Annotated in this window: 59 protein-coding genes and 1 pseudogene (1 of these 60 only partly in view); 34 read left to right on the forward strand and 26 right to left on the reverse strand. The window is 69.5% G+C overall.

Annotation, left to right across the window (positions count from 1 at the left end; translation table 11 throughout):
• Positions 1–502: pseudogene (locus tag E8A49_RS15290) on the reverse strand (ribonuclease E/G); the annotation flags it as partial.
• A gap of 454 nt (positions 503–956) precedes the next feature.
• On the opposite strand from E8A49_RS15290, the gene E8A49_RS15295 reads away from it, so the two are divergent.
• From E8A49_RS15295 to prfB, 3 genes are all read left to right on the forward strand, one after another.
• Positions 957–2,156: an N-acetylmuramoyl-L-alanine amidase gene (locus tag E8A49_RS15295; protein WP_293383107.1), complete on the forward strand. Its 1,200-nt coding sequence runs from the start codon at positions 957–959 to the stop codon at positions 2,154–2,156.
• 108 nt (positions 2,157–2,264) lie between these two features.
• Positions 2,265–4,664 carry a penicillin-binding protein 1A gene (locus E8A49_RS15300; RefSeq protein ID WP_293383110.1) on the forward strand — a complete coding sequence of 800 codons (2,400 nt, stop codon included), beginning with the start codon at positions 2,265–2,267 and terminating at the stop codon, positions 4,662–4,664.
• A gap of 42 nt (positions 4,665–4,706) precedes the next feature.
• Positions 4,707–5,820 (forward strand): peptide chain release factor 2 gene (prfB, locus tag E8A49_RS15305; protein ID WP_293383113.1). Its coding sequence is split into 2 segments (ribosomal slippage): positions 4,707–4,775 and positions 4,777–5,820, totalling 1,113 coding nucleotides; the frame shifts between segments, so codons are not numbered across the junction.
• A gap of 3 nt (positions 5,821–5,823) precedes the next feature.
• Here the strand turns inward: prfB and E8A49_RS15310 are convergent.
• From E8A49_RS15310 to tyrS, 4 genes are all read right to left on the reverse strand, one after another.
• A complete protein-coding gene (locus E8A49_RS15310) occupies positions 5,824–6,246 on the reverse strand; it encodes a polymer-forming cytoskeletal protein (RefSeq protein ID WP_293383116.1) in 423 nt (140 codons plus the stop codon).
• Positions 6,227–7,384: a M23 family metallopeptidase gene (locus E8A49_RS15315; protein WP_293383119.1), complete on the reverse strand. Its 1,158-nt coding sequence runs from the start codon at positions 7,382–7,384 to the stop codon at positions 6,227–6,229. The genes E8A49_RS15310 and E8A49_RS15315 overlap by 20 nt, the downstream gene beginning before the upstream one ends.
• Before the next feature lie 264 nt (positions 7,385–7,648).
• Positions 7,649–8,110 carry a peroxiredoxin gene (locus tag E8A49_RS15320; protein WP_293383121.1) on the reverse strand — a complete coding sequence of 154 codons (462 nt, stop codon included), beginning with the start codon at positions 8,108–8,110 and terminating at the stop codon, positions 7,649–7,651.
• An 11-nt stretch (positions 8,111–8,121) separates the two neighbouring features.
• Complete coding sequence (gene tyrS, locus E8A49_RS15325; protein ID WP_293383124.1) at positions 8,122–9,378, reverse strand: tyrosine--tRNA ligase; 1,257 nt, start codon at positions 9,376–9,378, stop codon at positions 8,122–8,124.
• A 255-nt stretch (positions 9,379–9,633) separates the two neighbouring features.
• Here tyrS and E8A49_RS15330 point away from each other — a divergent pair, with 255 nt between their 5' ends.
• Both E8A49_RS15330 and E8A49_RS15335 read left to right on the forward strand, forming a co-directional pair.
• Positions 9,634–10,740: an anhydro-N-acetylmuramic acid kinase gene (locus E8A49_RS15330; protein ID WP_293383127.1), complete on the forward strand. Its 1,107-nt coding sequence runs from the start codon at positions 9,634–9,636 to the stop codon at positions 10,738–10,740.
• Positions 10,741–10,819: 79 nt separating this feature from the next.
• Positions 10,820–11,044, forward strand: a complete 225-nt coding sequence (locus E8A49_RS15335) for a hypothetical protein (protein WP_293383130.1) — start codon at positions 10,820–10,822, stop codon at positions 11,042–11,044.
• Between the two features lie 29 nt (positions 11,045–11,073).
• Here E8A49_RS15335 and panC read toward each other — a convergent pair whose 3' ends face one another.
• The 3 genes from panC to efp all read right to left on the reverse strand — a co-directional run bounded on the left by panC (position 11,074) and on the right by efp (position 13,392).
• Positions 11,074–11,895, reverse strand: coding sequence for a pantoate--beta-alanine ligase (panC, locus tag E8A49_RS15340; protein ID WP_293383133.1), 822 nt, complete (start codon positions 11,893–11,895; stop codon positions 11,074–11,076).
• Between the two features lie 18 nt (positions 11,896–11,913).
• Positions 11,914–12,735, reverse strand: coding sequence for a 3-methyl-2-oxobutanoate hydroxymethyltransferase (panB, locus tag E8A49_RS15345; RefSeq protein ID WP_293383136.1), 822 nt, complete (start codon positions 12,733–12,735; stop codon positions 11,914–11,916).
• 90 nt (positions 12,736–12,825) lie between these two features.
• Positions 12,826–13,392, reverse strand: coding sequence for an elongation factor P (gene efp, locus E8A49_RS15350; RefSeq protein ID WP_293383139.1), 567 nt, complete (start codon positions 13,390–13,392; stop codon positions 12,826–12,828).
• A 134-nt stretch (positions 13,393–13,526) separates the two neighbouring features.
• Here efp and epmA point away from each other — a divergent pair, with 134 nt between their 5' ends.
• Positions 13,527–14,579, forward strand: coding sequence for an EF-P lysine aminoacylase EpmA (gene epmA / locus E8A49_RS15355; RefSeq protein ID WP_293383142.1), 1,053 nt, complete (start codon positions 13,527–13,529; stop codon positions 14,577–14,579).
• Here epmA and E8A49_RS15360 read toward each other — a convergent pair.
• The gene (locus E8A49_RS15360; protein WP_293383145.1) at positions 14,576–15,835 is read right to left on the reverse strand and encodes an MFS transporter; all 1,260 of its coding nucleotides are present in this window, start codon (positions 15,833–15,835) and stop codon (positions 14,576–14,578) included. The genes epmA and E8A49_RS15360 overlap by 4 nt on opposite strands.
• Before the next feature lie 102 nt (positions 15,836–15,937).
• On the opposite strand from E8A49_RS15360, the gene E8A49_RS15365 reads away from it, so the two are divergent.
• Positions 15,938–16,984 carry a lysine-2,3-aminomutase-like protein gene (locus E8A49_RS15365; protein ID WP_293383148.1) on the forward strand — a complete coding sequence of 349 codons (1,047 nt, stop codon included), beginning with the start codon at positions 15,938–15,940 and terminating at the stop codon, positions 16,982–16,984.
• Complete coding sequence (locus E8A49_RS15370) at positions 16,984–17,739, forward strand: pseudouridine synthase (RefSeq protein ID WP_293383151.1); 756 nt, start codon at positions 16,984–16,986, stop codon at positions 17,737–17,739. Before E8A49_RS15365 ends, E8A49_RS15370 begins: the two co-directional genes overlap by 1 nt.
• Here the strand turns inward: E8A49_RS15370 and E8A49_RS15375 are convergent.
• Entirely contained in the window at positions 17,736–19,055 is a 1,320-nt protein-coding gene (locus E8A49_RS15375; protein ID WP_293383154.1) for an ATP-binding protein, read from the reverse strand. The two genes, E8A49_RS15370 and E8A49_RS15375, sit on opposite strands and share 4 nt — an antisense overlap.
• Positions 19,045–19,581, reverse strand: a complete 537-nt coding sequence (locus E8A49_RS15380) for a response regulator (RefSeq protein ID WP_293383157.1) — start codon at positions 19,579–19,581, stop codon at positions 19,045–19,047. The genes E8A49_RS15375 and E8A49_RS15380 overlap by 11 nt, the downstream gene beginning before the upstream one ends.
• Positions 19,582–19,788: 207 nt before the next feature.
• Here E8A49_RS15380 and E8A49_RS15385 point away from each other — a divergent pair, with 207 nt between their 5' ends.
• From E8A49_RS15385 to E8A49_RS15400, 4 genes are read left to right on the forward strand one after another with little or no spacing between them, the layout of a single operon-like run.
• On the forward strand, positions 19,789–21,048 hold the full coding sequence (locus tag E8A49_RS15385; RefSeq protein ID WP_293383160.1) for an HlyD family efflux transporter periplasmic adaptor subunit: 1,260 nt from the start codon (positions 19,789–19,791) through the stop codon (positions 21,046–21,048).
• A gap of 32 nt (positions 21,049–21,080) precedes the next feature.
• Positions 21,081–21,761, forward strand: coding sequence for an ABC transporter ATP-binding protein (locus tag E8A49_RS15390; protein ID WP_293383163.1), 681 nt, complete (start codon positions 21,081–21,083; stop codon positions 21,759–21,761).
• 14 nt (positions 21,762–21,775) lie between these two features.
• A complete protein-coding gene (locus tag E8A49_RS15395) occupies positions 21,776–24,241 on the forward strand; it encodes an ABC transporter permease (RefSeq protein WP_293383167.1) in 2,466 nt (821 codons plus the stop codon).
• The gene (locus tag E8A49_RS15400) at positions 24,234–24,698 is read left to right on the forward strand and encodes a DUF2147 domain-containing protein (protein ID WP_293383170.1); all 465 of its coding nucleotides are present in this window, start codon (positions 24,234–24,236) and stop codon (positions 24,696–24,698) included. The genes E8A49_RS15395 and E8A49_RS15400 overlap by 8 nt, the downstream gene beginning before the upstream one ends.
• A 6-nt stretch (positions 24,699–24,704) precedes the next feature.
• On the opposite strand, the gene E8A49_RS15405 is transcribed toward E8A49_RS15400, so the two are convergent.
• Entirely contained in the window at positions 24,705–25,067 is a 363-nt protein-coding gene (locus tag E8A49_RS15405; protein ID WP_293383173.1) for a nuclear transport factor 2 family protein, read from the reverse strand.
• A gap of 6 nt (positions 25,068–25,073) precedes the next feature.
• The gene (locus tag E8A49_RS15410; RefSeq protein WP_293383176.1) at positions 25,074–25,724 is read right to left on the reverse strand and encodes an alpha/beta hydrolase; all 651 of its coding nucleotides are present in this window, start codon (positions 25,722–25,724) and stop codon (positions 25,074–25,076) included.
• Between the two features lie 191 nt (positions 25,725–25,915).
• Between E8A49_RS15410 and E8A49_RS15415 the strand changes: the two genes are divergently transcribed.
• The 9 genes from E8A49_RS15415 to E8A49_RS15455 are packed head-to-tail and all read left to right on the forward strand — an operon-like array spanning position 25,916 to position 33,142.
• Complete coding sequence (locus E8A49_RS15415) at positions 25,916–26,350, forward strand: Rrf2 family transcriptional regulator (protein ID WP_293383179.1); 435 nt, start codon at positions 25,916–25,918, stop codon at positions 26,348–26,350.
• The gene (locus tag E8A49_RS15420) at positions 26,347–27,498 is read left to right on the forward strand and encodes a cysteine desulfurase family protein (RefSeq protein WP_293383182.1); all 1,152 of its coding nucleotides are present in this window, start codon (positions 26,347–26,349) and stop codon (positions 27,496–27,498) included. The genes E8A49_RS15415 and E8A49_RS15420 overlap by 4 nt, the downstream gene beginning before the upstream one ends.
• Positions 27,498–28,967, forward strand: coding sequence for a Fe-S cluster assembly protein SufB (sufB, locus tag E8A49_RS15425; protein ID WP_293383185.1), 1,470 nt, complete (start codon positions 27,498–27,500; stop codon positions 28,965–28,967). The genes E8A49_RS15420 and sufB overlap by 1 nt, the downstream gene beginning before the upstream one ends.
• Positions 28,964–29,362 (forward strand): hypothetical protein, encoded by a 399-nt coding sequence (locus E8A49_RS15430; protein ID WP_293383188.1) that lies wholly within the window; start codon positions 28,964–28,966, stop codon positions 29,360–29,362. Before sufB ends, E8A49_RS15430 begins: the two co-directional genes overlap by 4 nt.
• A gap of 12 nt (positions 29,363–29,374) precedes the next feature.
• On the forward strand, positions 29,375–30,121 hold the full coding sequence (gene sufC, locus E8A49_RS15435; RefSeq protein ID WP_293383191.1) for a Fe-S cluster assembly ATPase SufC: 747 nt from the start codon (positions 29,375–29,377) through the stop codon (positions 30,119–30,121).
• The gene (sufD, locus tag E8A49_RS15440) at positions 30,118–31,140 is read left to right on the forward strand and encodes a Fe-S cluster assembly protein SufD (RefSeq protein ID WP_293383194.1); all 1,023 of its coding nucleotides are present in this window, start codon (positions 30,118–30,120) and stop codon (positions 31,138–31,140) included. Before sufC ends, sufD begins: the two co-directional genes overlap by 4 nt.
• Positions 31,141–31,142: 2 nt before the next feature.
• Positions 31,143–32,369, forward strand: coding sequence for a cysteine desulfurase (locus E8A49_RS15445; protein ID WP_293383197.1), 1,227 nt, complete (start codon positions 31,143–31,145; stop codon positions 32,367–32,369).
• Positions 32,370–32,378: 9 nt separating this feature from the next.
• The gene (locus E8A49_RS15450) at positions 32,379–32,741 is read left to right on the forward strand and encodes an SUF system Fe-S cluster assembly protein (RefSeq protein WP_293383200.1); all 363 of its coding nucleotides are present in this window, start codon (positions 32,379–32,381) and stop codon (positions 32,739–32,741) included.
• 5 nt (positions 32,742–32,746) lie between these two features.
• Positions 32,747–33,142 (forward strand): iron-sulfur cluster assembly accessory protein, encoded by a 396-nt coding sequence (locus E8A49_RS15455; RefSeq protein ID WP_293383203.1) that lies wholly within the window; start codon positions 32,747–32,749, stop codon positions 33,140–33,142.
• Here the strand turns inward: E8A49_RS15455 and E8A49_RS15460 are convergent.
• A complete protein-coding gene (locus E8A49_RS15460; protein ID WP_293383206.1) occupies positions 33,139–34,146 on the reverse strand; it encodes a lysylphosphatidylglycerol synthase domain-containing protein in 1,008 nt (335 codons plus the stop codon). The two genes, E8A49_RS15455 and E8A49_RS15460, sit on opposite strands and share 4 nt — an antisense overlap.
• 187 nt (positions 34,147–34,333) lie before the next feature.
• On the opposite strand from E8A49_RS15460, the gene E8A49_RS15465 reads away from it, so the two are divergent.
• The 3 genes from E8A49_RS15465 (at position 34,334) to E8A49_RS15475 (ending at position 36,352) form a co-directional block, all read left to right on the forward strand.
• Entirely contained in the window at positions 34,334–34,978 is a 645-nt protein-coding gene (locus E8A49_RS15465; protein ID WP_293383209.1) for a BON domain-containing protein, read from the forward strand.
• A gap of 99 nt (positions 34,979–35,077) precedes the next feature.
• Entirely contained in the window at positions 35,078–35,359 is a 282-nt protein-coding gene (locus E8A49_RS15470) for a hypothetical protein (protein ID WP_293383212.1), read from the forward strand.
• Between the two features lie 75 nt (positions 35,360–35,434).
• Entirely contained in the window at positions 35,435–36,352 is a 918-nt protein-coding gene (locus tag E8A49_RS15475; protein WP_293383215.1) for an ion channel, read from the forward strand.
• On the opposite strand, the gene E8A49_RS15480 is transcribed toward E8A49_RS15475, so the two are convergent.
• A complete protein-coding gene (locus E8A49_RS15480; RefSeq protein WP_293383218.1) occupies positions 36,325–38,205 on the reverse strand; it encodes an ABC-F family ATP-binding cassette domain-containing protein in 1,881 nt (626 codons plus the stop codon). The two genes, E8A49_RS15475 and E8A49_RS15480, sit on opposite strands and share 28 nt — an antisense overlap.
• Before the next feature lie 264 nt (positions 38,206–38,469).
• Here E8A49_RS15480 and ndk point away from each other — a divergent pair, with 264 nt between their 5' ends.
• Together ndk and E8A49_RS15490 are read left to right on the forward strand one after the other, a co-directional pair.
• Positions 38,470–38,889, forward strand: a complete 420-nt coding sequence (gene ndk, locus E8A49_RS15485; RefSeq protein ID WP_293383221.1) for a nucleoside-diphosphate kinase — start codon at positions 38,470–38,472, stop codon at positions 38,887–38,889.
• A gap of 128 nt (positions 38,890–39,017) precedes the next feature.
• Positions 39,018–39,371 (forward strand): DUF6481 family protein, encoded by a 354-nt coding sequence (locus E8A49_RS15490; RefSeq protein WP_293383224.1) that lies wholly within the window; start codon positions 39,018–39,020, stop codon positions 39,369–39,371.
• A gap of 33 nt (positions 39,372–39,404) precedes the next feature.
• On the opposite strand, the gene E8A49_RS15495 is transcribed toward E8A49_RS15490, so the two are convergent.
• Genes E8A49_RS15495 through nthA form a run of 4 tightly spaced genes read right to left on the reverse strand, consistent with a single transcriptional unit; the run spans position 39,405 to position 41,186 of the window.
• On the reverse strand, positions 39,405–39,617 hold the full coding sequence (locus E8A49_RS15495; protein ID WP_293383227.1) for a hypothetical protein: 213 nt from the start codon (positions 39,615–39,617) through the stop codon (positions 39,405–39,407).
• 36 nt (positions 39,618–39,653) lie between these two features.
• Positions 39,654–39,998 (reverse strand): nitrile hydratase accessory protein, encoded by a 345-nt coding sequence (locus E8A49_RS15500; RefSeq protein ID WP_293383230.1) that lies wholly within the window; start codon positions 39,996–39,998, stop codon positions 39,654–39,656.
• Positions 39,985–40,635: a nitrile hydratase subunit beta gene (gene nthB, locus E8A49_RS15505; RefSeq protein ID WP_293383233.1), complete on the reverse strand. Its 651-nt coding sequence runs from the start codon at positions 40,633–40,635 to the stop codon at positions 39,985–39,987. The genes E8A49_RS15500 and nthB overlap by 14 nt, the downstream gene beginning before the upstream one ends.
• Positions 40,632–41,186 (reverse strand): nitrile hydratase subunit alpha, encoded by a 555-nt coding sequence (gene nthA / locus E8A49_RS15510; RefSeq protein ID WP_293383236.1) that lies wholly within the window; start codon positions 41,184–41,186, stop codon positions 40,632–40,634. The genes nthB and nthA overlap by 4 nt, the downstream gene beginning before the upstream one ends.
• Before the next feature lie 176 nt (positions 41,187–41,362).
• On the opposite strand from nthA, the gene E8A49_RS15515 reads away from it, so the two are divergent.
• Positions 41,363–42,001 carry a DsbA family protein gene (locus E8A49_RS15515; RefSeq protein WP_293383238.1) on the forward strand — a complete coding sequence of 213 codons (639 nt, stop codon included), beginning with the start codon at positions 41,363–41,365 and terminating at the stop codon, positions 41,999–42,001.
• Positions 42,002–42,059: 58 nt separating this feature from the next.
• Here the strand turns inward: E8A49_RS15515 and E8A49_RS15520 are convergent, their stop codons facing one another.
• From E8A49_RS15520 to E8A49_RS15540, 5 genes are all read right to left on the reverse strand, one after another.
• Positions 42,060–42,509 (reverse strand): DoxX family protein, encoded by a 450-nt coding sequence (locus E8A49_RS15520; protein WP_293383241.1) that lies wholly within the window; start codon positions 42,507–42,509, stop codon positions 42,060–42,062.
• Positions 42,510–42,544: 35 nt separating this feature from the next.
• Positions 42,545–43,528 carry a hypothetical protein gene (locus E8A49_RS15525; RefSeq protein ID WP_293383243.1) on the reverse strand — a complete coding sequence of 328 codons (984 nt, stop codon included), beginning with the start codon at positions 43,526–43,528 and terminating at the stop codon, positions 42,545–42,547.
• Between the two features lie 119 nt (positions 43,529–43,647).
• Positions 43,648–44,397 (reverse strand): ethanolamine ammonia-lyase subunit EutC, encoded by a 750-nt coding sequence (gene eutC / locus E8A49_RS15530; RefSeq protein ID WP_293383246.1) that lies wholly within the window; start codon positions 44,395–44,397, stop codon positions 43,648–43,650.
• On the reverse strand, positions 44,390–45,784 hold the full coding sequence (locus tag E8A49_RS15535; RefSeq protein WP_293383249.1) for an ethanolamine ammonia-lyase subunit EutB: 1,395 nt from the start codon (positions 45,782–45,784) through the stop codon (positions 44,390–44,392). Before E8A49_RS15535 ends, eutC begins: the two co-directional genes overlap by 8 nt.
• Before the next feature lie 4 nt (positions 45,785–45,788).
• Entirely contained in the window at positions 45,789–47,042 is a 1,254-nt protein-coding gene (locus E8A49_RS15540) for a glutamate carboxypeptidase (RefSeq protein WP_293383252.1), read from the reverse strand.
• 176 nt (positions 47,043–47,218) lie between these two features.
• On the opposite strand from E8A49_RS15540, the gene E8A49_RS15545 reads away from it, so the two are divergent.
• Positions 47,219–47,833, forward strand: coding sequence for an ATP-dependent Clp protease proteolytic subunit (locus E8A49_RS15545; protein WP_293383255.1), 615 nt, complete (start codon positions 47,219–47,221; stop codon positions 47,831–47,833).
• A gap of 3 nt (positions 47,834–47,836) precedes the next feature.
• Here E8A49_RS15545 and E8A49_RS15550 read toward each other — a convergent pair whose 3' ends face one another.
• Positions 47,837–48,085: a hypothetical protein gene (locus tag E8A49_RS15550; RefSeq protein ID WP_293383258.1), complete on the reverse strand. Its 249-nt coding sequence runs from the start codon at positions 48,083–48,085 to the stop codon at positions 47,837–47,839.
• A 13-nt stretch (positions 48,086–48,098) separates the two neighbouring features.
• On the reverse strand, positions 48,099–48,755 hold the full coding sequence (locus E8A49_RS15555) for an HAD-IB family hydrolase (RefSeq protein ID WP_293383261.1): 657 nt from the start codon (positions 48,753–48,755) through the stop codon (positions 48,099–48,101).
• A 222-nt stretch (positions 48,756–48,977) separates the two neighbouring features.
• Here E8A49_RS15555 and clpX point away from each other — a divergent pair, with 222 nt between their 5' ends.
• The 6 genes from clpX to lon all read left to right on the forward strand — a co-directional run.
• Positions 48,978–50,240 carry an ATP-dependent Clp protease ATP-binding subunit ClpX gene (clpX, locus tag E8A49_RS15560; protein WP_293383264.1) on the forward strand — a complete coding sequence of 421 codons (1,263 nt, stop codon included), beginning with the start codon at positions 48,978–48,980 and terminating at the stop codon, positions 50,238–50,240.
• Positions 50,241–50,309: 69 nt separating this feature from the next.
• Positions 50,310–50,690: a VOC family protein gene (locus E8A49_RS15565; RefSeq protein WP_293383267.1), complete on the forward strand. Its 381-nt coding sequence runs from the start codon at positions 50,310–50,312 to the stop codon at positions 50,688–50,690.
• Positions 50,687–52,072, forward strand: coding sequence for a DHA2 family efflux MFS transporter permease subunit (locus E8A49_RS15570; protein WP_293383270.1), 1,386 nt, complete (start codon positions 50,687–50,689; stop codon positions 52,070–52,072). The genes E8A49_RS15565 and E8A49_RS15570 overlap by 4 nt, the downstream gene beginning before the upstream one ends.
• Positions 52,073–52,133: 61 nt before the next feature.
• Positions 52,134–52,859, forward strand: a complete 726-nt coding sequence (locus E8A49_RS15575; RefSeq protein ID WP_293383273.1) for an SDR family oxidoreductase — start codon at positions 52,134–52,136, stop codon at positions 52,857–52,859.
• Positions 52,860–53,447: a 2-hydroxychromene-2-carboxylate isomerase gene (locus E8A49_RS15580; RefSeq protein ID WP_293383276.1), complete on the forward strand. Its 588-nt coding sequence runs from the start codon at positions 52,860–52,862 to the stop codon at positions 53,445–53,447.
• Positions 53,448–53,763: 316 nt separating this feature from the next.
• Positions 53,764–53,856, forward strand: the beginning of a protein-coding gene (lon, locus tag E8A49_RS15585) for an endopeptidase La (protein WP_293383279.1). The gene runs 2,304 nt beyond the window's last position; only the first 93 of its 2,397 coding nucleotides appear in the window; the start codon lies at positions 53,764–53,766; its stop codon lies off the right edge, out of view.

A 53,856-nucleotide genomic window follows, 5' to 3' on the forward strand; every position in this document is an offset into this window, starting at 1 on the left:
CGACCTGCACCAGCATGATCTGCCGGCGGCGGATCACTTCCTGGATCTTGTACTTGCGCATCAGCCGCCGGCGGCGCCGGGCGACCTCTTCCTCCATGACGTCGTCTTCGTCGTCGGAGACGGCGTCGGCTTCCTCGTCGGCGTCCTCGCCCTCGGCGTCGGCGTCGCCGCTGGGGCGGCCCCGGCGGCTGCGAGGCTCGTGGTGGTCGTCTTCCTCCTCGGCCTCCTCGCGCATCAGCGCTTCTCGGTCGGCGACGGGGATCTGGTAGTAGTCGGGGTGGATTTCGTTGAAGGCCAGGAAGCCGTGGCGGTTACCGCCGTACTCGATGAAGGCCGCCTGCAGCGACGGTTCAACCCGCGTCACCTTGGCGAGGTAGATATTCCCTCTGAGCTGCTTCCGGTTTGAACTCTCGAAATCGAACTCTTCAACGCGGCTTCCGTCGACCACCACCACACGCGTCTCTTCGGCGTGGGCAGCGTCGATCAACATGTTCTTGGACATTCAGATCATCTCCACGGCGCGCGCGGGACCGGAGGTCCGGGCGCAGCCGGCTGTTTGTGGGATGGGCGCGCGCGCCGGACCGCGGGGCGCTGAACGCGTCCCCGGGAGCGGAAAGCCGAAATGTGGCGTGAGCAGCGCTGCCCATCGGGTGTGTTCCTAGGCGCGCCGGGAAGGCGCGGATCGGATAGAGCGTCGCTCGCCGAATAAGGTCAGCTGACGCGGGGTTTGTTCGCGCAACCCTTCGCCCCGCATAACGCGAGAGGCGGCTTGGCGCGCGGCGGGACATTAGCAATACCGGCGGGCAAAAGGAAAGCCGAACCGCAAAGGTCGCACCCCGCAACGTCCGGTTAACCATTTATCCACCGGCTCACGGCGTATATGGCTTTTAAATCGAAGGGTTTAAGGCCCTTCCTTGGGGGTCGGGCTTTCGATGCGGTTTGGGGCAGGGGTCCTGATGCGGAACCGGGGACGCGCGGCGCTGGCCGTGGCGGCCGCCGCCGCCGTGGGCCTGGCTGTCGCCATGGCCTCGCATGCCGCGGCCTCCGTCGGCGGTCTCCTGAAGGTGCGGCTGGGCGGCGACGCCCAGGCGACGCGCCTCGTCATGGACCTCGACCAGGCCGCCAGCGGCAAGCTGGTGTCCGACGGCGCCGCCGACGGGCGCGCGGTGATCCTGCTGCCCAATGTCTCGGCGACCGGCGGCCTGCAGGGCGCGGGCCAGGGGCTGGTGAAGGCCTGGACCATCGACCAGACCTCCGGCGGCGCGCGCCTGCAGATCGACCTCGCGCCCGACGCCCGGATCAAGGGCCGCTTCCTGCTGCCGCCCGCCGACGGCATCGACCACTACCGCTATGTGATCGACGTGATCTCCGACCCGGGCCAGGTGCGGCTGACCAGCGCCAAGCCGGCCATCCTGACGCCGGTCTCGCTGAAGCTGCGCCCGCAGATCGTGCCTGCGGTCCATGTCGCGCCGCTCTCGCTGAAGAAGGTGATCGTCATCGATCCCGGCCACGGCGGCCACGACCCCGGCGCGCTCGGCGCCCAGGGCTATGAGAAGGACGTGAACCTCGCCGCGGCGCTCACGCTGAAAGAGCGGCTGGAGCGGTCCTCCAAGTACCGCGTGGTGCTGACCCGCGAGGACGACACCTATGTGCCCCTCGACGAGCGGGTGCGGATCGCCCAGCGCGCGGGCGCGGACCTGTTCATCTCTCTGCACTCCGATTCCGGCGGCGATCCCGGGGTGCGCGGCGCCAGCGTCTACACCCTCTCCGACAAGGCCTCGAACCGGGCCGCGCGCTTCGTGAACCGCGACGACTGGTTCATGAAGGCCAGCCTCACCGGCGACCGCGGCGTCAGCGACATCCTGCTCGACCTGACCCAGAGGGCGACCAAGAACCGCTCGGCGGCCTTCGCCAACACCCTGGTCAGCCACATCGACGGCAAGGCGCCCCTGCTGCGCCGCAGTCAGCGCGACGCCGGCTTCATGGTGCTGCTGGCCCCCGACGTGCCGGCCGTGCTGCTGGAGATGGGCTTCGTCACCAACACCGACGACGAGCAGTTTCTGCGTGACCCCAGCCAGCGCAAGCGGCTGATGAACGCGGTGGGCGATTCCATCGACGACTATTTCGCCGAGACCACCCGGCTCGCCTCGCGCTGACCGCGGCGGGCTGACGCGCCCGCCGACCACGCCCCGTTGGCGCCGCAATCGAAGCCGTTTAGACCGGGCCGGATAAGGGGCGGGGCGCCTCTGGAGGCCGTTGTTCCGTTGGATCTACCCCGCGAAAGATGGGTCGCGATCGCCGGCGTGGCCGTGCTGGGGCTGATCGCCGCGGCGGGGATCGCGGTGGCGATCTGGGCGGCGTGGCTGTTCCACGACATGCCCGACGCCAGCGACCTGGCGGACTACCACCCGCCGACCGCGACGCGCGCCTATGCCTGGGACGGCACCCTGATCGGCGAGTTCAGCCGCGAGCGGCGCATCTTCGTGCCGTACGACAATATCCCGCCGCAGCTGGCCCAGGCCTTCCTGGCCGCCGAGGACCGCAACTTCTTCAAGCACGCCGGCCTCGACTACACCGGCATCATCCGCGCCAGCGCCAAGGACATCATCAACATCGCGCAAGGCCGGCGGCTGGAGAGCGGCTCGACCATCACCCAGCAGGTGGCCAAGAACATCCTGCTGACCAACGACGCCACCATCGGCCGCAAGCTGAAGGAGGCGATGATCGCCCAGCAGTTGGAAGGCTCGTTGTCCAAGGAGCGGATCCTCGAGCTCTATCTGAACGAGATCTGGCTGGGCTACCGGTCCTATGGCGTGGGCGCGGCGGCCTACAACTATTTCGGCAAGTCGATCACCGATCTGGACCTGGCCGAGTGCGCCTACCTCGCCTCCCTGCCCAAAGGGCCGGACAACTACCATCCGATCCGCCGCAAGACCCAGGCGATGCAGCGGCGCAACTGGGTGCTGGACCAGATGGTCGAGGCCGGCTGGGCGACCCGCGCGCAGGCCGACGCCGCCAAGCACGAGGACCTGGTGGTCCAGCCCGAGCCCAGCCGCGCCAAGTACCGCGACGCCGACTACTTCGTCGAAGAGGTCCGCCGCCGCGGCCTGGCGACGCTGGGGCCCAAGCTGACCGAGGGCGGCTACTACATGCGCACCACGCTGGACCCGCGCCTGCAGAGCGCGGCGCGCACGGCGCTGATGGACGGGCTGGAGCGCTATGACCACCGCCACGGCTGGCGCGGCGCCTGGGGCCGGGTGACCACGCTCTCCGGCTGGGAAGACGTCGCCAAGAAGACTGTCACCCCGGCCGAACGGCGGACCTGGCGCGCCGCCGTCGTCACCGACGTCAAAGGCGGGGTGCGGATCAAGACCATCGAGGGCCAGACGGGCGCGCTCGCCGCCGAGGATGTCGCCTGGGCGCGCGCCGGCAAGGGCATCGGGTCCGGCGATCTGATCTTCGTCGCGCCGGACGACAAGGGCGGACCGGACTTCCGCCTGAAGCAGGTGCCGGAGGTCAACGGGGCCCTCGTGGCCATGGACCCGGACTCCGGCCGGGTGCTGGCCATGGTCGGCGGCTATTCCTTCTCGCTCTCCAGCTTCAACCGCGCCACCCAGGCGCTGCGCCAGCCGGGCTCGGCGTTCAAGCCGATCGTCTACGCCACGGCGCTGGAGAACGGCTACACTCCGGCCAGTATCGTGGTCGACGGCCCGATCAGCCTGCCCGGCGGCAATGGCAAACTCTGGCAGCCCGAGAACTACGAGCACGAATATCTGGGGCCCTTGCCGTTGCGCAAAGGCCTGGAGCTATCGCTCAACACCATGACCGTGCGCCTGGCCCAGGGCGTCGGCATGCCGAAGATCAGCGCCTCGGCCATTCGCCTGGGCGTGGTCACCAAGATGGAGAACGTCCTGGCCATGGCGCTGGGCGCCGGCGAGACTACCGTGTTCCGCCTGACCAGCGCCTACGCCGCCTTCGTCAACGGCGGCCACAAGGTCGAGCCGCACCTGATCGAACTTGTGCAGGACCGCGAAGGCAAGACCATCTTCCGGGCCGATGCGCGCGATTGCGACCGATGCGACGCCGGCTTCAACGGCGATGAAAGCCCCCGAATCCCCATGGTCGGCGCTCAGGTCTGGGACCCGATCACCGCCTATCAGATCACCTCCATGCTGCAGGGCGTCGTCCAGCGCGGCACTGGCGCGGCGGCCTCGGTCCTGGGCCGGCCCACCGGCGGCAAGACCGGCACCACCAGCGAGTTCCGCTCCGCCTGGTTCGTCGGCTTCACGCCGCACATCGTGGTCGGCACCTATATCGGCTTCGACGACAACCACAGCCTGGGCGAGGGCGAGCAGGGCGCGCGCGCGGCCCTGCCGATCTTCATCGACTTCATGCAGCAGGCCAACAAGTACTTCCCGCCCGACGACTTCAAGCCGCCGGCCACGGCCCACTTCGCCATGGTCCACGGCATCCGCGAGGCCTTCCGGCCCGGCACCGAGCCCAAGGTCAGCGACGACGAGCTCACCGGTCCGCAGCCCTACGACAAGGTGTTCGGCGGCGGGCTGACCGGAGCGCCCAACGCCGCGGCCGCCGCGAACCCGCAAGCGCCGGTTCCGCCGAAGCCGCCGGTCAAGAAGGACGAGGTCAACGGCTTGTACGAATGATCGTGTCAGCCTATCTGGCGCGTCCGCTACTGGAGTGTCCCCATGAGATTGGATGTCGAGGCCGCCAAGGCTGACATCGAGCAGTCGATCGAACTGCTCAGGAGGCGTCTTTGACTGGGAGCCTGCGCTCCGCAAGCTCGACGAGCTGAACGCCCGGGTCGAGGACCCGACCCTTTGGGACAATGCCGAGGCCGCCCAGGCCCTGATGCGCGAACGTACGCGCCTGGCCAGCGCCGTGGAGGCGGTGAAGGGGCTCGAGCGCGATCTCGCCGACGCCCTGGGTTACGCCGAAATGGCCGACGAGGAGGGCGACGAGGCCTCCCTGGAAGAGGCCCGCGTCCAGCTGAAGGGGATCAAGGAGCGCGCCGGCCGCGCCGAGCTGGAGGCCCTGCTGAGCGGCGAGGCCGACGGCAACGACGCCTTCGTGGAAATCAATTCGGGCGCCGGCGGCACAGAGTCCTGCGACTGGGCCGGCATGCTGATGCGCATGTACACCCGCTGGGCCAACGCCCATGGCATGAGCGTCGACTTCCTGGAAGAGACCTCCGGCGACCAGGCCGGGATCAAGTCGGCGACCCTGCAGGTCAAGGGCCCCAACGCCTATGGCTGGCTGAAGACCGAGGCCGGCGTCCACCGGCTGGTGCGCATCTCGCCCTTCGACGCCGCCGCCAAGCGGCACACCAGCTTCGCCTCGGTCTGGGTCTATCCGGTGGTGGACGACAACATCGTCATCGACATCAACCCGGCCGACGTGCGCACCGACACCTACCGGGCCTCCGGCGCCGGCGGCCAGCACATCAACAAGACCGATAGCGCCGTGCGCCTGACGCACATCCCGACCGGCATCGCGGTGGCCTGCCAGGCCGGCCGCTCGCAGCACCAGAACCGCGAGGAGGCCTGGAAGATGCTGCGCGCGCGGCTCTACGAGGCGGAGCTGCAGAAGCGCGAGGCCGACAAGCAGGCGCTGGAGGACCAGAAGACCGACATCGGCTGGGGCCACCAGATCCGCAGCTACGTCCTGCAGCCCTATCAGATGGTCAAGGACCTGCGCACCGAGGTCGAGACCTCCGACAGCCAGGGCGTGCTGGACGGCGACCTCGACGCCTTCATGGGCGCGGCGCTCGCCCAGCGGGTGGGCGTGACGCGGGAGGCTTGAGGCCTATTCCGCGGCGATCGGCAGGCTGAGCTGTTCCTGCGCCGGCTGACCCAGCCTGAGGCTGCGGCCGGCGAAGTGGGCGCCGGCCTCGACGGCCAGTTGCTCGTGGGTGATGTCCCCGTCGACCCGGGCGGTCGAATAGAGCCGGACCGTCTTGGCGACGATGGTCCCGGCCACCCGGCCGCGGATCTCCACCGCCTCGGCGGTGATCGCGCCCTCCACCTGGCCGGTCTCGCCGATGGAGAGGTGCGCCACCTTCAGGTCGCCGTTGAGCGCGCCGTCCAGTTGCACGTCGCCGTCGCTGGCGAGGTCGCCGTCGACGCGGACGTTCTCGGCGATCAGCGAGCAGGCGAGGACCTTGCGCGCGGCCTCGGGGCTCTCCAGCCGGACGGCGGCGGAGCTGGGCTTATTCGGCTTGCTGAACATAGTCGCCTGCCTTCAGGAAACGGTCGGGGTTCATCGCGCGGCCGTTCAGCCACACTTCGTAGTGCAGGTGGGTGCCCGTCGAACGGCCGGTCGATCCCATGCCGCCCAGGCGCTGGCCCAGCGCCACCTGCTGGCCGACGCTGACGGCGATCACCGCCAGGTGGGCGTAGCGGGTCTTCAAGCCGCGGCCGTGGTCGATCTCGACGGTGTTGCCGTAGCCAGAGCGGACGCCGGTGAAGGAGACGACGCCCGGACCCGTCGCATGGATCGCCTCCATGCGCGAACCGGAGAAATCCTGGCCGGAGTGGAAGGCCGGGCGGCCGGTGAAGGGATCCACCCGCACCCCGAAGCTGGATGACCGCTCGGCCTCCGGCGTCGGCTTGGCGAAGGGCAGGTCGTGGGCGGCCTCTTCCAGTCCCTTGGCCTCGTTCATGTCGGCGGCGGCGTGCTGGATGCGGTCGGCGAAGCTTTCGTCCACGTCGAGGACGGCGGCCAGCGCGCGGGGGTCCTTGGACTCGATCAACGGTCCGCCCAGGGCGTTGCCTTTGGGCATGTAGGCGGCGGGCGTCAGGCCGGCGAGGCGGAAGGCCAGCCGCAGGCGGTCGGCGCGGCTCTTCGCGAAGGTGTCCGCGGCGTCGAGCAGTTGTTCCTGGCTGACGCGCACGGTGTCGACAATCTGGGCTGGGTTGGCGTCGCTGGAGGCGACGGCCTTGTCGATCACCGGCGTCAGCGCCTGGGCCGCACCGGGCGTGCCCTTCATGTCGGTGAGCAGCATGGCCAGCGCCGCGTGGCGCTTCTCGATGTCGGCGGCCACGCCCGCGGTCGCGCCCGACCCGCCGGCGTTCAGCTGCGCCATCGCCGAGTTCAGCCGCGCCTGGCGGTCGGCGATCCAGCGTTCGTACTTGGCCTGGGTGCGGGCGACCTCGCGGTCGGCGGAGGAGACCGACAGCACATTGACCAACATGGCCGCACTGCAGACCCCCATCCAGAGGGCGGCCGCGGAAACCCCGGCGGCGGCGATCATCTGGGTCTTCGGGGAAAGGACGTAGCCCTTCATCTCGCCGCCCGAACGGACGTAGAGATGACGTTCCGGAAATAGCTCAATGAGCGAGCGTCGAAGGCGCGCCAAGCGTGTCATGCGATCGCTGAAGTCCCCATCCCCATGGAACTCCGGCGATATGCAATGAGAATTTCGGAGCGCGCAAGACGGTTTACGCCGACAAGCGGCGCAACCTTAACTCTGACGCGAATCATGATCGCGGTTCGCTGAATTTGGTGGCGTACCGGGCCTGGGTCCAGCCCCTCGGACGCGATGGGAACAAAGCGCGGCAATCCGGCCACATGGCCTATTTAGGCGGGTTTGGACGCCCCGCGCCGATGCGACGCCAGGCCGCGCCGGAGGTCAGAGCGCCTTGGCCGCGTCCAGCACCGCCTGGGCGTGGCCAGCGACTTTCACCTTGCGCCAGATGCGCTTGATGACGCCGTCCTGGATCAGGAAGGTCGAGCGGTCGATGCCCATGTACTCGCGGCCGTAGAGCTTCTTCTCCACCCAGCTCTCGAAGGCCTCGATCGCCTTGCCGTCGGGGTCGGAGCCGAGCGGGACCGTCAGGCCGTACTTGGCCGTGAACTTCTCGTGGCTCTTCACGCTGTCCTTCGAGGCGCCCACAACCGCGACGCCGGCCTTGGCGAACTCCGGCGCGAGGGCGCTGAAGTCCTTGGCCTCGTTGGTGCAGCCGGTGGTGTCGTCCTTGGGATAGAAATAGAGCGCCAGGGTCTTGCCGGCGTAGTCCGCCGAGCGGATCGGTCCGCCCGCGCTCTCCATCTCCCAGGCTGGCGCCTCGGCGCCTTCAACGATCTTCGCCATTTCCAAGCTCCTCAGACCGGCTTCACCAGGACGATCTTCTTCTTGCCGGCCGCCAGCTTGACAACGCCGTCCACGACGTCGGCTTCGGTCACCAGCCGGTTGGCGTCGGATTCGGCCTTGTCGTTGACCCGCAGGCCGCCGCCCTGGGCCAGCCGGCGCGCCTCGCCCCGCGACGCCGCGAGGCCCGCCGCTTCGAACAGCGCCGCCAGCACGATCCCGGCCTCAAGCTCCGCCGCCGGCACCTCATGGGTCGGCAGGTCGGCGCTCAACGTCCCGCGCTCGAAGGCCGCTTCCGCCGCCGCGGCGGCCTTGGCGGCTTCTTCCGCACCGTGGAGCAGGGTCGTCGCCTCGTTGGCCAGCACCTTCTTGGCGTCGTTGATCTCGGCGCCAGGGAGGGCCTCCAGCCGGGCGATCTCGTCGAGCGGCAGGTCAGTGTAGAGTTTGAGGAACCGGCCCACGTCGCCGTCCTCGGTGTTCCGCCAGAACTGCCAGTAGTCATAGGCGCTGAGCAGGTCCGCGTTCAGCCACACCGCGCCCTGAGCCGTCTTGCCCATCTTCGCGCCGGACGCGGTCGCCAGCAGGGGGGTGGTGAGCGCGAACGCAGGCTTCTGGTCCACGCGGCGGATCAGCTCCACCCCGTTCAGGATGTTCCCCCACTGGTCGGAGCCGCCCATCTGCAGCACGCAGCCATAGCGGCGGTTGAGCTCCAGGAAGTCCGTCGCCTGCATGAGCATGTAGTTGAACTCGATGAAGGTCAGCGGCTGCTCGCGGTCGAGCCGCAGCTTCACGGAGTCGAACGCCAGCATGCGGTTGATCGTGAAATGGACGCCGTACTCGCGCAGGAAGTCGATGTAGCCCAGCTTCGACAGCCACTCGTCGTTGTCGACCATGACCGCATCGGTCGGTCCGTCGCCGAAGTTCAGGAACCTGGCGAAGGCCTGCTTCTGGCTGGCGATGTTCGCCTGGATCTCGTCGTGGGTGCGCAGCTGGCGCGTCTCGTCCTTGCCGGAGGGATCGCCGACCTTGGTCGTGCCGCCGCCGACGATGACGATCGGCTTGTGGCCGGTCTGCTGCAGGCGGCGCAGCATCATGATCGTGATCAGGTTGCCGACGTGCAGCGATGGCGCGGTGGCGTCATAGCCGATGTAGCCGGTGACCACGCCCTTCGACGCCGCCTCGTCCAACTCCTCCGGGTGGGAGATCTGATGGATGTAGCCGCGATCCTGCATCACCCGCAGGAACTCGGACTGGAACGGCTGTTCGGGCATTCGGAGAATCTCAAGCGGTCGGTGGCCGGGCTCTAGCACGGCGGCGTCGGAAGTATCGAGCGGCATGGCTGGCTCCTCTGGTGGTGAGGACCGGCGCTTGGTTTGAGAGGGATCGGGGTGCGCGCCGGCCGGGAAGGGCAGGCGCGTCGGATCGGTCGCCTGCTAACGGGGCAGGCGGTAATAGCGGCCGATAAGGGCGAGCCGTCCGATCATGGCGGGCTAGCTAGCGGACGTAGGCCGTGGCAGTCAATCGCCATGCGCGTGCTCGGATTCATGACCGGAACCTCCCTCGACGCCGTCGACATGGCGGTGCTGGAGACCGACGGCGAGACGATCTCGGCCTTCGGGCCGGCAGGCGAGCGCAAGCTCAGCGACCCCACGCGGGACATCATGCTGGCGGCGACCAAGGCGGCGTTGGCCTGGCCGCGCGGCGCGCCGGAGCCGGCGATCTTCGCCCAGGCCGCCCGCGCCGGCGCGGAGGAGCACTTCGCCGCCGCCGAGGAATTCCTGGCCGCCAATGGGCTGAAGTGGTCGGACCTCGACCTGATCGGCATGCACGGCCAGACGGTGCTGCACGAGCGGCCGCAGGCGGGCCGCGTGGGCCGCACGGCGCAGCTGGGCGACGCGGGGTTCCTGGCGCGCAAGGCCGGCGTGCCGGTGGCCCACGACTTCCGCACGGCCGACGTGGCGGCGGGCGGCGAGGGCGCGCCCCTGGCGCCGATCTACCATCTGGCGCGGGCCAAGGCCTCAGGGCTGGCGCCGCCGCTGGCGGTGCTGAACATCGGCGGGGTCGCCAACGTGACCTTCTGGTCGGGTGGCGAGGACATCGCGGCCTTCGACACCGGCCCGGGCAACGGGATGATCGACCTGATGGTGCAGGCGCGGGGCGCCGGGCGCTTCGACGACGGCGGCAAGTACGCCAGCGTGGGCCGCGCGCACGAGGGCGTGCTGGCCGGCCTCTTGGGCCATCCCTACTTCCAGGCGCCGCCGCCGAAGAGCCTCGATCGCTTCGACTTCTCCCTGGAGCCGCTTGAGCCGCTGGAGCTGGAGGACGCCGCAGCGACCCTGGTGGCCTTCATGGCCGAGGCGGTGCGGCTGGGCTTCCAGATGATGGGCCAGACGCCCACGGAACTGATCGTATGCGGCGGCGGCCGCCACAACCCACAGATCATGCGGGCGCTGCAGGCCCGCCTGCCCATGCCGGTGAAGACCGCCGAGGCCCATGGCTGGCGCGGCGATTCCATCGAGGCCGAGGCCTTCGCCTACCTGGCCGCGCGCACGGCCCGCGGCCTGCCGATCAGCTTCCCGAAGACGACCGGGGTCCCGAGGCCGATGACCGGCGGGCGGATCGTGCAGCCCTAAGCGGAGCCTTGGCGCCTTTTCGGTCGCCGCGCGTTAGGGCTCCGCGCCGATCTCGGCCCGATACAGAAAGCTCCTGGACATGAACAAGATCATCCTGTCGCTGGCGATAGCGACAGCCGTCGCCCTGCCTGCGACCTACGCCGCCGCCGGCCCCCTGGCGGGCGCTGCTATCGGCGCGGGCACGGGCGCGGTTATCGCGGGACCGCCTGGCGCGGTTGTGGGCGGCGTCGCCGGCGCGGTCATCGGCGACCGCCATCACGCGCGTCACTACCGTCACCATCGCCGGCACTACAACCACGGCTAGGTTCGGCTGCGCGGGTCGGTGACCCGCGCCTAACCCAGCAACAGGTTGTCGATCAGACGGGTCGAGCCCAGGCGGACCGCGAGGGACGCGATGGCCGGCCCATCCAGCCGATCCAGCTCCTGTAAGGTTTCAGCGTCCGCCACGCTCACATAGTCAGCCGTGAAGCCCGTCAGCGCCTCGCGCATGGCGTGGCGAAGCGTCTCCGCGTCCCGTTCGCCGGCGTCGAACCGCGCCTTGGCGGATGAGAGCGCGCGGTAGAGCACGGTGGCCTGGGCGCGCTGCTCAGGCGTCAGGTAGCTGTTGCGGCTCGAGAGCGCCAAGCCGTCGGATTCCCGCACCGTGGGCGCAACGACAACCTGCACCGGCAGGTCCAGGTCGCGCACCATCTTGCGGATCACCACGCTTTGCTGGGCGTCCTTCTGCCCGAAGTAGGCCCGCGTCGGTTGGACGATGTTGAACAGCTTGGCGACCACGGTGGCGACGCCAGCGAAGTGGCCGGGGCGCACCGCGCCTTCCAACCCGTCAGTCACGCCGCGCACCTCGATCACGGTGTCGAATCCCGCCGGGTACATCTCCGCAGGCTCCGGCGTGAACACCAGGTCGACGCCGGCGGCCTCCAGCAGGGACAGATCGCGCGGCAGGTCGCGGGGATAGCGGGCGAGGTCCTCGTTCGGCCCGAACTGGGTCGGGTTGACGAAGATGCTAGCCGCCACCGTCGGGTTCTCCGCCCGGGCGCGGGCCGCGAGGCTCAAGTGCCCTTCATGCAGATAGCCCATGGTGGGCACGAGGCCGAGTTCGCCGACGCCCGCACGCGCCGCGCGCATCTCGGCGATGGTCTTCAGGATTTTCATGGGCTTGCCGTCAGGTCTTCAGGCGAGCGCCTTGGCCAGTTCCGCCTCGTCCATGCCGGCGCTCTGCGCGGCGGTCGGAAAGCGCTCGCCTTGCACGTCGGCGACGTATTCGCGCAAGGCGTCCTCAATGGCGGCGCCGATCTCGGCGTAGCGCCTGGCGTGGCGCGGCGAGGTCTCGAACAGGCCGAGTAGGTCATGCCAGACCTGCACCTGGCCGTCGCAGCCGGCGCCGGCGCCGATGCCGATGGTCGGGATGGAAAGACGCTTGCTGATCTCGGCGGCGAGCGGAGCCGGAACCAGCTCCAGCACCAGGGCGAAGACCCCGGCGGCCTCAAGGGCTAGCGCGTCCTCGATCAGGCGTTTGGCGCAGGCGGCTTCCTTAGCCTGCACCCGGACGCCCAGGGTGTGCTGTGACTGAGGCGTGAAGCCGAGATGGCCCATCACGGGCACGCCGTGCTGGACCAGGTGCTCGACGATCGGCGCGACGTGGCGGCCGCCTTCCAACTTAACCGCTTGGACCTGGGCCTCCTGCATCAGCCGACGCGCGGCGGCGACGGCCGACGGCTTGTCGGCATAGGTCAGGAACGGCAGGTCGGCGATCACCAGGGCCTTTTCGGAGCCCCGCACCACAGCGGCGGCATGGCGGACCATGTCGTCCACGGTGACCGGCAGGGTCGTCCCATGACCCTGCATCACCATGCCCAGAGAATCGCCCACCAGGACCAGCGGCACGCCGGCCCGGTCGGCGAGCCGGGCGGCGGCGTAGTCATAGGCGGTCAGCATGGCGATGCGCCGGCCGGCCGCCTTCATCTTCCGGATGTCGAGGAGGGTGGTCCGCATGGGGTTACTCCAACTCTAGAGACCTAGATGGGGCCGCGCGCGGCCATGAACCAGACGCCCCCCAAGATGCCTATAGATGGCGCCCGCCGGTCAGTCCTTGGCGCGCTCCTGGTAGGAGCCGTCCTCGGTCAGCACCACGATCCGCGTTCCGGTGGCGATGTAGGGCGGCACCATGGTGCGCAGGCCGTTGGAGAGGATCGCGGGCTTGTAGGATGACGAAGCTGTCTGGTTCTTCACCGCCGGCTCGGTCTCGACCACCTCGAAGGTGGCCAGGCGCGGCAGCTCGATGGCGATCGGCACGCCCTCGTGGGTCGACAGGGTGACGGTCATGCCGTCCTGCAGATAGGGCGCGGCGTCGCCGATCACATCCTGCGGGGCGGCGACCTGATCGTAGCTTTCCGGGTTCATGAAGTGGAAGCCGTCGCCGTCTTGGTACAGGAAGGTGTAGTTGCGGTCGTCGACGATGGCGCGCTCGACCTGCTCGGTGGTGCGGTAGCGCTCGGAGATCTTCACCCCGTCGCTGATGCGCCGCATGTTGAGCTGGGTCACCGGCGTGCCCTTGCCAGGATGGATGTTCTCGGCGCTGAGCACGACGTAGAGCTTGCCTTCCAGGTCGACGACGGAACCCTTGCGCAGCGAGCTGGCGATCACTTTCAAAACGGTCTTCCTCGATGACGGCGGCGGCGATCTGAGGGTCGCGCGAATTCCGCTGATGAATTTCTTGACGCGCCCCTATAGCGATTGGCGGCGAAATCTCCACCCCCCTCGCAGCCGCAGCACGGGGCGCAGCCTTGTCCGAACCGATCCCATCGCCCTGGTGGACGCCTGAGCGCCACGCCGACAAGCGTCCTTTCCTGGTTGTCCGCAACCGGATCACGGCGGCGGTGCGTGGATGGTTCGGCGCGCGGGATTTCATCGAGGTGGAGACGCCGGGCCTGCAGGTCTCGCCCGGCAACGAGGCGCACCTGCACGCCTTCGCGACCGAGGCGGTGGGGATCGCGGGCGAACGGTCGACGCTCTACCTGCGCACCTCGCCGGAGTTCGCCGCCAAGAAGCTGCTGGCGGCGGGCGAGGCCAGGACCTTCGAGCTGGCGCGGGTCTGGCGCAACCGCGAACGCGGGCCGCTGCACCACCCGGAGTTCACGCTGCTGGAATGGTACCGGGCGGGCGAGGCCTATGAGGTGCTGATGGCCGATTGCGCCGGCCTGCTGGCGCTGGCGGCGGAGACGGCGGGCGCGAAGCAATTCAGCTTCCGCGGCCAGACGGCCGATCCCTTCGCTGAACCGGAGCGCCTGACCCTGGCCGAGGCCTTTGATCGGTTCGCCGGTATCGACCTCCTGGCGACCGTGCAGGCGGATCGGGCGACGGACCGCGACGCCCTGGCGGCCGATGCGCGCGCACGCGATGTCCGTGTGGCGTCCGACGACACCTGGGCGGACATCTTCAGCCGGGTGCTGGTGGAGAAGGTCGAGCCGCACCTGGGACGCGGGCGCGCCACCATCCTCTGCGAATATCCGGTCAGCGAAGCGGCCCTGGCGCGGCCCAAGGCGGCCGATCCGCGGGTGGCGGAGCGCTTCGAGCTCTATGCCTGTGGGGTCGAGCTGGCCAACTGCTTCGGCGAGCTCACCGACCCGGCCGAACAGCGGCGGCGTTTCGAGGCGGAGATGGCGGAGAAGGCCCGGGTCTACGGCGAGCGCTATCCCATCGACGAGGATTTCCTGGCGGCGCTGGCGATCATGACTGAAGCCAGCGGCGGCGCGCTGGGTTTCGACCGTCTCGTGATGCTGGCGACGGGGGCGAGCCGCATCGAGCAGGTGCTCTGGGCGCCGGTGGCGGAGACCTAGGCCGCGGCCGGCGCGGCTTGCAGGTTGACGGCCGCGCCGGGCTTCCAGAGCCAGGCGATGGCGACATAGACCACGACGGAGGCGACCCCGAAGGCCGCCTCGGTCAGCAGCATGCCGCTGGAGCCGTGCTTGGGCTGCACGCCGCCGAGGATGGCCACCATGACCACCACGGGCAGGTTGGAGATGCTGCTCAGCACCGCCGCCACAGTGGCTGCCGCCTTGGCGCCCAACTGCTCGAAGATGACGGCGGCGACGGCGGCCCAGGACAGGCCCAGCAGGACGGCGTTCAACACTACGAACACCGCGAAGAACGACGGCGTGTGCGGGCCGAAGGCCATGGCCGCCTCGCCCAGGGCGCAGGCCAGGGCCGACAGGATGTAGACCGTGCGCCTGGGAAAGAGATCGCAGAGGTAGCCGCCGAGGACGCAGCCCGGCAGGTTGGCGATCCCGGTCACCGCCCCCAGCACCAGGGCCACCAAGTCGGCGGAGGCGTGCCAGTCGCCCGCGACGGTGGACAAGAGCTGGCCAGCCGCGCCCAGGGAGGCGGGCAGGACATTGGCGAGGATCGCCAGGACGCCGCCGCGGGTCTTCGCCAGGTCCCACAGCGCCTCCAGCACGTTCAACAGGCGGCGGCTGACCGCGAGCCCGGCCAGGCGGGGCGGCACGCGCAGCCAGAAGATCGGCAGGCAGCAGGCCGCCGACAGGCCCGCCAGCGCCAGCGCGGCGGTGAGCTGGCCGCCCGCATGCTCCGCCAGCCACAGGCCAAGGCCGCCGCCCAGGCCCACGCCGCCAAGCTGGCCGCACTGCATCCAGCCGGCGACGGCGCCGCGCCGTTCGTTGGGGGTGGTCAGCGCCATGGCCGCGGTGACGGCGGAGCCTCCGGCGTTGATCGCGACGCCGAGCGCCGGGGCCAGACCGCTCAGGAGCGGCATGTCGGCCATGCTGAGCGGCGTCAGCGCCAGGGCCGCCATCGCTCCGATCGCCATCGCCTGGTTGATCAGGAACCAGCGAGGTGGCGACAGGCTGGTGTCCAGCACTGGGCCGATAGCGAATTTCCAGGTGGTCGGCAGGTTGTACAGCGCCACCAGGGCGGCGACGGCGGCGACGCTGACGCCGTGGTGGACCATCAGATAGCCCAGGGTGACGGTGACAAAGCCGTTGGCCAGGCCGACCGGCAGGTAGAGAACGAAATACCAGAACGGCGCGAGCCCGCGAGGGACGAAGCCGTCCGCGACCCTGTCCAAAGCGTCCGTCATGCCGATGCCCCCAATCCCGCGCCGGGAGCTATGCAGAATTCGGCTCCGCCCGAACCTGCACATTTTTGACCTGACGGGCGTGGCGGCCCATAAGCCCGCGGAATGAGCGCCAGGACTCTCCGCAGCCCGAAACATCTCGCCAATGCGGGCCTGGTCCCAACCGATGGTTTGCCGATGCTGGAGAAAATCGCGGCGCGGTACGCCGTCGCGATCACGCCGGCGATGGCCGAGTTGATCGAGGCGGCGGACGACCCGATCGGGCGGCAGTTCGTGCCGACCGAGGCGGAGCTCCAAATCCTGCCCGAAGAGTCCGCCGATCCCATCGGCGACCTGGCGCATTCGCTGGTGGAGGGGATCGTCCACCGCTATCCCGACCGCTGCCTCCTGAAGCTCAACCACGCCTGCGCGGTGTACTGCCGCTTCTGCTTCCGTCGCGAGATGGTCGGGCCGGACGGCCTGCGGCCGCTGTCGCCAGCGGCCCTCGACGCGGCGATGGACTATATCGCCGAGCGCCCGGCCATCTGGGAGGTGATCGTCACCGGCGGCGATCCCTTCATCCTGTCGCCGCGCCGCCTGCGCGAGGCGATGGCGCGGCTGGCGGCCATGCCGCACGTGAAGATCGTGCGCTTCCACACCCGCGTGCCGGCGGTGGCGCCGGAGATGATCACCGGCGAGCTGGTCGCGGCCCTCCAGGCGTCCGGCAAGACCGCCTACGTCGCCCTGCACGCCAACCATGCCCGCGAGCTGACGCCGGCGGCGCGGGCGGCCTGCGCGCGGATCGTGGACGCCGGCCTGCCGATGCTGGGCCAGAGCGTGCTGTTGAAGGGCGTCAACGACGATCCCGAGACCCTGGCGGCCCTGTTCCGCGCCATGGTCGAGACCCGGATCAAGCCCTACTACCTGCATCACCCGGACCTGGCGCCCGGCACCGCCCACCTGCGGGTCGCGATCGAGGACGGCCAGGCGCTGATGCGGGCGATCCGCGGGACGGTGAGCGGGCTCTGCCAGCCGACCTACATCCTCGACATCCCCGGCGGCCATGGGAAGGTCCCGGTCGGCCCGGACTATCTGGCGGACGGACGGGTGGAGGACCCGGCGGGCCGGCGCCACGCCTATCCGCCCAGCGACTGCGGCGGAGGCGGCTGCTGATGGCCTGGACGGGACGCTACGACGAGGCCGAGCCACAGCGGGTCAACAAGTGGCTGGGTCAGAGCGGCGTCTGCTCGCGCCGCGAGGCCGAGAGCTTCATCGAGCGCGGCCTGGTGACCATCGACGGCGAGGTGGTGCGCGACTCAGGCCGCAAGATCCTGCCCGGCCAGACGCTCACCCTCTCGGACGGCGAAGGCGCGGCCCCGCCGCTGAGCGCCATGCTGCACAAGCCCATGGGGATCGTTTCCGCCCAGCCGGAGCCCGGTCAGACGCCGGCCGCGCGTCTCTTGACCCTGGCGGCCCTGGTGGGCGAGAGCCCGTCCATCCCGGATCGCGATGCGCGCCTTGCGCCGCTGGGACGCCTCGACATGGACAGCCGCGGTCTCCTGCTGCTCTCCGAGGACGGCGTCCTGGCCAAGGCGGTGATCGGCCCCGACTCCGATCTGGAGAAGGAATATCTGGTGACGGTCACCGGTCGGATCACGCCGGAGAAGATCGCCCGCCTCCGCCACGGCCTGACGATGGACGGCCGCCAGCTCAAGCCCGCCAAGGTCAACGTGGTCCAGGGCCAGGAGCTGCGCTTCATCCTGAAGGAGGGCCGCAACCGCCAGATCCGCCGGATGTGCGAGCTGGTGGGCCTGCACGTCATGGACCTGGTGCGCATCCGCATCGGCTCGCTGACGCTGGGCGACCTGCCGGAAGGCAAGTGGCGGGTGCTGGGCGACGCTGAGCGCGCGGCCCTGATCGCCGGCTAAGCCGCGGGCAGGGTCAGTCGGAAGAGCGCGCCGCCCGCACTCCGCGCCTGGTGCTCCAGCCGCCCGCCGTGGCCGAGCGCGATCTGTCGCGCCAGCGCCAGGCCGATCCCCGAGCCGCCTGGCTTGGTGGTGAAGAAGGGCACGAAGACGCCTTCGGGATCGGCGGTCGGCAGGCCGGGACCATTGTCGGCGACGCTGAGGGCGATCTGCTCCTCCTCCAGCGTCAGGGTCAGGCGAACCTGGGCGCCGGGCTGGCCGCGCACCGCATCGATGGCGTTCTTCACCAGGTTGATCGCCGCCTGCTCCAGAAGGTCGGGGTCGGCCTCAAGGGTGAGCCAGGCGGGCTGCACGGCGCTGGACCAGGCGATGGGATCGGCGCCGATCATCGCCCCGGCCAACCGGTCCAGGTCGCGCAGCAGGTCCGCGCCGGTGATCCGCGCCTTGACCACCAGGGGCGTGTCGGTGAGCTGGCGGTAGCGCTCGACGAAGGTCATCAGGCCGTGGCCGCGCCGGGAGATCACCTCGGCGGCGTCGATGACGTCCGCGCGCGGGGCGGCCGGGTCGGCGAGCTTCGCAGCGATGCTTTCCGAGAGTGAGCAGATCGGCGTCAGCGAGTTCATCATCTCGTGGGCGAGCACCCGGACGAGGTCCTGCCAGGCCTTGAGCTCCACGGCGTCCAGGTCGCCGGCCACGCTCTGCAGGGCGATCAGCCGCCGCGCGCCGCCAGCGGCGGTGAAGCCGGAGACCGTGGCCAGCATCACCCGCTTGTCCGCCAGGCGCATGATCTCCCGCGCGCCAACGGGCAGGGCCAAAAGCCGCTGGGCGGTGTCGGGATCGAGCATCGGGATGGCCGAGATGGGACCGACGCCGGCGCGCAAGCTGGTGCGCGCGGCGCGGTTGGCGGCGGCGACCACGCCCTTGTCGTCGACCACCAGCAGGGCTGCGCTGACGGTGTCGGCCAGGGCTTCCAGGAAGTCGGTGCGTTGTTGGCGCTCGGCTCGGATGTGCGCCAACCGGTCGAGCGCCACGCCGATCGCCTCGCCCAGCGCCCTTAAGCCCACCGGCGTCGTCGGCCGCTCATAGCCCTCGGCGGTGAGGCCTTCCACGAACTGGGCCAGCGTCCGGTCGGCGGCGAAGACGGACCGCATCAGGTCGAGTAGGACCAACCCCAGGACGCCGCCCGCCACCGCCGCCGAGGCCCAGAGGTGACGTTCCAGCGCCGCCAGGATCGCGAAGGCCAGGACGCTGATCGCCGCCGCGCGCAGGGCCGCGCCCAGGGCGAAGCCAGCCGCGCCGGAGAAGAGCCTAGAGGCCATGCCGCTCCATTCGCCGATAGAGCGCCGGGCGGGTGAGGCCGAGCGCCGCCGCCGCATGGCTGACGTTGCCCTCATAGAGCTTCAGCGCGCGGGCGATGGCGCGCTTCTCCAGCTCGTCGAGATTCAGCGCCTTGCCGGAGGCCCGCCGCTCGGCGGTCAGCGCCATGGCGGCGCCCAGCGCCTGGACCAGGGGCTCGTTGCGCCAGGGCTTGAGCACGAAATCCACCGCGCCCCGTTTCAGGGCCTGCACCGCCAGGACCACCCCGCCATAGGTGGTCATCAACACCACCGACAGCGCCGGATCCGCCGCCTGCAGCCGGTCGAGGGTGTCGAGCCCCGCGGCGCCATCGCGGTCGCCGGCGACGAAGTTCATGTCCAGCAGGATGGCGTCGTAGAGGTCGGCCTTCTCCGCCAGGCCCTCGGGGCCCAGGGCGGTGTCCACGCGGTCCGCGGCGCGCGCCAGGGCCGTGGCGGCGGCCTTCAGCACGTCCGGGTCGTCGTCGACGATGAGCAGGGCGCTCGGCATGGACTGACTCTAGGGTCCCGGTCGCCCTGGGGCAAAGCCAGGCGCGTCAAGGCCTTAGGCATGGTGGTCGCGCGGCGGCCGCCGGCCGCTGTCCATTTCCGGACAGCGGCGGCGGGCGGTGGGCTCGGAATTCCAGCCAACACCTTGATCTGGCGTCGTTTCGTTCCAGGGCGCCGCGGGGCGACACTCTGGGTCATGAGCGCGGTGATGGACAGGCCGATCGCGACCCCCTTGTGGCGGCGCAAGCACATGCTGGCGGCGGCCGGCGTGGCGGGCGCCGTGGTGGTCCTGAGCGGCGCCGGCCTGGCGATGGTCGCCGACGCCAGGTCCTCGGTCCGCGTGCCGGCCCAGAACGTGACCCTCAGCGCCGTCACGCCCGGCGTGTTCCACGACTTCGTGGCCCTGCGCGCCACGGCCCAGCCGAAGGACGTCATCTACCTCGACGCGCTGGAGGGCGGCCAGGTGCAGCAGGTGCTGGCCCAGGCCGGCGATCTGGTGAAGGCGGGCCAGCCGCTGCTGACCTTCCGCAACACCGAGTTGGAGCTCGACGTCCTCGACCGCGAGGGCCGCCTCGTGGAATCCATCACCCAGCTCCAGACCTATGAGAAGCAGCTGGAGGACGCCCGCGTCGCCAACGAGAAGGCCGCTGCTCAGATCGAGTACGACATCACCCGCCTGCAGCGCACCGCCGAGCGGCGCGACAGCCTGCTGGCCAAGGGCTACGTGACCCAGGATCTCCACGAACAGGTCCATGACGAACTGGACCACAACAGGAAGCTCCTGCCCCTGCAGCTGGCGACCAACGCCGAGCAGGAGACCTTGCGCAAACGCCAGCTGCCGCAGATCCAGGGGGAGATCGCCACGCTGCAGGAAAGCCTGCGGGTGACCCGGGCCAAGCTGGAGAACCTGACCGTGCGGGCGCCGGTGGCGGGCCGGCTCACCGACATGGACATCAAGCCCGGCGAAATCCGCAACCGCGGCCAGCGCCTGGGCCAGATCGTCGCCGACACCGGCTTCAAGCTGCAGGCGCTGATCGACGAATACTACCTGGGCCGCGTGCTGGTGGGCGAGGCCGGCTCGGTGACGATCGACAACCGCGAGGTCCCGGTGCGGGTGACCCGCGTCGACCCGCAGGTGAAGAACGCGACCTTCCAGGTGGATTTCGCCTTCGAAGGCGCCATGCCGCGCGGCCTGCTTCCCGGCCAAGCCCTGGAGGGCCGACTGACGCTTGGCGGCGATCGGTCGGCCCTCATTTTGCCCGCCGGTCCGTTCCTGGAGCGCAGTGGCGGCGACTGGGCGATGGTGCTGGACGCCAGCGGGACGCGGGCCGACCGGCGGCACATCCGCATCGGGCGGCGCAGCCCCGAGCAGGTGGAAGTGCTGGGCGGGCTGAAGGCGGGCGAGCGGGTGATCACCTCCGACTACGCCGGTTTCGAGAAGGTCGACCGCGTCATGCTGTCGAAGTAGCGCGGATCAACGAGGGCAACGGGAGGGCAGGGATGCTCAAGCTCAGCAATGTCAGCAAGGTCTACCGCACCGCCGAGGTCGAGACCCTGGCGCTCAACGACATCAACATGGAGGTCCGCGACGGCGAGTTCGTCGCCGTGATGGGCCCATCCGGCTGCGGCAAGTCCACCCTGCTCAACACGCTTGGCTTGCTCGACACGCCCTCCAGCGGGTCGTTCGAGTTCTTCGGCCAGGAGGTGGCGCAGAAGTCTGAGCGGGAACTCACGGCGTTGCGCCGCGACCGCATCGGTTTCGTCTTCCAGAGCTTCAACCTGATCGATGACCTGACGGTGGCCGAGAACGTCGAGGTGGCGCTGCTCTACCGCCGGGTGCAGGGCGCCGATCGTCGTCGTCGCGTTGCAGAGGCCCTGGAGCGGGTCGGCATCGGCCACCGCGCCCGCCACCGGCCGCAACAGCTTTCCGGCGGCCAGCAGCAACGCGTCGCCGTGGCCCGCGCCCTGGTCTCCAACCCCAGCCTGATCCTGGCCGATGAGCCCACCGGCAATCTCGACACCGTCAACGGCGAAGCCGTGATGCAGCTGCTCACCGAAGCCGCGAAGGCCGGGGTGACGGTGATCATGGTCACCCACTCGCTGGCCCACGCCGCTGTCGCCCAGCGCACGATCAAGCTGCTCGACGGCCGGGTGGTCTCCGAAACCCTGCTGGCGGCCTGAGGAGGGCGGTTCCCATGTTCCGCAACTATCTGGCCGCGGCGCTGCGCAACCTGTCGCGCAACGGCGTCTATGCGGGGTTGACCGTGGCGGGTCTGGCGATCGGGTTCGCCTCCGCCATCCTGATCGGCCTCTACCTGCGCCACGAGCTGACCTACGACCGGTTCGTGCCGGGGCACGACCGGGTGTTCCTGGTGAGTCAGAGCATTCTTCCGCATGACAAGCCGAAGATGGAGATCGACTACACGGCCGCGCGGCTGGCCGATGACCTGAAGCTCGACTTTCCGCAAATCCAGTATGTGGCGCGCCTCAGCAGCGCCAGCTACCCGCCCGCCATCCGGCGCGGCGACGTCAGCGTGAGCGAGCAGGCCTTCGCCTTCGCCGACCCGGACTTCTTCAAGGTCATGCCGATGCCGACGGTCGCCGGCGATCCCGCCACGGCCCTGGAGGCGTCGGACGCCGTGGTCCTCACCCGCTCGGCGGCCCGGAAGTTCTTCGCCAAGGATGCGCCCCTGGGCGAGCAACTGCTGATCGACGGCCGGCCCGCGCGGGTGGCGGCGGTGATCGAGGACCTGCCCACCAACAGCCACCTCAACACGGAGGTCTTCATATCGTCGAAGGCCCCCGGCTCGATCTTCCCGACCCTCTACGACGCCGGCTATTCGTCAAACTCGAACCTGACCTACGTGCGGCTCAAGCCGGGCGCGTCGGCCGCGGCTATGGACGCGGGGCTGGTCGGCTTTGTGGCGCGGCGCATCCTGCCGGCGGCCCAAGCGCAGAATCCGGACCAGAAGCTCGACGGCTACATCATGCGTCTCAAACCGCTCACCTCGATCCATCTGCAGCCGGCCGACGGCGGCGATCCCAAGCCCGGAGCGGATGTGAAGGTGCTCGCGGGAATCGGCATTATCGGCGTGCTGATCGTGGTCGTGGCGGCGATCAATTTCGTGACGCTGATGACCGCTCGCGCTTCGCGCCGGGCGACCGAGGTCGGCGTCCGCAAGGCCCTGGGCGCCCAGCGCAGGGACCTGGTGATCCAGTTCATGGGCGAGGCGGTGATCTATGTGACCCTGGCCCTTGTCCTGGCGGTCGCGCTGGCCGAGCTGCTGCTGCCGGTCGCCAGCGCTGCCCTGCAGCGTAAACTGGTCTTCGACTACATGACGGACCCGCTGGTTCTGGCCACGATGCTGGGGGTGACCCTGGCGACAGGCCTCGTCGCGGGGATCTATCCAGCCCTGGTGCTCTCGTCGTTCCGCCCCGTATCGGTGCTGAAGGGTGGTCCGATCGCGGCGGCCGGTGGCGGCGGTATCCGCCAGGCCCTGGTGGTGACCCAGTTCGCCGTGCTGGTGATCCTGCTGGTCGCCGCCCTCACCATCTATCGCCAGACGACCTTCGCCCTGAAGGACGCCACCCACACCAACAAGGACGGTGTGGTGATGCTGTTCGCCTCACCCTGCACCAACGCCCTGCGTGACCACATCCGCGCCGTGCCGGGGGTGAAGGCCGCAGCCTGTGCGTCGCCCGGGGCGATCGCTCTGAGCTTCGCCAACGACATGAGCTTCGCCAACGGCCGCCACGCCCTGCTCAACAATGGATCGGTCGACTTCGGATTCTTCGAAGTCTACGGCATCCGTCCGGTCGCGGGCCGTCTCCCGGACGAGAACCGACCGGGGGACGACGGCGCCCGGCTGGGGGAAACGCCGCCGCCGATCGTGCTGAACGAGTCGGCCGCCCGCGAGCTGGGGTTCAAGTCGCCGCAGGCCGCGATCGGGCGCTTGGTGACCTGGCACTACAATGCGCACGCCATGCTGATCACTCTGACTCAGATGCCGCCAGCCCGGGCGTCAGAGGTGATCGGCGTCGTGCCCGATTTCACCTTCAATTCGATTCGCCAGAAGGTGCTGGCCAGCTTCTATTTCGTCGGTCCCAAGACCGACATGATGAATTCCGTAGCCTTGAACATCAGGCTCGATCCCGCCCACGCGGCCGACACCCTGAGGCGTATCGACCAGCTTTGGACAAGGATCAGTTACGGCAAGCCGCTGCAGCAGTATTTCGCCGACCAGTTCCTGCTACGGCTCTACATCGACAATGTGATCCAGGGCGGCTTCGTCGCGGTCTGCGCCCTGGTGGCGGTGACCATCGCCTGCCTGGGCCTTTTCGCGCTCTCCGCCTTCACGGCTGAGCAACGGACCAAGGAGATCGGCATCCGCAAGGCCATGGGGGCAAGCTCCGGCGACATCCTGCGGCTGCTGCTCTGGCAGTTCACCCAGCCGGTGCTGTGGGCGAACCTCCTGGCGCTGCCCTTGGCATGGTTGGCGATGAACTGGTGGCTGCAGGGTTTCGCCTACCGCGTCGACCTGGCGCCCTGGACATTTGCCGCGGCTGCGGCGGCGGGTATCCTGATCGCCTGGGGCACGGTCTTCGTCCACGCCCTGCGGGTCGCCCGGGCCCGGCCGGTGGGAGCGCTGCGCTATGAATAGGCCGAACGTGATGCGAGGAGCCGTCTGGGTGGCGGGCCTGGCCGCCGCGGTCCTCGCGATAGCCCAACAGGCCCAGGCCGCCGGCGATCCGGTGTTCGGCGACTGGCTGACCCAGACCGGCGACGGCAAGGTGCGGGTAGGGCCGTGCGCCGCCGACGCGGCCCAGGCCTGCGGGGTGGTGCTGTGGCTGAAGCCGCCGCCGGGCGTCGAGATGCAGGCCATGCGGGACGCCAACAATCCCGATCCGGCGCTGCGCAGCCGCGCCTTGATCGGCCTAACCCTGATCAGCGGCTTCCACCGCGAAGCCGTCGGCCAGTGGGCGGATGGCCAGATCTACGACCCCAAAAGCGGCAAGACCTACAAGGCCAAGATGGCGCTCGGGCCGAACGGGGTGCTGAAGGTCGCCGGCTGCGTGATGGTGTTCTGCCAGGCCCAGACCTGGACGAAGGCGGAGTAGGCGCCGCTAGCCGAGGGTGACGAACAGCTCGCTCTCGATCACCCACTGGCCGGTCTGCTTGCGCCAGGCGGCCATATAGGCGCCGGTCTGGCCATTGCCCGTCCAGCGGCCGGTCTCGGCGGCGACGTCGCCATCGGTGTCGATCTCCACCGTTTCCGGCGTGCGGACATAGGCGACGAAGCCCGGGTCAAGGAATTGGGCGGCGAAGGCCTCGACGATGGCGGTCGCGCCCAGGATCAGCCCGCCGCCCCCCGGGATCAGGCGCGCGTCGGCGGTGAAGAAGGGCCGCAGGCGCGAAGCTTCCTTGGCCGCGATCAGCTTGTTGGTGAGGCGCCGCCGGGCGCGGATGGCGTCCTCGGCGGCGGTCACGGCGGCTTAAGCCGGATCGGCGGCCAGGCGCTTGTCGAGATAGGCGCCTACGCGGCTTTCCACGTCCGGCAGGTTCTCCATCCAGAAGTGGCTCGCGCCGTCGACCACGTCGTAGTCGATGACGATGCCCTTCTGGGTGCGTAGCTTGGAGACCACGCGCTCCACCTCGATGGGCGGCACAACGCTGTCGGCCCCGCCGTGCAGGATCAGGCCCGAGGCCGGGCAGGGCGCCAGGAAGGAGAAGTCGTAGGCGTTGGTGGGCGGCGAGACCGAGATGAAGCCGTCCGTCTCCGGCCGGCGCATCAGGAGCTGCATGCCCACCCAGGCGCCGAAGGAGTAGCCGGCGACCCAGCACTGCGACGCAGCCGGGTTGGTGGTCTGCAGCCAGTCCAGCGCGGTCGCCGCGTCGGCCAGCTCGCCGATGCCCGAATCGAACTCGCCTTGGCTGCGGCCCACGCCGCGGAAGTTGAACCGCAGCACCGAAAACCCGCGCTTCATGAACAGGTGGAAGAGCTGAACGGTCACCGGATTGTTCATCTGGCCGCCCGCCTTGGGGTGCGGGTGCAGGATCAGGGCGACCGGCGCGGTCTCGGTCTTGCCCTGGGAATAGCGGCCTTCGATCCGCCCGGCGGCGCCGGTCAGAACCACTTCTGGCATTCGAACCCTTTCCGTTCAGACGGCCGGTCCCGACTGGGGATAGCTGTCTGGAATACTTGACTAACGCGCTCGGTCTTCCTAAGTCGCGAGCCACCGGCGAGACCGGTCCCGCGCGAGCCGTCGCCCATAACATAGGGCGGCTGTGAAACGCGAGAAAACTGAACGGGCCAGAAATCCCGGGAACGGATCAGATGCGTCTCTCCACAAAAGGCCGCTATGCCGTGATGGCCATGGCCGACCTGGCGCGCCGCCAGGACGAGCCCTGCCGCGCCGTGTCGCTGTCGGACATCGCCGCACGGCAGGAAATCTCGCTGTCCTATCTCGAGCAGCTCTTCGCGCGCCTGCGCCGCAAGGGGCTGGTCCAGAGCGCCCGCGGTCCCGGCGGCGGCTACCGTCTCACGCGCACCGCCGAAGAGACGTCCATCGCCGACATCGTCCACGCAGTGGACGAGCCTATCCGCGCCGTCCGCTGCGCCGCCCTGGGCAAGGGCTGCATGGCCAAGGGTGAGCGCTGCCTGACCCACGACCTATGGGAGCACCTGGGCGACCGGATCGAGGACTACCTGGCCTCGGTCAGCCTGGCCGACGTGATCTCCGGGCGCCTCCGCGCCAAGGCCGCCGCATGACCGCGCCCGTCTACCTCGACCACAACGCCACCGCCGTGGTCCGGCCGGAGGCCAAGGCGGCCATGGCGCGGGCGCTGGACCTGGGCGGCAACCCGTCCTCGATCCACGCCGCCGGGCGCGCCGCGCGGGCCGTGATGGAGGCTGCGCGCGAGCATGTGGCCCGGCTCATCGCCGCGCCGGCCTCCACGGTAGTGTTCACCTCCGGCGGCACCGAGGCCAATGCGCTGGCCCTCGAAAGCGCCGTGGCCGCCGGCGCGCGCCGGCTGATCGTCTCGGCCATCGAGCACGACAGCATCCAGGAGACCGCCCGCGTGCAGGGCGTCCCGGTCGAGACCCTGCCGGTGACCCGCGACGGGACCGCCGATTTGGGCTGGCTGGCCGAGCGCCTCGGTCGCTGGGACGCCGCCGACGGCAAGCCCTTCGTGGCCCTGATGCTGGCCAACAACGAGACGGGCGTCATCCAGCCGGTCCTGGAAGCTTCTGAGATCGTGCGGGCCGCCGACGGCTGGCTGCACGTCGACGCCATCCAGGCGGCCGGCAAGATCGCCGTCGACAGCCGCGCGCTTGGCGCCGACACCCTCTCCATCTCCGCCCACAAGATCGGCGGGCCGCAGGGCGCGGGCGCCCTGACCTTCGGTCCGCGGGCCATGCTCTCGCGCCGCCAGCACGGCGGCGGCCAGGAACGCGGCCGGCGCGGCGGCACGGAGAACGTTCCCGGCATCGCGGGCTTCGGCGCGGCCGCCGAGGCGGCCCTGCGCGACCTGACGGACTATCAGGCCAAGGCCGCCTGGCGCGACGCCGCCGCCGCCCGGCTGAAGGGCCTGGGCGCGGTGATCATGGGCGAGGCCGCGCCGCGCCTGCCCAACACGCTGTGCGTCGCCGCGCCGGGCTTCACCGCCGACCTGCAGGTCATGGGCCTGGACCTGGCGCAGGTGATGGTCAGCGCGGGCTCCGCCTGCTCGTCGGGCAAGGTGAAGGCCTCGCCGGTCCTGGCCGCGATGGGGCAGGGCGATCTCGCCGGTTGCGCCATCCGCGTCAGCGGCGGCTGGAACTCGACCGAGGCCGATTGGTCCCGTTTCGTCGAAGCCTGGACTTCGGCCCACGCCCGCCACGGACAGCGGCATCCTCAAACCGTGGGAGCCGCCTGATGGCCGCCGTTCGCCAGACCGTCGAGCATGTCCAGGCGCTGGAGAAGTACCAGCACGGTTTCTCCACGGACATCGAGCAGGACTTCGCGCCGAAGGGCCTGAACGCCGACATCGTCCGCTTCATCTCGGCCAAGAAGGACGAGCCGGAGTGGATGCTGCAATGGCGGCTGGAGGCCTTCGAGCGCTGGCTGGCCATGGACGAGCCGTCGTGGGCCAAGGTCAACTTCCCGCGCATCGACTACCAGGACAGCTACTACTACGCCGCGCCCCGGGCGAAGGCGGGGCCGAAGAGCCTCGACGAGGTCGATCCGGACATCCTGGAGACCTACAAGAAGCTGGGCATCCCGCTGCGCGAGCAGGAGGTTTTGGCCGGCGTCGAGGGCGCGCCGCGCTACGCCGTGGACGCGGTGTTCGACAGCGTCAGCGTGGTCACCACCTTCAAGAAGGAGCTGGCGCAGGTCGGGGTGATCTTCTGCTCGATGAGCGAGGCGATCCGCGAGCACCCGGAGCTAGTGAAGCAGTACCTCGGCTCGGTCGTGCCGGTCAGCGACAACTATTTCGCCTGCCTGAACGCGGCGGTCTTCTCCGACGGCAGCTTCGTCTATGTGCCGCCAGGCGTGCGCTGCCCGATGGAGCTGTCCACCTATTTCCGGATCAACGCCGAGAACTCCGGCCAGTTCGAGCGCACCCTGATCATCGCCGACAAGGGGGCCTACGTCTCCTACCTGGAGGGCTGCACCGCCCCTATGCGCGACGAGAACCAGCTGCATGCGGCGGTCGTCGAGCTGGTGGTGCTGGACGACGCGGAGATCAAATATTCCACCGTCCAGAACTGGTATCCGGGCGATCCGGAAACCGGCAAGGGCGGCATCTACAACTTCGTCACGAAGCGCGCCGACTGCCGGGGAGACCGTTCGAAGGTCTCCTGGACCCAGGTCGAGACCGGTTCGGCGATCACCTGGAAGTATCCGTCCTGCGTCCTGCGCGGCGAGGGCTCGTCCGGCGAGTTCTACTCCATCGCCATCACCAACGGCCGCCAGCAGGCCGACACCGGCACCAAGATGATCCACCTGGGCGCCAACACCCGCTCGCGGATCATCTCCAAGGGGATCAGCGCCGGGAAGAGCTCCAACACCTACCGCGGCCTGGTCTCGGCGCATCCCAAGGCCAAGGGCGCGCGCAACTTCACCCAGTGCGACAGCCTCCTGATCGGCAAGCGGTGCGCCGCCCACACCGTGCCCTACATCGAGGCGCGCAACGGCCAGGCCAAGTTCGAGCACGAGGCCACCACCACGCGCCTGTCGGAAGACCAACTGTTCTATGTGATGCAGCGCGGGCTTTCGCAGGAAGAGGCGGTGCAGCTTCTGGTCAACGGCTTCGTCAAGGACGTGCTGCAGGAGCTGCCCATGGAATTCGCCGTGGAGGCCCAGAAGCTGGTGGCGATCAGCCTGGAGGGCAGCGTCGGATGAGCAAGCCCAAGCTCGCCCGCCTGTCGCTGAAGGACGCCTTCGAGGCCGAGCAGGCCGCCCGCGAGGCCGCGCGCCGCGAGAAGGACGAGGCCGAGCGCCGCCAGCAGGAACAGGACCTGGCCCGCGCCGAGGAGCTGGAGGCGGCGATCCGCGCCGACGCCATGTTCCTGGCCGAGCGCCAGCTGGTGCTGGACCGCCGCCGCTACACGGTCTCGCTGGACCACACCGACTTCCGCATCGCCGCTTACTTCGAGGCCGGCCAGGCGAGCATCACCGCCGCCGACAAGCGCACGACGCTGCCGGGCGCGTCGGCGCCGCGCAAGCGCGAGCAGGTCGACACCGTCGCGGACGCGCTCCGTATCATGGCCCAGTTCCTGGCCGACGAATTCCGCTGAGTTTTGAAAAGCATGCTTAGAATTGAAAACCTGCGCGCCTCCGTCGACGGCAAGGAGATCCTGAAGGGCTTGAGCCTGGAGGTCCCGGCCGGCGAGGTGCACGCCATCATGGGGCCGAACGGGGCGGGCAAGTCGACTCTGTCCTACGTCCTGACCGGCCGCGCCGGCTACGAGGTGACGGCGGGGACGGCGACCCTGGACGGCGAGGACCTGCTGGCCCTGGCGCCCGACGAGCGCGCCGCGCGCGGCGTCTTCTTGTCCTTCCAGTATCCGCTGGAGATCCCCGGCGTGCCGGCGCTGACCTTCCTGCGCACGGCGCTGAATGCCCAGCGCCGCGCCCGCGGCGAGGCCGAGATCACCGCGCCGGAGTTCCTGAAGCTGGCCCGCGCCAAGGCCGCCGCGCTGAAGATCGACTTCGACATGCTGAAGCGCGCGCTGAACGTCGGCTTCTCGGGCGGTGAGAAGAAGCGGATGGAAATCCTTCAAATGGCGATGCTTTCGCCCCGCTTCCTCATCCTCGACGAGACCGACAGCGGCCTGGACATCGATGCGCTGCGGATCGTCTCGGAGGGCGTCAATGCGCTGCGCAGCCCCGAGCGGGCCATGCTGATGATCACCCACTACCAGCGGCTCCTGGACTATATCAAACCCGACCGGGTCCACGTCCTGGCCGGCGGCCGGATCGTCGCCTCCGGCGGCCCGGAACTGGCGCACGAACTGGAGCGCGAGGGCTACGAACGCTACGAGGCCGCCGCTTGAACCTGGCCGCCGCCATACGCGAGCGCAACGCCGCCGAGCTCCCCTCCAAGCGCGACGAGGACTGGCGCTGGACGGACCTGCGCGGCCTGATCCGCACGGCGCCGGAGCCGTCCCAGCCCTTCACCGGGCAGCTGCCGCCAGGGCCGTTCGATGCGCTGGCTGAGGACTGGCGGGTGTTGATCAATGGCGGCGAGGCGACGGTCGACGTGCCGGCCAGGACCGAGGCCGTGGAGGCCCTGCGCTTCGTGGCGCGCGGCGCGGGCTCGCACGTGGCCTCGGCGACCATCCGGGTCGGCGCCAACGCCCGGCTGTTGCTGCTGGAAAGCTATGAGAGCGACGGGGCCTCGCTGGCGCTGGCCAGCCTGACGCTCGCGCTGGAGCCCGGCGCGGTTGTCGAGCGGATCGTGCTCACCGCCGACCACGAAGACGCCGTCTCGGTCAGCCAGGCCGAGGTGACGCTGTCGCCCACCGCCGGCTTCAGCCAAACCCTGGTGGCCGGCGGCGCGCGCCGCCAGCGGCTGGAGACCCGCGTCCTGCATCCCGGCGGCAGCGCCGAGCTGCGGCTGGACGGGATCTACCTGCTGGCCGGCAAGCGTCACTCCGACCAGACCAGCATCGTCACCCACGCCGGGACCGACGGCCTGACCGTCCAACTCGCCAAGGGCGTGGTGCGCGATCAGGCGCGCGGGGTCTTCCAGGGCCGGATCGTGGTGGAGGAAGGCGCCGACCGCACCGACGCGCGCATGGGCCACCACGCCCTGATCCTCTCCGACCGCGCCGAGGTGGACGCCAAGCCGGAGCTCGAGATCTACGCCGACGACGTGGCCTGCGCGCACGGCAATACGGTGGGCGCGCTGGACGAGGACGCCCTGTTCTACGCCCGCCAGCGCGGCATCCCCGAGGACGAGGCCCGCGCCCTGCTGACCGAGGCCTTCGTGGGCGAGGTGGTCGACCGGATTGGCCACGAGGGCGCCCGCGAGATCGTCCGCGCCTGGGTGGCGCAAGGCTTGAGGGACTGAGGATGGCTTTCGACGCCCCCTTCGACGCTGAAGCGATCCGCGCCGAGTTCCCGATCCTGGGCCGCCAGGTGAACGGCCACCCGTTGGTCTATCTGGATAGCGCCGCATCGGCCCAGAAGCCGCGGGCGGTGATCGAGGCCATGACGCGCGCGATGGAGCACAGCTACGCCAACGTCCACCGCGGCCTGCACACGCTGGCCAACGAGACCACCGAGGCCTACGAGGCCGCGCGCAGCGCCGTGGCGCGGTTCATCAACGCCGATGTCTCCGAGATCGTGTTCACCAAGGGCGCGACGGAAGCCATCAACCTGCTGGCCGCCGGGATTGGCGCGGGGCTGAAGGCCGGCGACGAGATCCTGCTCTCGGAGATGGAGCACCACGCGAACATCGTGCCCTGGCATTTCCTGCGCGAGCGGCTGGGCGTGGTCCTGAAGTTCACCCCGGTGACCGACGACGGGCGGCTGGACCTGGACGCCTTCAAGGACCTGCTCAGCGAGCGCACCCGCGTCGTGGGCCTGACCCATATGTCCAACGTGCTGGGCACCGTGAACCCGGTGGCGGAGCTGACGCGGCTGGCGCACGAGGCCGGCGCGCTGGTGCTGCTCGACGGCTGCCAGGCCATCGTCCACCAGCCGGTGGACGTGAAGGCCCTGGACGCCGATTTCTACGTCTTCTCCGGCCACAAGCTCTATGGGCCGACCGGCATCGGCATCCTCTACGGCAAGGCCGAGCGGCTGGCGGCGTTGCCGCCGTACCAGGGCGGCGGCGAGATGATCGGCAATGTCAGCCTGGAGGCGATCAGCTACGCCGACCCGCCGCACCGCTTCGAAGCGGGCACGCCGCCGATCATCGAGGCCATCGGCCTGGGCGCGGCGATCGGCTGGCTGGACGGCGTCGACCGGGCCGCGGCGGCGGCGCATGAACACGCCCTCTACGATCACGTGCGCGAACGGCTCAGCGGCGCCAACTGGCTGCGGGTGCTGGGCGAGGCGCCGGGCAAGGGCGCGATCCTCAGCTTCACCGTCGACGGGGCCCACGCCCACGACGTCGCCCAGATCCTGGACCGTTATGGCGTGGCGGTGCGCGCCGGCACGCACTGCGCCGAGCCCCTGATGCGGCGTTTCGGCGTGACATCGAGCGCACGCGCCTCCTTCGCCCTATATAACACCCACGCGGAGGCCGACGCCTTCGTGGACGCGCTCACCAAGACTCAAGCCTTTTTTGCCTAAGTGGACCCGATGGACGACGCCGCCAGCCTCGACAGTCAGACGACCGCGCCGCTGCCGCAGGCGGAGCTCGACAAGCTGACCGATCAGCTGATCGAGAAGCTGAAGACCGTCTACGATCCGGAGATCCCGGTCGACATCTACGAGCTCGGCCTGATCTACAAGGTCGACGTCTCCGACGCCAAGGACGTGGTCATCGACATGACGCTCACCGCCCCGGGCTGCCCGGTGGCCGGCGATATGCCGGGCTGGGTCGAGGACGCGGTCCGCGAGATCCCCGAGGTCAAGTCCTGCAAGGTCGAGCTGGTGTTCGATCCGCCGTGGGACCCGTCGCGGATGAGCGACGAGGCCAAGCTGCAACTGAACATGTTCTGACCGCCATGAACGACCTTTCCCTCACGCCCGCTCCCCGCGCCCGCCGCGAACGGCCCAAGGTGGTCAGCCTGACCGAGGCCGCCGCCGAGCGGGTTCGCGAGATCATGGGCCGGGCCGAGAAGCCCTATGCGGGCTTGCGGGTGGGCGTGAAGAACGGCGGCTGCGCGGGCCAGGAGTACGTCCTGGAATACGCCGAGGCGGCGAACCCGCTGGACGAGGTGGTCGAGGACAAGGGCGTGACCATCCTGGTCGAGCCCAAGGCGGTCCTGTTCCTGATCGGCACGGTGATCGACTACGACGTCACCAAGCTCTCGGCCAAGTTCACCTTCAAGAACCCCAATGAGACCGACGCCTGCGGCTGTGGCGAGAGTGTCACCATCGCGCCAGCGAGCTTCGACTAGCGGTTCCGGTGCCGGATGGCGTCGATGGCCAGCGCCGCCGCGGCGATGATCAGCGGCAGGATGTAGAAGGCCAGCCGATAGCCCAGGAAGGCCGCCGCCAGGGCCGCGGTGTTCACCTGCGGCAGCAGTGTCATCATGGCGCTTTCGAACACCCCGGCGCCGCCCGGCACGGCGGACAGCAGGCCGACGATGGCCGCGACGGCGAAAGCCCCCACGAAGGTGACGTAGCTGGGGTCGCCTTTGGGCAGCAGCACCCAAAGGATGGCGGCCGCGACGCCGTTGTCGACGACCCCCAGCACCAGCTGCGCCAGGGCGTCCCAGACGTCGGGCAGGGTGATGCTGCGGCCGAAGACCTTGAAAGAGCGCCGCACCATGGCGCAGAGCGCCACATAGCCCACCGCGCCCGTCACCAGCGCCGCGCCCAGGCAGCGGGCCACCAGGGGCGTGATGGCGGTCGCATCCAGTTCGGCGCTGGACGCCAGCAGCAGGCCGCTGCCCGAGAGCGCCGCCAGCCCGATGCCGAACGCGGTGGCGTCGAAGGCCGTGGCTCCGGCGACCTGGGCAAGGGTCACGCCGTGCCGGTCGTAGGTGCGGGCGCGGATCGCGCTGGAAATCAAGAGGTTCGCGCCGATGGCGTGGGCGATGGCGTTGGCCAGGAACGACCCCAGGGCGACGGTGCGCAGCGGCACCCGGGCCCCGGTCCAGCGCAGGCCCGTCCACTCGATCACCGCCATCAGGACGAAGCTCGTCGCTGACAGCACCAGGGTCAGGGTGACGGCCACCACGCCCCAGCCGGCGATGGCGTGGCCCACCGCGGCGAGGCTCAGCTTGTGGAACTCGCGCCACAACACCCAGGCCGCCGCCAGCAGCATGACCGGCGGTACGATCTTCAGGCCCAGGTTCACCGCGCGCCGCAGCCGGGGATGCGACGCGGGCGCAACCTCGCCGAGTTTCGGCTCGACCGGCGGTGGCGCTGCGGGGCGGGTCGCGTCGGGGGCTGTCACGGCGAAGGCAGTTTCCGTTGAGTCGGCCGGGGACGTCAGGAGGTGGCGTTAGGGCGGCGGAGCCGCAATGGCGAGTCCGTGTTGGCGATTCAGGCCGCGATCGGCCCCACGGTTCCCAGCCAAATCGGGAACCGATCGCCACGGCGCCGGTTCTGCCGAAGGACTTTTACAACCAAGGAGACGTGTCATGGCCCGGGAAGACTGGCAGGACCGCGAGGACGAGCGCCGTCGCCTGGCGCTGCGGGGCCGCGGCCGGGACGATTTCGGCCAGGCCGATTATTCCGACGACTATCTCTACGATCCCGCCAGCCGCAGCGGCTATCGGGCCGAGCGGGACGTCCGCCCGAGCGTCGACGACTTTGGGCAGGCGGACTATTCCAGCGACTACGCCTACGACATCGACGATGGCCACGCCTACCGCCGCAACTCCGAAGCCGACCGCGACTATGGCCGGCGGATGGACAACGGTGACTATCGGCGGGTCGAGCAGCCGCGGTCGTTCATGGACCGGGTCGGCGACGCCTTCGGCGGTCATCCGCGCGAGCGTCCCGCCGAACGCGCGGTGGAAGCCCGCCCGCCCGCCCGTCGCCGCGGACCCTCGGACCGGGTGCTCTGGGCGGTGATCGTGGAGCGCTTGCACGACGAGCGGGGCCTGGACCTGCGCGACCTGGAAGTGATCGTCGAGGACCGCGAGGTCACCCTGAACGGCACGGTCCGCCACAAGGGCGACAAGCGCCGCATCGAGGACGTGGCCGACATCGAAGGCGTGCGGCACGTGCAGAACAACCTGCGCGTCCGGGGCCACCAGCACACGCACTGGACCTTCCTCTAGGGATCCTCGCCCCGCGTCGGAAAGCTTTGCCTCAAACGGGCAACCCGAATCGGGCTGGCGGGTTCTCTACCCGTAACCCCGTGTCGAGGAGACATCCGAATGCCGAACAAACAGACCCAGGGCGACGAGCAACGCGCCTTCACCCACGGGTCGGGCGGCGCCAACGCGGACATGGCCGTGGAGGCCGCCCCGATCCACGAGGACCGTCATGTCGAGGTCCCGCACCACCGCGAGGTCGAACCCCTCAAGGAAGGCGAGAAGCACGACCACATGGCCGCCCGCGAGAAGAGCTCCGGCGACCGGCAGGAAGCGCTGCTCGACGAAGCTATCGAAGAGACCTTCCCGGGCAGCGACCCGATCAGCCCGAAGCACATCACCTGATCAGACCGGACAATTTGTGACGGCCGGGGCGGCGGGTCCTTCGACGGGTCCGCCGCCTCGTGTTACGCAGGGCGCATGAGGCTGCCGCCACCGCGCATCGACCTTCGGGGATTCACCGCCGTCAAGCTGGGGGTCCGCCGCTTCAGCCTTGCCGATCCCTACTACTTCATCCTGGCCATGCGCTGGTCGACCTTCCTGGCGGTCGTGCTGGCGATCTTCCTGGCGATCAACCTGGTGTTCGCCGCCCTCTACTGGGCCGTGCCGGGATCGGTCGCCAACGCCCGTGACCGGGCGTTCGGCGACGCCTTCTTCTTCAGCATTGAGACCCTGGCGACGGTGGGCTACGGCGTCATGACGCCGACTACCCTCTACGGCCACATAGTGGCGTCGACGGAGATATTCGTCGGCATGTTCCTGACGGCGCTGACCACCGGCGCCTTCTTCGCCCGGTTCGCCCGGCCCTCGGCGCGGATGGTGTTCAGCGAAACCGCGGTCGTGGCGCCCTACGCCGGCGGCCAGGCCCTGATGATGCGTGTGGCGAGCCGCCGCCTGCAGGGGATCAGCGAGGCCAGGGCGCGGCTCAACTATTACCGCAACGAGCCCTACGGCGAGGGCCGCTTCCGCCGGTTCGACGAGCTCAAGCTTGTGCGCGTCAGCATTCCAGTGCTCACCCTGTCGTGGACCGTCATCCACGTCATCGACGAAGACAGCCCACTGTTCGGCATGACCGACGAGCGCATGGCGGCCGAGCAGCCGGCCATCATGCTGTCGATCAGCGGCTTCGACGAGGCGATCTCCTCGCCGGTGAACGACCGGCAGACCTATCGCCGGGAGAACATCCGCTTCGGCCACGTGTTCGTCGACGTGCTGCGCGATCTGCCGGACGGCATGGTCGAGCTGGACCTCACCCACATCCACGACACGCGTCCGGTGACGGTGCTCAAGGAGGTGCGCGACCTCGAAATTCAGGAGTCCGTGGTCAAGGCCTCGTAGGCTTCCTGCGCCGCTAGCCATTCGGCCTCGGCGGTCTCGACCATGGCCTGGGCGGCCTCGCGCTTGCGGCCGAGGTCCGCGGCCTTGGCGGGGTCCTTGGCGAAGACGGTTGGGTCGGTGAGCCTGGCGTCGATCTCGGCCAGGGCGGCGGCGGCCCGCGCCAGGGCCGCTTCGGCCGCCTCGGCGCGGCGGCGCGCCGTGCCGGTGGGGACCTTGGTCTTCGGCGGCGGCGGCGGCGGCGGCGCGGCCACCGGCGCTTCGGCCACCTGGGTCGGCGCCCGCGCCGCGACCCGGGCGCGGTCGAGGACGAACTTGGCGTAGTCCTCCATGTCGCCGTCGAAGGGCTCGATGCCGCCGTCCGCCGCCAGCCACAGCCGGTCGGCCACCAACTCCATCAGCGAGCGGTCGTGGGTGATCAGGATCACCGCGCCCTCGTAGTCGTTGAGCGCATCCAACAGGGCGCGACGCGAGTCGATGTCCAGGTGGTTGGTGGGCTCGTCGAGGATCAGGAGGTGCGGCGCTTCCATGGCCACCATGTTGAGCAGCAGGCGCGCGCGCTCGCCGCCGGAGAGATTGGAGACGGTGGTTTCCACCTTCTCGAACCCCAGGCCGAACTGGGCGAGCTTCGAGCGGCGCTGGCTCTCCGAGGCGCCTGGCAAGGCGCGGCGGATGATCTCCAGCGGGGTGTCCGTGGGATCCATCGCCTCGATCTGGTGCTGGTGGAACCAGCCGACCTTCAGGCGGCTCGAGCGCAGCAGGGTCCCGGCCTGGACGTCCAGGGCGCCGGCCACCAGCTTGGCGAAGGTCGATTTGCCCGCCCCGTTGACGCCCAGCAGACCGATACGGTCGTCGATGTCGAGGCGCAGGTTCAGCCGCTTCAGGATCGGCGGGCCGCCATAGCCCACCGAGGCGTCCTCCAGCCGGATCAGCGGCGGCTGCAGCGGCCGTTCGGGCGAGGGCAGAGTGAACGGCGCGACCCGGTCCTCGATGATGTTCGAGACCGGCGGCAGCTTGGCGATCATCTTCAGGCGCGACTGGGCCTGGGTCGCCTTCGACGCCTTGGCGCGGAAGCGGTCGACGAAGGACTGCATGTGGGCGCGCTTGGCCTCGATCTTCACCCGCATGGCCTCCTGCAGGCGCAGTTTCTCGGTGACCTGGGTCTCGAAGCTGTCGTAGCCGCCGACGTAGAGGTCGAGGCGGCCGTCCTTGAGGTGCAGGATGTGGTCGACGGAGTTGTTGAGCAGCTCGCGGTCGTGGCTGATGACGATGGCTGAGTGCGGGTATTTCTTCAGCCGCGCCTCCAGCCACAGCGCGCCTTCCAGGTCCAGATAGTTGGTGGGCTCGTCGAGCAGCAGGAGGTCGGGCGCGGCGAACAGGGCCGCAGCCAGGGCCACGCGCATCCGCCAGCCGCCGGAGAACTCCGCCATCGGCCGGGCCAGGTCGGCGTTGGAGAAGCCCAGGCCCGCCAGGATCTCGGCGGCGCGGCTGGGCGCGCGGTCGGCGTCGATCTCGATCAGGCGGGTGTAGATGTCGCCCAGGTCCTCCGGCTCGGCGGTGTCGAGCCGCGCCAGCAGGCTGGCGCGTTCCACGTCGGCGGCGAGGACGGTGTCGAGCAGCGGGACCGGCGTGGCCGGATGCTCCTGGTCCACCGAGCCGATTCGCGCGGCCTTCGGTAGGCCGATCTCGCCGGAGCCATGGATGAGCTGGCCCAGGACCAGCTTGAACAGGGTGGACTTGCCCACCCCGTTGCGCCCCACCAGGCCCACCTTGGCGTCCTTGGGCAGGGACACGGTGGCGCCGTCGAAGAAGCGGCGGCCCCAGGCGTCGAAAACGAGGTCTTTGATCTGCAGCATCGGAACACGAACGGCATAGGGGCGCGGACCAGCGCGCGCCGGACCTGCGGGGACAAGGGAAGGGTCAGGGGTTTCAAGAGCCGCGCCTGCGCCTGACCGGGCGGGTGCATAGCAGACCGACACGCCCGCGTCATGCCGATCCCGTACGACTGTGGCGCTAGACGCCTTGAGGCGCGCGGTGGGTGCGGCTATAGAGCCCGCCACCTCGCGGCGCGCCCGCGGACTTCCCATCTGTCCTGAAGATTGAAACGAGCCGAAGAGCCCATGACCGAACGCACCTTCTCGATCATCAAGCCGGACGCGACGCGTCGCAACCTGACCGGCAAGATCAATGCGGTGATCGAGGACGCCGGCCTGCGCATCGTCGCCCAGCGCCGCATCCAGATGACCGAGGCCCAGGCGAAGAAGTTCTACGAAGTCCACGCCGAGCGTCCGTTCTACGGCGAGCTGGTAGAGTTCATGATGTCCGCGCCCGTGGTGGTGCAGGTCCTTGAAGGTCCGAACGCCGTCGCCAAATATCGTGAAGTCATGGGCGCCACCAACCCGGCCCAGGCTGCCGACGGCACCATCCGCAAGCTCTACGCCGAAAGCGTCGGCGAGAACTCGGTGCACGGCTCCGACAGCCAGGAGAACGCCGCGCTCGAGATCGCCCAGTTCTTCACCGAGGCCGATATCGTCGGCTGAGATCGCCGCCGGTGTCTTCAGCGTTTCACAGTCGTTTGCGAAATGCTGGAGCCGGCGCAACCCAATCCGCAGGCGGGGGTTCCGCCTGAGCCGTCCACCCCTTTGTCCACCCCTGTTTGAAAGTCGCAATGAGAGAAGACAAGATCGGTAGCTTCAACGAACGCCTGGCGTCCCAGGCGGAAGCCCGCAAGGCCCTGCTCGAGAAGTTCAAGCCCAAGCCCATGGTCCAGGCCGAAGTCCTGGAAACCCGCGCCGAGCGCAAGGCGCGTGAGCTGGAAGAAGTGCGCGCCAAGCGCGCCGCCGAGAAGGAGGCCGCCCGCCTGAAGGCGGAATCCGACGAGAAGGCGCGCCAGGACGCCATGGCTAACGACGAGGAGCTGCAGCTGGAGCTGAAGCGCCAGGAGCGGAAGGACCGCAAGGCCGCCGCCAAGGCCGAGGCCCGCGCCAAGCGCGAAGCCAAGTCGGCCGCTCGCCGGAACTGATCCCAAGGCCTCCCGAGGCCCTGGTTATCTGGCCTAGTCGTCGGCGCCGCCGGTGAGCCTTCGGGACAGGTCGCCGTAGTAGCCCTGGATCAGGAGTTCGACGGTGTCGCCGCGCTCCTCGGCGGCGAAGGCCAGCTCCTTGGCCATCTGCACGGCGGCGGACCGGCTGAGGCCGTGTTCGACGGCCTGGCCGTCGGAAAAGACGGTCCAGTCGCCGTCCTTCAGCGTCACCGCATATTGCACCATGCCGGCGAGGTCCTCCGTCCACGCATGAGCGCCGAACTACGGCGAAGGTTCCCCCGTGAGCTCCACGGGTCGTCCGTGTGCGGTTCGACGATAGGCGTCGGCCCAGGCGGCCTTGCGGGCCGAAAGCTCCGCCGCCGCCGCGAGGCGTTTGCGCACCGCCAGCAGCTCCAGAGTCGCCAGAAGATGGTCGTAGTAGCGCGATCCATCGTCGTCGGGCCCCGCTGCCGCCAGCTCCCGCGACAGCTCGTCGGCCCACTCGCGCCAGGTGAAGGCGTCCCGCGCGTGCAGGGCCAACACCAGGGCGAAGGCCTGCGCCTGCCAGGGCTCGGCGAACACCTGCTCGGTGTCGCGGGACAGGCCGGGGGGATCAGCTACGTTCAAGATAGGGCTCCCAAAGGTCGAGGCGGACGCTGTCCTTGGGATTGGCCGCCTCGCCCCAGAGCTCGCGGGCGGGGAAGCGCACGGTATAGAGCGGCCGCGGATCCTCGCCCTGGCCATGGGCGTGGCTGTCCGGGAAAACGTGCGCGCCGTGGGTGGCGACGATGACGCCCTGGCGGCCACGGGCGTAGCGGGGCAGGCGGGTGTGGCCGTGGGGGTTGAGCTGGCGGGTCTTCACCGTATCGCCGACCGCGAATTGTGGCGCGGCGGCCTCGCGGACATAGGAGCCGGCGCGGCCCATGCGCTCGGCCACCACGGCGGCGGTGAGCAGGGGCTCGGCCTTCGGCGAATCCGGCGCGGCCTTGCCGGCGGCGATTTCGTGCGGTGTGGCGTGGCCGTGCTTGACCAAGAGAGCGCAGAGGGCGGTGAACCACTTCTCGTAGTAGCTCATGGCCAGGTACTGCGGCCCGGGGATCAGCTCGCGCTGGTGGCGGCCCTCGTCGATGTTGCGCCGCGTGGGCGAGGCGACGGTCAGGGCGTGGACGCGGGCCTCCCAGGCCGTGTGGAACACCGGCTCGTCCGGCTCGGGAGCGATCGGGCCCAGGTTCTCCAGGCCGCCCATGTCGTGGACGCCGTTCACAGCAAGGCCGTCCCGATCATGCCGTCGCGGGTGACGAGGGCGGCGAGGGCGGCTTCGTCCAGGCCCTCGGTTCCCGCCGGCCGTCGCGGGATGACCAGGTAGCGGATCTCGGCGGTGGAATCCCAGACGCGGACCTCGACGTCCTCAGGCAGGTCGGTCCCGAATTCGGCGATCACGCCGCGCGGGTCGATCACCGCGCGGGCGCGATAGGGCGCGGACTTGTACCAGACCGGCGGCAGGCCCAGCACCGGCCAGGGGTAGCAGGAGCACAGGGTGCAGACGACGAGGTTGTGCACGGACGGCGTGTTCTCCACCGCGACCACGTGCTCGCCCTGGCCGCCGGCGTAGCCCAGCTCGGCGATGGCCACGGTGGCGTCGGCCAGGAGGCGCGTCCGGTAGGCCGGATCGCTCCAGGCGCGGGCCACGACGCGTGCGCCATTGCGCGGGCCGACCTTGTGCTCGAAGTGGTCGACCAGGGCGTCGAGGGCCGCGGGGTCCACGAGGCCCTTTTCAACCATCAACGATTCCAGCGCCTTGACCCGCAGGGCCATGTCCGACGGCGGCTCCTGCCCGTGTTCGTGGCCATGCTGGTGAGCGTGATCATGGTCGTGGGGATGGTCGTGCGCCATTTGGGCAAACTGGCCGAGACGCCGCGAAAGGGAAAGCCCGAGGCGTGACCTGAACCCGATCACCTGCGATGCTTTTTCGAAGCTGGAGGTATTCCGCCATGCCGACGCCGCACCTGATCTACTTCTCCGATCCCATGTGCTCGTGGTGCTACGGCTTTTCGCCGGTGATCGAGGAGATCCGCCGCACCTTCGGCCGGGTCCTGCCGGTCCGGGTGGTGATGGGCGGCCTGCGCCCCGGCACGGAAACCCCGATGACCGATGAGGCGAAGCTGGAGATCGCCGACCATTGGACCCATGTGCACGAGGCGACCGGCCTGCCGTTCGACGGCTCGGGCATGTCCGCGCCCGGCTTCATCTACGACACCGACCCGGCGGCGCGCGCCGTGGTGGTGGCCCGCCGCGACGGCGAGGAGATGGCCGGGGCGTTCCTCGCCCGCACCCAGCGCGCCTTCTACGCCGAGGGCCGTGACGTCACGACGCCCGCGGTGCTGGCGGAGATCGCCGAGGAACTGGGCCTCGACCGCGAGCCCTTCCTGGCCGCCTGGGCCAGCGAGGAGGCCAAGCAGGAGACCTGGCGCGACTACGCCATCTCCCAGCGCGCCGGGGTCACCGGTTTCCCGACCCTGGTGGCTGGGCCGAACGAGGCCGGCGTCTACGGCGTGGTGACCCGCGGCTTCGCGCCCGGCGATCAGGTGATCGGCATCCTCAAGGAATGGCTGGAGCGGATCGCGGCCTGAACGCGCGCGGGCGCCGCAAGCGTAGGCTGTGAACGTCCGCAATGGGTGGAAAGCGGGCCTAGACGATCCGAGACCGATTCCGCAGCCGGTCCGCCACGGCGCGCCAGTTAGGCGACGGCGCCAGCGCGCCCGGCCCATCGCCGGCGACGGCCTGGATGCCGAGCAGCGCAAGCCAGACGAACGGAAGTTCCGAGCCCGCCGCGGTGAAATAGAAGCCCTTGCGCGCCATCCAGAACTGCGCCGCCCCGGCCATCATGGGCATGGCGTAGAGCGCGACATAGCGGGTCAGAACGCCGGGAATCAGCAGCAGAGCGCCTGCGACCTCGGCCGAGAGCACATAGGCTGGGACGATGGGCGGGTAGCCCGCACTTTGAAGATTGTTCCACCAGGCCGCGATCCCGCCAGGCAAGATGGCGACCTTCCAGTAGAGATGTGCGACGAACAAGCCGCCGAGCAGGAGCCGCAGCAGCAGGGCCTCCGCTTTCGGGGCCGATCTGCGGGTTTCCATTCGTGTCCCGCCCCAGGCGCCGCCGCTCAGGGGCGTCACCTGGACGAACTCTTCTGCGCCCGCTCGACGGCGCGCGCTCCGGCCAGGACGTTGGTCATGGCGTAGTTTCCCTCATGACAGGCGAACTCGTAGAGCGCCGCATCGCTCGCGACGAACGCCATCTCCGCCCGCCAGGGGCGGGCGAAGATCGTGGGGTCGTCCACGGTGAATTCATATTTCAGCGCGCCGGGCGCGACACGCGTGAATCGCTCGACGACCCTCGCCCCAGCCGTGAAGAAAAACGGCGCCTGGCTCAACGGTGCATCAGCTCGCAGGTTGGTGGTTTCCACCACCAGGGTTTCCTTCTCCCAATGACCGATGGAGTCGCCAGACCAGGACCTGATCTGGGCAGGCAGATGCGCCGCGCCGATCCGGATGATCCGCAATTCGCTGTTGTTCTCCGCCATGATCGCGATCTGGTCGCGGGTCTGCACAAATCGATAGTTCGCGTTGTAGGGGGCGTTCAGCATCACCGGTCCCATGGCGCCCCAGCTGGGCAACAGGCAGCGGTCTCCCGCCACCGGCCGCGACTCAGGCCCGTCGAAGGAGTCGATCTGGGCTTTGTCGAACACGGCGCGTCGGCGTTTGCCCTCGGCTGCGTAGGGCAACTGGCCGTCGTCCGGGTCGACCAGCCACGAGCTCCGAAACTCGCCGCCCACTCGGGCCAAGTGCGCCCCGTCCCACCACTCGCTCTCTGTTCCGCCGACGTTCGCCGCTGTGCTTGGCGGCGAGTATCCGGTCGTCAGCTTGCGCTCCGCTTCCGCCACATCCGCGGGCCGGACCACGAGGGGCAATAGCCCTGCCGGGCGTTGCAGCCGCGTGAGCGCATTGTTGTTCCACACCCCATTCAGGTCGGGCGCGCCGTAGACATTTCGAGGGCTGCGATAGGCTTGGCGCTCGGCGGCGGCGGCGGCCGACAGACCTTGCAGGTTGGCCAAGGACAACACGCACAGCGCGCAGCCAATCAGCTTCAGATCCATGCTTCGACGCCCCCGGGCGCCTCACGGTAGGCGGACTCTCCCAAAAGTCTACAATGGGTCGTAAGCCGACATCGGCGTTGCGCCGACGAATGACCTCGTCAGGTTTATGAGCAAGAACCCTAGCTTAGCCGAGGCCCCGTCTCCTCGCCGGCGACCTGACGGTCCTTGAGGTCGACGCCGGTGAAGCCCAGCCGCCGGGCTTCACCCAACAGCCAGGCGATGGTCTCGGCCGCCTCGCCGGGCGCCAGCCCGCCGGGGCTGCGGATGTTCGAGACGCAGTTGCGTTCGCTGTCCAACCGCCCTGGTCGCGGATCGAAGGTGATGTAGGCGCCCAAGCTGTCGGCGGCGCTCAGGCCCGGACGCTCGCCGATCAGCACCACGACCAGCCGCGCGCCCAGCGCTTCGCCGATGGGGTCGCCGATCGCCACGCGGCCCTGCCGGGCGATGACCACGGGCGCGATCCTCCAGCCCATCAGGCGCGATTGGAGCACGGCGATCACCGGCGCCGCATGGGCCTGGACGGCGGTGGCCGAAAGCCCGTCAGCGGCGACGATGGCCAGGTCCCAGTCGCCGTGCGGCAGGCCGGGCGTGGCGTCATCCAGCCGCCGGCCGAGCCCCGGATCGGCGAGGTAGGCCGCGCGGTCCGCGGCGGCGGAGGCGACCCGCAGCACCGGCCCCTCGATCCGCGCGGCCAGGGCCTCGACATCCAGGGCGGCATGGACGGCGTCGCGGGCGCGGGCGTGGGCGAGCTGAAAGGCCAGCATGGGCGCGGTCGGCAGGCCCTGGCCGGCGCGGCCCAGGCCGACGCGGGCCGGCGTCGCCGCGCGCAAGGGGGCGAACGGGTCGCGTGGGACCGGCGCATCAGCCATCGCCGAGGTGCTCCAGCAGCCGCCCTTGGGCCAGCCGGGCCTGCGGCGTCTCGGCGATGCGGCCGGCCGCATCCAGCAACCCCATCCGTTCGAGCCAGGCCTCGAACTCCGGCGCGGAGCGCAGGCCCAGCACCTCGCGCACATAGAGGGCGTCGTGGAAGCTGGTGCTCTGGTAGTTCAGCATCACGTCGTCGGCGCCAGGCACCCCCATGACGAAGTTGACGCCGGCGACGCCCAGCAGGGTCAGGAGATCGTCCATGTCGTCCTGATCGGCGGCGGCATGGTTGGTGTAGCAGACGTCCACGCCCATCGGCAGACCGAGCAGCTTGCCGCAGAAGTGGTCCTCCAGCCCGGCGCGGGCGATCTGCTTGCCGTCGAACAGGTACTCCGGCCCGATGAAGCCCACGACGGTGTTGACCAGCAGCGGGCGGAACGGGCGGGCCACCGCGTAGGCGCGGGCCTCCAGGGTCTGCTGGTCGACGCCATGGTGCGCCCCAGCGGAGAACGCCGAGCCCTGGCCGGTCTCGAAGTACATGACGTTGTCGCCCAGCGGGTTGCGGCCGAGCGCCAGGGTTGCGTCGTGCGCCTCGCGCAGCAGGGCCAGGTCGACGCCGAAGCCCCGGTTGGCGGCCTCCGTGCCGGCGATCGACTGGAAGGTCAGGTCGACCGGCGCGCCCAGCGCGATCAGCTCCAGCGTGTTGGTGACGTGGGTCAGGACGCAGCTCTGGGTCGGGATCTCCAGCCGCTGGCGCAGGTCGTCGATCAGCTCCAGGAGGGTGCGGGCGGTTTCGATATTGTCGGTGGCGGGGTTGATCCCGATCACCGCGTCGCCACAGCCCATCAGGAGGCCGTCCAGGATCGAGGCGGCGACGCCGCGCGGGTCGTCGGTGGCGTGGTTCGGCTGCAGGCGCACGGCCAGGCGGCCGGGCAAGCCGAGGGTGGCGCGGAAGGCGCTCACGACCCTGATCTTGCGCGCCACGGCGATCAGGTCCTGGTTGCGCATCAGCTTGCTGACCGCCGCGGCCATCTCCGGGGTGACGCCGGGGGCGAGGGCGGCCAGCCGCTCGCCGGTCGTGTCGTTGGAAAGCAGCCAGTCGCGAAAGCCGCCGACGGTCAGGTGGGCGATGGGCGCGAAGGCCTGCGCATCGTGGCTGTCGACGATCAGCCGCGTGACCTCGTCGGCCTCGTAGGGAACGACCAGGTCTTCGAGCAGGGCCTTCAGCGGCAGGTCCGCCAGGGCGTAGCGCGCCGCCACCCGCTGCTCGGCGCTCGCGGCGGCCAGGCCTGCGAGCTGGTCGCCGGAGCGGAACGGCGCCGCCGCCGCCAGCAGGGCCTTCAGGTCCGCGAAGCTGTGGCGCGTTCCGCCGAGGTCGCAGACGTAGGCCATGGGCTCATTTCAAGCGCGGCGGCGGCTGATGGCCGAGGTCCTGGATCAGCTTGGTCAGCAGATAGAGCCGCGGCGCCACGGAATCGAGCAGCAGGTACTCGCTGGCCGAGTGGAAGCCGCCCGCCGCCGGGCCCAGGCCGTCGAGGGCCGGGATGCCGGACTCGTAGGCCAGCGCGCTCTCCGAGGCGCCGCCGTTGCCGCCGCGGGTGATGGTCTTGCCGATCCCGGCGTAGATCGCCTCGGCCTTGGCGGCCAGCGCCTGGGTGCCGGGATTCTCCGCGAGCGGCGGGAAGGACGGCTCGCGGCTGACCGTGACCTTGGTGTCGGGGATCAGCGTGGTCGCCGCGTTCTTCTGCAGGGTCGCGAAGACGTTCTCGAGGTCGGCTTTGTCGCGCACCCTCACGTTCAGGGTGGCCGAGGCGACGTCGGGGATGATGTTGGCGCGCGTGCCGGCCTGCATCAGGGTCAGGTTGACGGTCAGGCCGTCGCCGGTCTTCGGGAACACCTCGTCGGCCTTGAGCTGGTGGATCAGCTCCTCGGCGGCGTTGCGGCCTTCCTGCGGCGCGATGCCGGCGTGGGCGGCGCGGCCGGCGACGCTGATCTGGAAGCTGGCCGAACCCTTGCGCCAGACGGTCATCACGTCGGGCGTGTCGCCGGGCTCCATGTTCAGCTCGACGTCGGCGTCCTTGACCAGCTTGTCGATCAGCTGGCGCGTCCCGGGCGAGCCCCGCTCCTCCGACGTCTCGATCAGGAAGACGATCTGCTTGAAGTCCTTGAAGCCCTGATCGTGCAGGATCGTGAGCGCCGTGACGCCTTCCACGACGCCGCCCTTTTCGTCGGAGACGCCGGGGCCGTAGGCCTTATCGGCGTCCATGCGGAAGGGACGCTTGGCTGCCGTGCCCGGCTCGAAGACGGTGTCGATGTGGCCGATCAGGAGGACGCGGCCCTTGCCGGTCCCGGTCAGGGTGGCGACGGTGTTCTCCGGCAGGCCGTCAGCCTCGGCCTTCACGCTCTCGATGGAGAAGCCCAGCGCCTTCAGCCGCTCGGAGAGGATGGCGGCGATCTTGCGCCCGCCGGCCACATCGCCGGTGCCGGAATCGATGTCGACCACCTGCTCCAACAGCTTCAGCTCACCCGGCTTGGCGGCCTCGACGGCGGCCCAGACCTTGGCGTCCTTGGGCGCGGCGGCCGGCGCCGCGAAGGCGGGCAGGGCCAGGAGGCCGGCGGCGCCGGCGAGCATGATGGTCTTCAAACGCATGAGGTCCCCCGCAACTGAACGGCCGTCACCATGGCGGGCTCAGCGCACGGATCAAGGGGCCAATGTGTCCGCGCGCTCACGCCGCCTTGCGCCCCAGGGCGCGGCACGCGATATCCTAGGGGTTGAGCGGGCCATCGGCAGGCCTGCCCTTGAGCTTCCAAGAAGGACTTCCCCCTATGCGTGACCCTGTCACCACCGCGCTGGGCCTCGTGCCGATGGTCGTCGAACAGACGAGCCGTGGCGAGCGCGCCTACGACATCTTCTCCCGCCTCCTGAAGGACCGGATCGTCTTCCTGGCCGGCCCGGTCGAGGACGGCATGGCGGCGCTGATCTGCGCCCAGCTGCTCCACCTGGAGGCCGAGAACCCGAAGAAAGAGATCCAGATGTACATCAACTCGCCGGGCGGCGTGGTGACCTCCGGCCTCGCGATCTACGACACCATGCAGTACATCAAGAGCCCGGTGATCACCCTGTGCCTGGGCATGGCGGCCTCCATGGGCTCGTTCCTGCTGATGGCCGGCGAGCCCGGCCAGCGGATCGCCCTGCCGAACTCGCGGATCATGGTGCACCAGCCCTCGGGCGGCTTCTCCGGCAAGGCCAGCGACATCGAACGCCATGCCGAGGACATCATCAAGACCAAGCGGCGCCTGAACGAACTCTACGCCAAGCACACCGGCAAGAGCGTCGAGGAGGTCGAGGAGACGCTCGACCGCGACTACTTCATGAGCGCCGAGGAAGCCAAAGACTGGGGCATCGTCGACCACGTCTGGGAAAAGCGCGAGAGCGAGTAGGCCTCAAGGCTCCAGCCGGGCGCGGGCGGCGGCCATCAGCGCCGCCTGTCCCGATGGCTCGGTGACGTCCAGGCGCTCGTCCGGATCGCTGATATCGGCGAACATTCCCCTGGGGTCTTCGTGGAAATGCAGGAAGGCGCGGGACTTGCGGTAGAAGACCCCGCGCTTCTTCTCCACGAGGCCGGGCAGGGTGCGGAGCTGGACCAAGAGGTCCTCGATCCGGTCCAGGTCCTGGTCGCGGGCGTGCCTCACGTGACGTTGGCCCTCATGGCGTGCCCTGGAACACCCGGTAGCCCTGGATCCCGGCGATGGCGAGCATCTCCTTGTCGCCGGCCGTGTCGCCGTAGGCGGCGCGGATCTCCACGTCGCCGAAGGCCGCCCTCAGGCGGATGACCTTTTCGGGGCCGCGGCAGTTGGGTGTGGCGAAGCCGCCGGTGACCCGGTCCTGCGCGTCGAAGGCCAGTTCGGTGCCCAGGAGGGCGTCGGCGCCCAGCCCTCGGGCGAAGGGCCCCACGACGAGGTCCGGCGAGGCGGTGACGATGACCAGCCGCACAGGCTGGGTGCGCCAGCGCTTCCAGGCGGCCACGGCGTCCGGCCGGAACAGGCTGCGGGAGACCTGGCCGGCGAAGGCGCGGGCGTCGGCCTCCAGCACGGCGCGCGGCACGCCGCGCAGGAACTCCCGCGTCGCCGCGGCCTTGATCCGCCCGCGGTCGCGGTGGACCAGGTAGGCGAGGGCGGCCGGGATCAGCCGGATCATCCCCGCGGCATAGCGCCTCTGTCCGGCGCGCCATTTCAGGAAGGCGGTGAAGCTGTCCTTGACCGTCAGTGTGCCGTCGAAATCGAAGGCCACGATCGGGCGGAGCGCGATGGGTTCTTCGCCGAGGGCGGAGCCGGCCTCTGTGAGGGGCTGGTCTTGTCCCATTTCGGCCTGTTTCCCATCTAAGATGTTATCGTGCCCGAGAGTCGGGCGATGCGCCGCCGATTGTCGCGATACCGCGCCAAGGCTTGTGATCCGGGGCGGGATCGAGGAATGTCAAGACTTAGACAACCCGCGGCGCGTAGTTTGCATTTGATTGTGCGGCGATGTCCGCGGGGCGATCTGGGCTAAGGCGCCGTCGGATCGCCTAGAGAGTGAGAACCGACCATGACAAAGGCCGCAAGCGGGGACTCCAAGAGCACACTGTATTGCTCTTTCTGCGGCAAGAGCCAGCATGAGGTCCGCAAGCTTATCGCGGGCCCGACCGTGTTCATCTGTGATGAATGCGTCGAGCTGTGCATGGATATCATCCGCGAAGAACACAAGATCTCCTTCGTTAAGTCGAAGGACGGCGTCCCGACTCCGAAGGAAATCCGCGAAGTCCTCGACGATTACGTGATCGGGCAGGACCACGCCAAGAAGGTGCTGTCGGTTGCGGTGCACAACCACTACAAGCGCCTGAACCACGCGACGAAGAATAACGACGTCGAGCTGGGCAAGGCCAACATCCTGCTGATCGGCCCGACGGGCACCGGCAAGACGCTGCTGGCGCAGACTCTGGCTCGAATCATCGACGTGCCGTTCACCGTCGCCGACGCCACGACGCTCACCGAAGCCGGTTATGTCGGCGAGGACGTCGAAAATATCATCCTGAAGCTGCTGCAGTCCGCCGACTACAACGTCGAGCGCGCGCAGCGCGGCATCGTCTACATCGACGAGGTCGACAAGATCAGCCGCAAGTCCGACAACCCGTCCATCACCCGCGACGTGTCGGGCGAGGGCGTGCAGCAGGCGTTGCTGAAGATCATGGAAGGCACCGTCGCCTCCGTGCCGCCGCAGGGCGGGCGCAAGCATCCGCAGCAGGAGTTCCTGCAGGTCGACACCACCAACATCCTGTTCATCTGCGGCGGCGCTTTCGCGGGCCTGGAGAAGATCATCTCCGCACGCGGCCAGGGCACCTCCATCGGCTTCGGCGCCAAGGTCTCCGACCCGGACGAGCGCCGCACGGGCGAGATCTTCCGTCAGGTGGAACCCGACGATCTGCTGCGCTTCGGCCTGATCCCGGAGTTCGTCGGCCGCCTGCCGGTGATCGCCACCCTGGACGACCTGGACGAGAAGGCCCTGGTGAAGATCCTCACCGAGCCGAAGAACGCCTTCGTCAAGCAGTACGTGCGCCTGTTCGACATGGAGAACGTCGGCCTCACCTTCACCGACGACGCCCTGAACGCCGTGGCCCGCAAGGCCATCGCGCGCAAGACCGGCGCGCGGGGCCTGCGCTCGATCCTGGAGGCCATCCTGCTCGACACCATGTACGAGCTGCCCACCTACGACGGGGTCGAAGAGGTGGTGGTCAACGCCGAGGTCGTGGAAGGCCGCGCCCAGCCGCTGATCATCTACGCCGAACGCCGCGACAAGGGCGGCGCGGCCTAGCCACTACGCCGGACAGACAACGAAGGCCCCGCTGGTGACGGCGGGGCTTTTTCGTGCGCGAAATCGGCCATGGCGATCCTCGACCTCGACCACATCAACATCCGCACGATGGAGCTTGCGCGGACGCGGGCCTTCTTCACCGAGGTCCTGGGCTTGACCGTCGGCTGGCGGCCGGACTTTTCCTTCGGCGGGGCCTGGCTCTACGCCGGCGACAAGGACGTGGTTCACCTCGTGGAGGTGAGCCGGGCGGGCGTGGCGTCGCGCGGATCGGCCCTCGACCACTTCGCCTTCGCCATCGATGACTATGACGAGGCCAAGCGCCGCCTGGACGCCGCCGGCCTGAGCTACGAGGCCGGCGAGGCGCCGAACGGCGGCATCCGGCAACTGTTCGTCACCGAGTTGAACGGCGTGACCATCGAGCTGAACTGCCGCGAACCGGCCCGGCCGTGAGCGGCGAGGGCCGCCCGTCGCGCGCGGCCTGGGTGCTGGCGGGCACGGTGCTGGGCTCGGCCATGGCCTTCATCGACAGCTCTGCGGTCAACCTGACCCTGCCGGTGATCCAGCAGCAGCTGGGCGGCGGGGTCGAAGCGGCCCAGTGGATCATGAACGCCTACGCGCTGTTCCTCAGCGCCCTGGTGCTGGCCGGTGGGGCGGCGGCCGACCGCTACGGCCGCAAGCGGGTGTTCGTGGTGGGCGTGGGGGTGTTCACCTTCGCCTCGGCGGCGTGCGGCCTGGCGCCCAGTCTGCCGGCGCTGATCGCCGCGCGGGCCTTGCAGGGCGCCGGCGCGGCCCTGCTGACGCCGGCCAGCCTGGCCCTGTTGGGCGCGGCCTATGACGCCAAGGGCCGTGGCCAGGCGGTCGGGGTCTGGGCCGGGGCCAGCGGCCTGACCAGCGCCGTGGGCCCGGTGCTGGGCGGCTGGTTGACCCAGGCGATCAGCTGGCGGGCGGTGTTCTTCATCAACGTGCCGGTGGCCGCCGTCGCGGTCTGGCTGGTGCTGGCCAACGCCAAGGAGAGCAAGGGCGCGCGATCCGGGCCGGTGGACGTCGCCGGCGCGGCGGCGGTGACCGCGGGCCTGGCGGCGATCACCTGGGCTTTGACCGTGGCGCCGAAGCAGGGACCGGACGTCTGGGTCCTGGCCGCCGGCGGGCTGGGCGTGGCGGCGCTCGCGGCCTTCCTGGTCATCGAGCGGCGGGCGGAGAATCCGATGATGCCGCTGAAGCTCTTCAAGTCCGCGACCTTCTCGGGCGTCAACGCCCTGACGCTGGCGCTCTACGCGGCCTTGGGCGGCGCGCTCTTCCTGCTGCCGTTCGAGCTGATCCGTGCTCACGGTTATCCGCCGTCCATGGCCGGCGCGGCCCTGCTGCCGCTCTCGATCGGACTGGGAGTGCTGTCGCCGCTCGCCGGGCGGCTCGCTTCGAGGATCGGGGCGCGGCGGATGCTGATCGTCGGGCCGCTGCTGGTGGGCGCGGGCTTCCTGACGCTGGCCCTGAGCAGCGCGATCCGCAGCTATTGGACGGGCGTCTTCCCGGGCCTCGCCGTGCTGGCGCTGGGCATGGGGATATCCGTGGCCCCACTCACCGACGCCGTCCTGACTGCGGTGCCGGACGAGTACGAGGGCGCCGCCGCCGGCATCAACAACGCCGTGGCCCGGGTCGCGGGCCTGCTGGCGGTGGCCCTGGTGGGGTTCGTGGTGGGCGGCGCCGACGCGGCCTCGGTCTCGGCGGGCTACCGCGAGGCGATGATCGCCGCGGCGGTCGCCTGCGCCTTGGCGGCGGGAATCGCGGCGCTGACGGTGCGCGGGTCCCCAAATCGGGTTGCGAAGCCCGCCTAGGTTGCCCGCGAGGGCGCCCAGGTTGCTTGCCAGGGTATGACCATCGTCATCTAATGCGCCCATGGCGGAACGGGCAGTCATCGTCATCGGCGCGGGAGACGCCCTGGGCGGGGCCATCGCCCGGCGGTTCGCCCGCGAGGGCTTGGCCGCCGTCATCGTCCGCCGCCATGCCGACCAGCTGGAGACCCTGACGGAGGCCATCCGCGCGGCCGGCGGCGAGGCGCACCCCTTCGGCGTCGATGCCCGCCAGGAAGACCAGATGGTGGCCCTGTTCGAGAAGGTCGAGGCGGAGATCGCGCCGGTCGAGGTCTGCGTCTTCAACATCGGAGCCAACGTCCGCTTCCCGATCGCCGAGACCACGGCGCGGGTGTTCACCAAGGTCTGGGAGATGGCCTGCTTCTCCGGCTTCCTGGCCGGACGCGAGGCCGCCAAACGGATGACGCCGCGCGGACGGGGCACCATCCTCTTCACCGGCGCCACCGCCAGCGTACGCGGCCGCGAGGGCTTCGCCGCCTTTGCCGCGGCCAAGCACGGCCTGCGGGCCGTGGCCCAGAGCATGGCGCGCGAACTAGGGCCGCGGGGCGTGCACGTGGCCCACACCATCATTGACGGGGCCATCGACACCGCCTGGATCGCCGAAAACTTCCCCGACCGCTACGCGCTGAAGGCCGAGGATGGCATCCTCAATCCCGACCACATCGCCGAGGCCTACTGGACGTTGCACGTCCAGCCCCGCGACGCCTGGACCCACGAACTCGATCTCAGACCCTGGATGGAGGCCTGGTGAATGGCCAAGACCGTGGAGTTCCTGTTCGATTTCGGCAGCCCGGCCAGCTACCTGGCCTACAAGCGGCTGCCGGAGCTCAGGTCCCGCACCGGGGCGCGCATCGACTATGTCCCCATGCTGCTGGGCGGGGTGTTCAAGGCCACCGGCAACGCCTCGCCCGCCGCGATCCCCGCCAAGGGCCGCTGGATGAACGCCGACCTGCGCCGCTGGGCCGACCGGCATGGCACCGAGTTCCACCAGAACCCCTTCTTCCCGATCAACACCCTGCACCTGATGCGCGGCGCCGCGGGCCTGGCGGAGGACACCCGCTTCCTCAGCTATTGCGACGCGGTGTTCGACGCCATGTGGTGCGAGCCGAAGAACCTAGGCGATCCGGCCGAGCTCGCCCCTGTGCTGCGCCGTGCGGGGCTGGACGCCCAGGACTTCAAGACCCTGGTCGAACGCGAAGATGTGAAGGCGCGGCTGAAGGCGGTCACGGAGCAGGCGGTCGAGCGCGGCGTCTTCGGCGCCCCGACCTTCTTCGTGGGCGAGGAGATGTTCTTCGGCCAGGACCGGATGGACTTCGTGGAGGCGGCTCTAGCGGCCTGACGCGAGCTGCCCGTCGGGGCCGCATCTTGTTCCGCTTTCACCGCAAACCTACATCTCATGGCAAGGGTCGGGGCATAGTTTTGCGCAAACCGACGCGACTTCACCGCTCAGCTGAGGTGCGGATCGCGCTGGGACCCAGTGTCGCGCAAAGGCATTGCTCCGCTTGAACCGTGGGCCAAACGGTCCACATAAATCACCGAAAGCCGTCGCCTACGGGGACGGACGGATCGTCCGACTCAAACGCATCGTCTGAGTGACCGCGATCCTATAGACCGGGCTGCGACGTCAACGCGGCCGGTCAGGAGTTTGAGGCATCATGTCCGAGATCAAGATCCTACCGATCCTGCCATTGCGGGACATCGTCGTTTTCCCCCACCAGCCGGTGCCGCTGTTCGTCGGCCGCGAGAAG

Source organism: Phenylobacterium sp., assembly GCF_004799515.1.
In the GTDB taxonomy this organism is placed as follows: Bacteria; Pseudomonadota; Alphaproteobacteria; order Caulobacterales; family Caulobacteraceae; genus Phenylobacterium.

Bases quoted from the DNA above. Each gene is read 5' to 3' on its own strand.
- E8A49_RS15295 (WP_293383107.1), top strand. From the start codon at position 957: ATGCGGAACCGGGGACGCGCGGCGCTGGCCGTGGCGGCCGCCGCCGCC.
- E8A49_RS15310 (WP_293383116.1), bottom strand. From the start codon at position 6,246: ATGTTCAGCAAGCCGAATAAGCCCAGCTCCGCCGCCGTCCGGCTGGAG.
- E8A49_RS15315 (WP_293383119.1), bottom strand. From the start codon at position 7,384: ATGACACGCTTGGCGCGCCTTCGACGCTCGCTCATTGAGCTATTTCCG.
- E8A49_RS15320 (WP_293383121.1), bottom strand. From the start codon at position 8,110: ATGGCGAAGATCGTTGAAGGCGCCGAGGCGCCAGCCTGGGAGATGGAG.
- tyrS (WP_293383124.1), bottom strand. From the start codon at position 9,378: ATGCCCGAACAGCCGTTCCAGTCCGAGTTCCTGCGGGTGATGCAGGAT.
- E8A49_RS15330 (WP_293383127.1), top strand. From the start codon at position 9,634: ATGCGCGTGCTCGGATTCATGACCGGAACCTCCCTCGACGCCGTCGAC.
- E8A49_RS15335 (WP_293383130.1), top strand. From the start codon at position 10,820: ATGAACAAGATCATCCTGTCGCTGGCGATAGCGACAGCCGTCGCCCTG.
- panC (WP_293383133.1), bottom strand. From the start codon at position 11,895: ATGAAAATCCTGAAGACCATCGCCGAGATGCGCGCGGCGCGTGCGGGC.
- panB (WP_293383136.1), bottom strand. From the start codon at position 12,735: ATGCGGACCACCCTCCTCGACATCCGGAAGATGAAGGCGGCCGGCCGG.
- E8A49_RS15360 (WP_293383145.1), bottom strand. From the start codon at position 15,835: ATGACGGACGCTTTGGACAGGGTCGCGGACGGCTTCGTCCCTCGCGGG.
- E8A49_RS15365 (WP_293383148.1), top strand. From the start codon at position 15,938: ATGAGCGCCAGGACTCTCCGCAGCCCGAAACATCTCGCCAATGCGGGC.
- E8A49_RS15370 (WP_293383151.1), top strand. From the start codon at position 16,984: ATGGCCTGGACGGGACGCTACGACGAGGCCGAGCCACAGCGGGTCAAC.
- E8A49_RS15375 (WP_293383154.1), bottom strand. From the start codon at position 19,055: ATGGCCTCTAGGCTCTTCTCCGGCGCGGCTGGCTTCGCCCTGGGCGCG.
- E8A49_RS15380 (WP_293383157.1), bottom strand. From the start codon at position 19,581: ATGCCGAGCGCCCTGCTCATCGTCGACGACGACCCGGACGTGCTGAAG.
- E8A49_RS15385 (WP_293383160.1), top strand. From the start codon at position 19,789: ATGGACAGGCCGATCGCGACCCCCTTGTGGCGGCGCAAGCACATGCTG.
- E8A49_RS15390 (WP_293383163.1), top strand. From the start codon at position 21,081: ATGCTCAAGCTCAGCAATGTCAGCAAGGTCTACCGCACCGCCGAGGTC.
- E8A49_RS15395 (WP_293383167.1), top strand. From the start codon at position 21,776: ATGTTCCGCAACTATCTGGCCGCGGCGCTGCGCAACCTGTCGCGCAAC.
- E8A49_RS15400 (WP_293383170.1), top strand. From the start codon at position 24,234: ATGAATAGGCCGAACGTGATGCGAGGAGCCGTCTGGGTGGCGGGCCTG.
- E8A49_RS15410 (WP_293383176.1), bottom strand. From the start codon at position 25,724: ATGCCAGAAGTGGTTCTGACCGGCGCCGCCGGGCGGATCGAAGGCCGC.
- E8A49_RS15415 (WP_293383179.1), top strand. From the start codon at position 25,916: ATGCGTCTCTCCACAAAAGGCCGCTATGCCGTGATGGCCATGGCCGAC.
- E8A49_RS15420 (WP_293383182.1), top strand. From the start codon at position 26,347: ATGACCGCGCCCGTCTACCTCGACCACAACGCCACCGCCGTGGTCCGG.
- sufB (WP_293383185.1), top strand. From the start codon at position 27,498: ATGGCCGCCGTTCGCCAGACCGTCGAGCATGTCCAGGCGCTGGAGAAG.
- E8A49_RS15430 (WP_293383188.1), top strand. From the start codon at position 28,964: ATGAGCAAGCCCAAGCTCGCCCGCCTGTCGCTGAAGGACGCCTTCGAG.
- sufC (WP_293383191.1), top strand. From the start codon at position 29,375: ATGCTTAGAATTGAAAACCTGCGCGCCTCCGTCGACGGCAAGGAGATC.
- E8A49_RS15445 (WP_293383197.1), top strand. From the start codon at position 31,143: ATGGCTTTCGACGCCCCCTTCGACGCTGAAGCGATCCGCGCCGAGTTC.
- E8A49_RS15450 (WP_293383200.1), top strand. From the start codon at position 32,379: ATGGACGACGCCGCCAGCCTCGACAGTCAGACGACCGCGCCGCTGCCG.
- E8A49_RS15455 (WP_293383203.1), top strand. From the start codon at position 32,747: ATGAACGACCTTTCCCTCACGCCCGCTCCCCGCGCCCGCCGCGAACGG.
- E8A49_RS15465 (WP_293383209.1), top strand. From the start codon at position 34,334: ATGGCCCGGGAAGACTGGCAGGACCGCGAGGACGAGCGCCGTCGCCTG.
- E8A49_RS15470 (WP_293383212.1), top strand. From the start codon at position 35,078: ATGCCGAACAAACAGACCCAGGGCGACGAGCAACGCGCCTTCACCCAC.
- E8A49_RS15475 (WP_293383215.1), top strand. From the start codon at position 35,435: ATGAGGCTGCCGCCACCGCGCATCGACCTTCGGGGATTCACCGCCGTC.
- E8A49_RS15480 (WP_293383218.1), bottom strand. From the start codon at position 38,205: ATGCTGCAGATCAAAGACCTCGTTTTCGACGCCTGGGGCCGCCGCTTC.
- ndk (WP_293383221.1), top strand. From the start codon at position 38,470: ATGACCGAACGCACCTTCTCGATCATCAAGCCGGACGCGACGCGTCGC.
- E8A49_RS15490 (WP_293383224.1), top strand. From the start codon at position 39,018: ATGAGAGAAGACAAGATCGGTAGCTTCAACGAACGCCTGGCGTCCCAG.
- E8A49_RS15495 (WP_293383227.1), bottom strand. From the start codon at position 39,617: ATGGTGCAATATGCGGTGACGCTGAAGGACGGCGACTGGACCGTCTTT.
- nthA (WP_293383236.1), bottom strand. From the start codon at position 41,186: ATGGCCCTGCGGGTCAAGGCGCTGGAATCGTTGATGGTTGAAAAGGGC.
- E8A49_RS15515 (WP_293383238.1), top strand. From the start codon at position 41,363: ATGCCGACGCCGCACCTGATCTACTTCTCCGATCCCATGTGCTCGTGG.
- E8A49_RS15520 (WP_293383241.1), bottom strand. From the start codon at position 42,509: ATGGAAACCCGCAGATCGGCCCCGAAAGCGGAGGCCCTGCTGCTGCGG.
- E8A49_RS15525 (WP_293383243.1), bottom strand. From the start codon at position 43,528: ATGGATCTGAAGCTGATTGGCTGCGCGCTGTGCGTGTTGTCCTTGGCC.
- eutC (WP_293383246.1), bottom strand. From the start codon at position 44,397: ATGGCTGATGCGCCGGTCCCACGCGACCCGTTCGCCCCCTTGCGCGCG.
- E8A49_RS15535 (WP_293383249.1), bottom strand. From the start codon at position 45,784: ATGGCCTACGTCTGCGACCTCGGCGGAACGCGCCACAGCTTCGCGGAC.
- E8A49_RS15540 (WP_293383252.1), bottom strand. From the start codon at position 47,042: ATGCGTTTGAAGACCATCATGCTCGCCGGCGCCGCCGGCCTCCTGGCC.
- E8A49_RS15545 (WP_293383255.1), top strand. From the start codon at position 47,219: ATGCGTGACCCTGTCACCACCGCGCTGGGCCTCGTGCCGATGGTCGTC.
- E8A49_RS15555 (WP_293383261.1), bottom strand. From the start codon at position 48,755: ATGGGACAAGACCAGCCCCTCACAGAGGCCGGCTCCGCCCTCGGCGAA.
- clpX (WP_293383264.1), top strand. From the start codon at position 48,978: ATGACAAAGGCCGCAAGCGGGGACTCCAAGAGCACACTGTATTGCTCT.
- E8A49_RS15565 (WP_293383267.1), top strand. From the start codon at position 50,310: ATGGCGATCCTCGACCTCGACCACATCAACATCCGCACGATGGAGCTT.
- E8A49_RS15575 (WP_293383273.1), top strand. From the start codon at position 52,134: ATGGCGGAACGGGCAGTCATCGTCATCGGCGCGGGAGACGCCCTGGGC.
- E8A49_RS15580 (WP_293383276.1), top strand. From the start codon at position 52,860: ATGGCCAAGACCGTGGAGTTCCTGTTCGATTTCGGCAGCCCGGCCAGC.